The organism is Streptomyces sp. ID05-26A (assembly GCF_033794685.1).
Classification (GTDB): Bacteria; Actinomycetota; Actinomycetes; order Mycobacteriales; family Pseudonocardiaceae; genus Lentzea.
This window is the reverse complement of record NZ_JARAYZ010000002.1, coordinates 57,257-114,927: the sequence shown is the minus strand read 5'-3', so window position 1 is coordinate 114,927 and position 57,671 is coordinate 57,257. Positions and strand designations below refer to the sequence as shown.

The following is a 57,671-nucleotide window of genomic DNA, read 5'->3' as shown; positions in this document are numbered from 1 at the left end:
CCGAGCGAACAGCGGCTGTTTCCGGCGAAGATCGCGTCACCACCCTCGGCGAACAGCTTGAACGTCCCGGCGGTGCGTTGCAGCTTCACCCCGGCGCCCATGGAGTTCACCGTCGACACCAGGTTGTCCCACTTGGCGCCGGTCACCGTGCTGTCGGCGGTGACGAGGACCTCGTTCGTCGTGGGGTTCACGGCCCACGCGGTCCCCGCCACCGACGCCTTCTCGCGCAACGTCTCGGTCGCCCTGGCGGGATCGGCACGCTGCTCCGGTGCCGCCTGGCTCGCCGTGAACGTCGAGGCGGTGATCGCCACGGCGACCAGCCCGATGGCGCCCGCGATCACCTTGGCCCGGCGGTTGTCATCGTGGTGTTTGCCCATGTGGCGCCCTCTCGTTACCGGACTGAGATCCGCTCATGTCTGGGTGTACGTACAGCGCGGCGTTCCGGTTTAGGTGAATCGCCGGAGTCCAGACGATCGTCGGGTCGCCTGCGGATGTCCTCTTAGGACACAGAGGCCAAGATGGGCGGATGAACTCGCTGTTGCTCGCCGCCGCGTTCGCCATGGTCGTGAGATCGCTGGCCGCGAACCGGCTGGACCGCTGGCTCCTCGGCGCGCCGCTGGTGATGGTGCTCGCCGGGGTCGCGGTCGGGTTGTCCGAGCCGAACGCCATCGCGGAGGGCCTCAACACCGAGTCGGTGCAGCACGCGGCGGAGATCATCCTCGCGGTGCTGCTGTTCGTCGACGCGACGGAGGTCCGCGCGGGCAGGCTGTGGGGCGCCTACCCCGGTCTCGTGGCGCGGGTGCTGCTCGTGGCCATGCCGCTGAGCATCGCGGTGGCCGCGCTGCTGGGCTGGCTGCTGTTCCCCACCCTGTCGTGGGCGGTGCTGGTGCTGATCGCGTGCGTGACGGTGCCGATCGACTTCGCACCGGCCGAACGGGTGGTGCGCGACCGTGCGCTGTCGGTGCGGGTGCGCGGCACGCTGAACGTCGAGAGCGGCTACAACGACGGCATCGTGACGCCGCTGTTCCTGTTCGCGCTCATCCTGGCCGGGGACGACTCCCAGGAACGCACGCCGCTCGAGGCGCTGGCCACGGTGCTGCCGTTCGCGGTGAAGGCCCTGGTGGCCGGCGTCGTGATCGGCGCCCTGCTCGGCTGGCTGATGGACCTCGCGCACCAGGCGGGCTGGGTGAGCGACCAGTCCGCGCGCGTCGCGGTGCTGCTGGCACCGCTGCTCACCTACACCGCGACGGTCGCGATCGACGGCAACGGCTTCGTCGCGTCGTTCGTCTGCGGCATCACCTTCCGGTACGTGCACCGGCTGCTCAAGGCCCGCCGGGTCCGCACCGGACGGGCCGAGGCGCGCACGGACGCGTTGAACAGCGACCTGCACCTGCTGGAGGACGTCACCGGCCTGCTGACGATGACCATGTGGTTCGTGGTGGGCATCGCCGCCGTGCTGACGTTCTACCTGGGCGTCTCGTGGCAGGTCGTGCTCTTCTGCGCGGCCGTGCTCACCGTGGTCCGGCTGGGCCCCGTGTTCCTGGCCCTCACCGGCTCACGGATGCGCCGCCGTGAACGCCTGCTCATCGGGGCGCTGGGCCCGCGCGGCACCACGACGATCGTGTTCGGCCTGCTCGCCTTCAACCGGCTGCCGGAAGGCGGCGCCGCCGACACGATCCTGACGATCACGGTCGGGTGCGTCCTGGGCAGCGTCGCGCTGCACGGCGTGGGCGCGACGCCGTTTCAAAAGCTCTTGGCGAAGTGGAACGCCGGGATGACGAAGCCCGACGCCAGGTAGAGCCGGTGGGCGGCATGCCGGGGCGTGCCGGAGTCGAGATGCACGCCCGCACAACCCAGACGACGGGCCTCCTCGTCGACCCATCGCAGCAGGGCGCCCGCGTGCCCCTGCCCGCGCGCGGACGACAACGTGGCCAGGTCGTCGATGTAGAGGTGCGAGCCCGCGTAGAGGCTGTTGAGGTGCCGGAACCCGGCCAGCGAGACGAGACGGCCCGTCTCGTCGTAGGACACCACCAGGCGGTACCCCTCGCGGCGCTGCTCCCGCACGCGCTCGACGAACTCGTCGGCGTCGGTCAGGTGCGGGCGGAGTTCGTGCATCACCTCGAACGCCTGGGCGGTGTCTCCGGCGTCGAGTTCGGCGATCGTGATGGTGTTCTGAGTGGTCACGGCACTGATGGTCGCCGGAAAAGTGGCCTCTCAGAATACCCAGTCAAGGCATAAACCAAGAGGCCACTCTCGATACCGGCTACGGCGCGAGGTTGATGCCCCACGTGTCGATCGAGCCGACATCGGACGCCGCGAGGTCACGGACACGGAGCTTCCACGTGCCGTTGGCGCCCTCGCCCGCCACGTTGGCCGTGTAGGTGCGGTCGATGTTGTCCGCGGAACCACCCGTGCGGTTGTGCAGCGTGTACGACGAGCCGTCCGGTGCGATCAGGGCCACCGTCAGGTCACCGATGTACGGGTGCACGATCCGCACCGTGACCACGGAACTGGCGGACGGTGTGGAGGCGCAACCGGAGATCACGACGTCGCTGTCGACCGCGACGCCCGCGTCCGGGATGGCGACGTCGTTCGGGTTCGTGCCGCTGCAACTGCCGCCACCGCCGCCCGTGACGGTCAGCGAGTAACCGGCCGTGCGGGTGCTCGTACCCGCCGCGGTGATCGTCACCGAGTAGGTGCCCGGCGCGACGGACGCCGTGGTGCTGATCGTCAGCGTCGAGTTCGATCCCGTTTGGACGGACGCCGGGCTGAACGAAGCCGTTGCGCCGGACGGAAGTCCGGACGCGGACAGCGTGACGGTCTGCGGGTCGCCGCTCACCGTCGCGGTGCCGACCGTGGCCGAGACCGACGAGCCCGCCGCCACCGAACCGGACGCCGGCGAGACCGACACGGAGAAGTCCGCGCCCGGCGTACCGGTGCCGACGGCCGACTTCCACACGGTGTAGGCGATGCCGTCGACCGCGCGGTTGAGGTGCGTGTCGCTGATGTTCGCCGTCGTGTCGCAGGAGGCGTGGTAGCAGGGGTCGAACGCGGCACCCGAGGTACCGCCCCACTTCGTCGCCTGCGCCGCGGTCTTGCGGGCGCTCGCGCCCATCGCGTAGCCCGAGGCGGGGATGCCCGCGTTGGTGAAGGACGCGTCGTCGGAACGGTTGCGGCCCTCGGTGTTCTCCTCCGGCTGCAGGCCCAGGGAGTCCCAGTACGCCTTCATGTGCGTGGACTGCGCCGAGGTGATGTTGTTGATGAAGTAGCCGCCGTTGGTCGAGCCCACCATGTCGAAGTTGTGGTAGGTCTTGATCTTCGTGCGCTCGGCGGACGGGAGCTGCGAGACGTAGAAGCGCGAGCCGTTGAGGCCCTGCTCCTCGTCGGTCCACCAGCCGAAGCGGACCTTGTTCAGCATCGACGGGTTGCGCTGGGCGAGCACGAGCGCGGTCTCCAGCAACGCCGACGAGCCCGAGCCGTTGTCGTTGATGCCGGGGCCCGCGGACACACCGTCGAGGTGGGCGCCGAACATGTAGACGTTGTTCGCGTTGCCGCCGGGCCACTCCGCGATGACGTTCGGACCGGCACCGCTGGTGCAGCCCGAGGTGCACGGCTGCTCGGTGACCGAGTAGCCGGCCGCGGTGAGCTTGTCCTTCACGTACGTCACGGACGCGCGGTAGCCGGCCGAGGTCGAACGCCGGTTGCCGCCGTTCTGCGAGGCGATCGTGCCGAACGCGGTCAGGTGCGCCTTGACGGCGTTGATGTCGATGTCCGGGATCTGCGGGCCGGTGCCGCCGGTGACCGTCAGCGTGTAGGTCGCGGTCTTGGTCGTCGTGCCCGCGGCCCGGACGGTGATCGGGTAGGTGCCCGAGGAGATCGACGCCGTCGTGCTGATCGACAGCGTGGAGTTCGAACCGGACGTGACCGAGGCCGGATTGAACGACGCCGTCGCCCCGGAGGGCAGGCCCGTGGCGGTCAGCGCCAGGGTCTGCGCCTGGCCCGCCGTGGTCTGGGTCTGCACGGTGGTCGAGGCCGACGAGCCCGCCGCCACGGAACCGGAGGCCGGCGACACGGCGACGGAGAAGTCGTTGGCCGGAGTGGAGCCCCCGAGGTTCAGCGACCAGGTGTCGATGCGGCCGGTGTCGTTGTTCGCGTTGTCGTTGACGCGCAGCTTCCACGTGCCGTTCGACGTCTCGCCGGACAGGTCGACCGTGTAGGTCTGGTCGATGTTGTCCGCGGAACCGCCGGAGCGGTTGTGCAGGACGTAGGCGGAGCCGTCCGGGGCCACGAGGGAGACCTGGAGGTCGCCGATGTAGGTGTGGACGATCTTCACCGGCACCGTGGCGGTGGCGGAGGGAGCCGACGGGCAGTCCGAGATGACGAGGGGCGACTCGACGGTCTGGTTGTCGCCGATCGCCACGTCGGTGTCGCTGGTGCCGGAGCACCCGGCGGCCAGGGCGGGCGCGCCGCTCGCAGGGAGAGCGAGCGCGGCCGTCGTGACAGCCACCAGTGCCGTGGCGAGCAAGGATCTTCTTCTTCGCACTTCCGGGCTCCTTCGCAGGGCTGCAGGGTCACGCGACGGTAGCTGTCGGAGCCCCCGCCCACACCCGGCCTTTCGGATGGTTGTCGTCCCGATCGACGTGCGGCGATCCTCCGATGTCCGTTTTCACTTTTAAGTCCCGGCTTCCGTTGCGCCATCAGAGGGATAGCGTCGGAGCACCCCGCCGGAAGGAGACATCGATGTCGGTCCCGCTGCCCGGCTTCGCCGAGAGCCTGCGGTCGGCCGTCGCCGCCCGGGGCCTGTCGCTGGAACGGATCCGCGACCACCTCGCCCGTCGCGGGGTGTCGGTGAGCCTCGCGACGCTGAGCTACTGGCAGACGGGCCGCAGTCGTCCGGAACGCCGTGCGTCGCTCACGGCCGTCGCCCATCTGGAAGAGGTGCTGGCACTGGAACCCGGTGCGCTGTCCGCGTTGCTCGGGCCCGCGTTGCGCGGCGGTCGCCTGCAGAGCAGCATCAGCGCGTTCTGGCCGGTGCCGTCGGTGATAGACGACGTTGTCGGCGGGGTCGACACCCGGTGGGACTCGCGGCTGACCCGGATCAGCCAGCACGACCGCGTGACGGTCGGGTCCGACCGCGGCGAGCGGTCCTTCCTGTCGCGGCAGGTGTTGCGGGCCGAGGAGGACGGTCCGGACCGCTGGGTCGTGATCCTGCACCTCGACGAGCACGACCGGGCACTGCCGGTGATCACGCCGCTGCACAACTGCCGGCTCGGGCGGGTGGTGACGCGGCCCGCCGACGGGCTGCTGGTGGCGGAGTTGCTCTTCCGGGCGCCGTTGCGGCGCGGGCAGACCGTGATCACCGAGCACGAACTGGTGAACCAGGCGCCGCATCCGTTGGCCACCAACTACTCCCGCAAGTTCCGGCGGCCGGTGCACGAGTACGTCCTGGAGGTCGTGTTCGACACTCCGCCCCGGACGTGCCGGCGGGTGGTGCAGGACGCGGACGGGGTGCTGCAGACGTTCGGGGCGCCGGTGGACGGGTCGGTGCTGGGGGTGGCCCTGAAGTTCGGGCCGGGCTCCTACGGGTTCGAGTGGACCTGGTGAGCGGGGATCGCCCACCAGGTCCACCCCTTTCCTCCTAGACCGTGAGCGACCAACTGCTCAGGACACCGGTGTCACCGGGACCGTTGTCCCCGATGCGCAGCGTCCAGGTGCCGCTCGCGGTCTCCCCTGCACCAGGGACCACGGAGAACGTCTTGCCCGCCGGGAACGGGTGGCAGCTGTAACCGCCGCCCGGCGTGCGCATCAGCGGGTAGGTGCGGCCGCTGGGCGCGACGAGCGTGACGTTCAGGTCTTCCAGACAGGTGTGGGTGGCGTCCACCTTGACCGTGATGGGGTTCTTGGCGGAGCCGGTGGCGGTGGATCGCACCGCGCTGATCGCCACCTGGTAGTCACGGATCGGGTAGTCCGTGTCGTTCGTGAACGTGCGTCCGCCGGTGTTTCCGGACGTACGCGCGCTGACCTCAGCCGACAGCTTCGACTGGTTTCCGGCCGCGTCCACCGCACGGACCGAGAACGTGTACGCGGTGTCGGCGTTGAGTCCGGTCACGGTCGCGGCGGTGCCCGTGACCGTCGTGGCGACCGTGCTGCCGTTGAGCACCTCATAGCCAGTGACGCCGACGTTGTCCGTTGAGGCGTCCCAGGCCAGCGAGACGCTCGACGCCGTGACGCCGGTCGAGCGCAGGTTGTTCGGCGCGGTCGGCGCTTCGGAGTCCGCGGTGCCCGGCTGGGTGCGGGCGGTCACGGCGGCGCTGGCGGCGGAGGTGTTGCCGGCGGCGTCCTTGGCCTTGATGGTGAACGTGTAGTCGTTGTCCGCCTTGAGTCCGCTGATGGTCGCGGTGGTGCCCGTGACCGTGGTGGCGAGCGTGCCGCCGTTGTAGACGTCGTATCCGGTCACCGCGACGTTGTCCGTCGAGGCGTCCCACGCGAGCGAAACGCTGGACGCGGTGGTGCCGGTCGAACGCGCGTTGGCCGGGGCGCTCGGCGCGGTGGTGTCGCCGGAGCCGGTCACCAGCGTGAGGTTCCACTTCCGCAGGGCCTCGTTGACCGGCTGGAAGATCGACAGGTCGCCGTCCTGGGTCGGGTTCTGCACGCACTGCGACGGGCCGCCGTCGTGCAGGCCCACCGCCTTGTCGCCGAGCAGCCACGCACCGCCGGAGTCGCCGCCCTTGGAGCACGCGGTCGTCCAGGTGAGCCCCTCGATCACCAGGCCGCCGCCGTAGTCCACGGCCTTGTTCGTGTACTTGACCTCGCCGCACTGCCACTTCGAGGTGTTGCCGGAGTGGCAGACGCGGTCGCCGACCATCGCCTCGGCCGAGCCGGTGACGGTGATCGCGGGCGAGCCGTAGGTGTTGACCGCGGCGGACAGGTTCCAGCCGGACTCGGTCACCGCGACCACGCCCATGTCACCCTCGCGGGCGTTCACGCTGCGGGTGCCGCCGACGTTCGACGTGCCGAGCCTGTTCTGCTGGCTGATCTGCCCGTACGCGGCCTGGTTCGCGTCGTTGGTGCAGTGCCCGGCGGTCAGGAAGTGCTTGCCGCCGTTGGCATCGGTCGCCGCGAACCCGACCGAGCAGTACGTCTCCGACCCCGGCCACCACGGGCTGCCGGCCTGCACGGTGCCGGCCTGCTGCCGTTGCTGCGACTGGGTCTCGGCGATGTGGACACCGTCGCCGAGCGCGCGCACCTTCTCCAGGAACCGTTCGGTGGCTTCGGTCTTGCGCGTGGTGTTGACCGTGACGTCGACCTGGTTGTCGCGCACGTCGACACCCCAGCTGAACACGCCGGGAACGCCGTCACCGATCAGCTTCTTCACGTCGGCGAGCAGCTTGTCCAGGTCGGCGGCGCTGCGGCGCACGACAACGGCGTTGGCGCCCTGGGCGCGGGCTTGCCAGGCCGCGTTCTCGGACGGGACCGCGAGCGTGAGCTTGCCCGCCGACGCGTCGAACCAGTGTCCGGCGAGCTGGCCGCGCAGGTCCGCCGACAGGCTCTGGAACCGCTGGTGCGCCTCGTCCTGTTGCTGCTGGGCGCTGACGTCCGGCTGGCCGGCGGCCGCGCTCGGAACGGCCGTGAACGCACCGATCGCCATGACCGATCCGCACGCGGCAGCGATTATTTTGCTGCGCATTCGCATGAGTGGAACTCCTTCAAAGGCAGGGTGGGGAAACGGTATTCCGGCCTGCCTCGAAGGCGCATTGTTTAACTGTTCAGTCAGCGCGGCCAGCGCACGTGGTCGTCGTTGATGCGGAACTCGTGGGAGTGCGTCCACACAACTCCCGCGGCGTCACAATGTTCGTGTTCGACGACTTCCGGGTCACGTGTGGGCCAGAACTTCACAGCGATCACCGCGGCACCGGCGGTCACCGCGCCGAGGACGAGAAAGGCCGTCGCAGTGCCCTCGGAGGTAGCCACCCAGCCGGCGAGCGGGTAGCAGAGCAACCAGCAGGCGTGGGACAGCGCGAAGTCCGCGGCGAACAACGCCGGGCGGTCGGCCGGATCCGCCGAGCGACGCAGGAGACGCGCGCCCGGGGTGAGTGCCAGTGAGCACCCGGCACCGATCAAAGCCCACAAGACCAGCAAGGTCTGCCAATGCCCGGCGAACACCGTCCCGGCCGCGAGCACGACCACGAGCAGGATCGATGCGCGCAGCACCACCACTCGATCCGCGAACCGGTCGAGCAGAGCCGGAAGCGCGAGTGCCGCGACGAGCGACCCCATCCCGTTGGCGGCCAAGGCGATGGCGACGTCGGACGCGTCACGGCCAAGCCCGTCCCGCACGTGCGCGACGGTGTTCACGAACACCATCGACCCCGCTGCCGCCGCGGCCAGGTGGACGGCGAGCAACCCGCGCAGCCGCGGGGTGGCGAGGTAGATGCGGATGCCCCGGGTGGTCGCGTCATACCAGCTGCCTTTGCGCGGCAACGGTTTCGGGCGCGGCAACACCACCGAGAGAACCAGCAGGGCCGACGCCGCGAACCCGAGCGCGGTGCCGAGGAAGAGCTCGTGGAAGCTCACCAACGCCAGTGCCGCGGCGGCGAGCGCGGGACTGAGCAGGCTCTCCAGGTCGTAGGCAGTGCGGGACAACGTGATCGCGCGGGTGTAGTCGCGTTCGCCGGGCAGGACGTCCGGGATGGTCGCCTGGAACAACGGCGTGAACGCGGCGGATCCGGCCTGCAGCAGGAAGATGAGCACGTAGACCTGCCACACCTCGTCCACCCACGGCAGCATCGCGGCGACCACGACACGGACGAGATCCAGCGCGATCAGCACCGCGCGGCGAGGCAGCGCGCCGAGCAGTGCCGTGGCGATCGGCGCGACCGTGACGTACGCGATCATCTTGATCGCCAGCGCCGTGCCGAGCACCGCGCCCGCTCGCGGTCCGGCGAGGTCGTAGGCGAGCAGGCCGAGCGCGACGGTCGCCAGTCCCGTTCCGGTCAGCGCCACGACCTGGGCGCCGAACAGATTCCGGTAGACCGGATCGCGCAGCACGGAAATCACGGCGGAACTATAAGCACTAGAACAGGTTTGCGTCGACGGTGCAACAGCACGCCATTGGCAACTGCACGGTGTTCGCATTAGGTCCTGTGTCGAAGTCCGGTTCGATGAGAGTCGCGCCTGAGGTGGTTCCTGGTGGTGCTGCCGAATGGCGCGCGTACCGGTGTTGTACGTGGGTCGTTCGGCCGTGCTGCCAGGGGCCGCCTCAGGCCCGGCTATCGCGGATCGGACTTCGACACAGGACCTAATTCACCGAGGTGTTAAATCCTCCGGTGGACCGGCGTGCTGGTCCTGCATCTCGGGTGCGGGAGGTGGTCGTGACTCGTCGACCGAGCGTGTTCGTCCGGCCGCGAGCCGCCGCGGAACTGACGGCTCAGTAGACGAACCGGCGCACCTCGTCCGGCTGGATGACGAGACGGACCTGGTCCACACCGAGGATCTCGGCGAGGTCATCGACGCGGGACGGGTCATCGGCGTCCCAGTAGCGGGCAGCCAGGCGTTCGGCCAGTTCGTGCGCTCCGTCGATCTCCACCGTGACGTGGCCGGAGACCGCCAGCCAGCGCTCGCGCTCCCCCACGGGTGCGGCGACGACGATCGAGGCGCGGGGATCACGGCGCAGGCGGCGGACCTTCAGCGAGTTCGGGTCGGTGAACAGCTGGATCGTCCCTTCGGCCGTGGCCTCGAACCACACCGGACGCGGCTGCGCCGGCACCGGCCCTGCCGCGACGGACAGGAACCCGTACAGCGGGCGGCTCAGGAACTCCAGGTCCTCGGTGGTCAGCGAATCGCTCATGAGTCCGATTGAACACGGCCGGACCAGGGCCGGCACATGTGCGAGGATCCGCGCCGCCTGTCCGATCGTCTGGTGGCGCGGCTCGGAACGTCGCCGCGCGAGTTCGCGGTCAGACGGGTGCATCGGCGCGATGTCGCGAGGTGCCCCCGACGCTCCCATCTGGAGCTGTTCGCGGTCGAACCCAAGTCCTGACAAGCTTCCGTCGTGACAGAAACGTCCGAGCTCGACGGCACCCCCTACGACTCCGTCGCGCCCCTCTACGCCGAACTCTTCAGCGACATGCTCGACACCAGACCACTCGAACGCGCGATGCTGTCCGCGTTCGCCGAGTTCGTGCACGGCCCGGTCGCCGACCTCGGCTGCGGCCCCGGCCACCTCACCGCGCACCTGCACTCGCTGGGGCTGGACGTGTTCGGGCTCGACCTCTCCCCCGCGATGATCGCCCTGGCTCGGGAGGCTCATCCGGACCTGAGGTTCGAGGTGGGGTCGATGACCGCACTCGATCTCGAAGACGGGGTCCTGGGCGGGATTCTGGCGTTCTACTCGGTCATCCACATGTCTCCGCGCGATCTGCCCGCGGTGTTCGCCGAGTTCTTCCGCGTGCTCGAGCCCGAAGGCCATCTGCTGCTCGGGTTCTACGCGGGTGACGACCCGGAGCCGCAGGAGTTCGACCACAAGGTGACGCCCGCGTACCGCTGGTCGCCCTCCGCCATGTCGGAGCTGGTGGGGAAGGCCGGTTTCACCGAGGTCGGCAGGCTGGTGCGGGAACCGCTCGAAGGCGAACGGTTCCTGCAGGCCCAGCTGATCATGCGCAAGAACTAGCGGAAGACCACCGTGCCGTTCCCGTTGAGCAGCACCCGGTGCTCGCAGTGCCAGCGCACGGCCCGTGACAACGCCAACGCCTCCGCGTCACGACCGGCGGCCGTCAGCGCACGCGGGTCGTAGGAGTGGTCGACGCGCAGCACCTCCTGCTCGATGATCGGCCCCTCGTCGAGGTCCGGGGTGACGTAGTGGGCCGTCGCGCCCACGTACTTCACCCCGCGGTCGTAGGCCTGGTGGTAGGGCTTGGCGCCCTTGAAGCCCGGCAGGAACGAGTGGTGGATGTTGATCACCCGGCCCGCGAGCTTCGCGCACAGGGCGTTCGACAGCACCTGCATGTACCGCGCCAGCACGACCAGGTCGGCCTGGTACTCCTCGACGAGCTCGATCAGGCGTTGCTCGGCCAGGTCCTTGGTGGCGGCGGTGTTCGGCACGTGCACGAAGTCCAGGCCCGCCGCCTCCGCCATCGGGCGCAGGTCCTCGTGGTTCGACACGACGGCGGCGATCTCGCCGCCCAGGCTGCCCGCGCGCCAGCGGAAGAGCAGGTCGTTCAGGCAATGGCCGGCCTTCGAGACCATCACAAGCAGGCGCGGCGGCCGTTCGTCGTGCAGCTCGAACTCCATCTGGAACTCCGTGGCCACCGCGGCGAACTCCCCGGCCAGGGAGTCCACCGTCGCGTCGGCGCAGGAGAACGCGGTGCGCAGGAACAGCTTGCCGCGCACGTCGTCGTCGAACTGCTGGTGCTGCACGATGTCACAGCCGTGGTCGACCAGGAACGACGTGACGGCGTGCACGATGCCCGCCCGCTCCGGGCAGTGCAGGGTCAGGGTGAACTGGGGCATCACGGCACCGCCAGGTATTCGGTGCAGGCGTCGGCGAGCCAGGCCGCGAAGTACTCGGCGAACGACGAGCGCACCAGGATCGTGATGGTGTCCTCGCCGGTCACCTGCAGGACGATCCCGGTCCTGGCGAGGAGTGTCTGCACGCAAGTGCCGACGGGAGCCGCAGCCGGGTGCAGGTCCACGGAACATCCGTGAGCCAGCACTTCTCGGCTTTGCGGCCCCTGAAGGACCACAGTCGTGCGCTGAGCCGAAGTGTCCACGACGGACCCTCCGGCAGTCCCGAGCGCGCCACGCAACACCTCCTCGATCGTGACCTGCAGGTCGGGCGAGGCCGTGACCAGGAACTCGTCCGGGCCGAGCCAGAGCACCTCGACGTCCCCGAATCGTCCGGTGCCGGAGCTGAAAGTGCAAGCGGCGGAAGGGAAATCCACACCGAGCGTGGCGCCCATCGCCGCGATGGCGTCCGGGTCGGACACGCGGACGGTGAGCTGCGAGCGGAACGGCACCTCGGCGGCGTCCAGCACGGGGGACAGTGCCGCCAGCCGGTCGCGCCAGGCAGCGAGGGGACTAACCGTCACGACGGGCTCCTTCCTTGTCGTACAGCACGGATTCGGTGACGGTGACCGGCACCAGTGAGTCCTCGACGGGCACGTAGAGCGTCTCGCCGATGCGTTCGTGGCCCGAGCGCACCAACGCCAGCGCGAACGTCCGGCCCAGGGCGGCGCTGGGGTAGCTGGACGTGACGTGGCCGAGCATGCGGACCGGCGGTTCGGGCAGCCGGTCGGTCTCGACGATCTGCGACCCCTCCGGCAGCAGCACGGCGGGATCGACGGGCAGGAGCCCCACCAGCTGCTTGCGGTCGGAGCGGTTGTTCTCGGCACGGGCGAACGAGCGCTTGCCGATGAAGTCGGGCTTCTTCTTCGACACCGCCCACGACATGCCCAGGTCCTGCGGTGTGACCGTCGCGTCGGTCTCCTGGCCGATGATCGGGTAGCCCTTCTCGGCGCGCAGCACGTGCATGGTCTCGGTGCCGTACGGCGTGATCCCGTACCGCTCCCCCGCCGCCATCAGCGCCTCCCACACGGCGAGGCCGTGCCAGGCGGTCACGTTGATCTCGTAGGCGAGCTCACCGGAGAAGCTGATCCGGCACACCCGCGCCGGCACTCCGGCGACCTCGGTGTCGTGCCAGGTCATGAACTCGAACGCCTCGTTCGAGACGTCAAGAGAAGGCGCCACCGCAGCGAGCACGTCGCGGGACTTCGGGCCCACCAACGGGATCGTGGCCCAGTGCTCGGTGACCGAGGTGCAGTGGACGTCGAGGTGCGGCCATTCCGTCTGCAGCCACTCCTCCATCCAGTCGAGGATCTTGGCGGCGTTGCCGGTGGTCGTGGTGACGATGTAGCGCTCCTCGCCGACCCTGATCACCGTGCCGTCGTCGATCACCATCCCGTCGACACCGCACATCACGCCGTAGCGGATCTTGCCGACCTTCAGGTTGCTCATCATGTTCGTGTAGAGCATGTCCAGGAACTTGCCGGCATCGCGGCCCTGCACGTCGATCTTGCCGAGCGTGGAGCCGTCCATCATGCCGACGCTTTCCCGCGTGGCACGGCATTCCCGCAGTACAGCGGCATGCAGGTCCTCACCTGGTCGCGGGTAGTACCAGGGTCGCCGCCACTGGCCGACGTTCTCGAACAACGCGCCGTGCGCCACGTGCCACGGGTGGATCGACGTGACGCGCACCGGGTCGTGCAGGTCGCCGCGATCACGTCCGGCCAGCGCGGCGAAGGAGATCGAGGTGTACGGCGGGCGGAAGGTCGTGGGCCGCTGTTCGGCCAGTTCCACGCCCAGCGCCTCGGCGACGATGCCGGCGGCGATCATGCCGGACGTCTTGCCCTGGTCGTGCGCGGTGCCGATGGTCGTGTAGCGCTTGATGTGCTCCAACGAGCGCAAGCCCGCGCCGGTCGCGCGCAGCACGTCCGCGACCGTCGAATCCCTTTGCAGGTCCACGAAACTCGCGTCGTCGTTGCCCGGGACGCGCCACAGCACCAGCCCGGACCGCGCGGTGCAACGGGAGTCGGAGGCGGGCAGCGGCACCTGACCACCCGAGGTGAACCCGGCGGCGGCAGCGGCCCGCGCACCGGCGTCGCGGCCCTGGCGGGTGCACGAGGTCAGGTCCAGTTCTCCGGTCGCCGAGCCCGCGACGCACACGGTGGACAGCTCCTCGCCCGGCACGAACGCGCCGAGTTCCGCGTCGTAGCGGAGCTTGCCGCGGGCCTGGCTGAAGAGGCTGACCACGGGGTTCCAGCCGCCGGAGACGAGAACGGTGTCGCACGCGACCGTGACGTCCGGCGAGGTGACGGCCAGCGGTGCGATCCGCACGCCGCTCACCCGGCCTTCGCCCTCGGTGCCGGCCACGACGTGCCCGGCCCGGACCTCGATCCCCCGCGCCGCGCACTCGGTGGCCAGCCGCGCGGGTGCCTCCGGCCGCGCGTCCACGATCATCGCGATGTCCACACCGGACTCGGCCAGGTCGATCGCCGCGCAGTACGCGCTGTCGTTGGTGGTGAACACGACCGCCCGCGAACCCGGCAGCACGCCGTAGCGGTGCAGGAACGTGCGGGCGGACGAGGCCAGCATGATCCCGGGCCGGTCGTTGTCGGCGAAGACCACCGGACGTTCGTGGGCGCCGGTGGCGAGCACGGTCTGCCGCGTCCTGATCCGCCAGACCCGCTGCCGCGCGACCGATGCGGGCGCCGCGAACCCGAGGTGGTCGGTGCGCTTCTGCAGCGCGAGCACGAACCCGTCCTGGTACATGCCGAACGCCGTCGTGCGCTCCAGCACCAGCACACCGGGCGTCGACCTCAGCTCCGCCACGATGTCCGCGACCCACTCGGCGGACGGCCGGTCGTCCAGGTACTCCTCCACGCCCAGCAACGCGCCGCCGGCCTGGTTCTGCTCGTCCACCAGCACCACGCGGGCACCGGCGCGGGCAGCGGTCAGCGCCGCCACCAGTCCGGCGGGCCCGGCGCCGACGACCAGCACGTCGCAGTGCTCGTGCTTCGCGTCGTACCGCGACGGGTCGGGTTCGGAGGAGAGGCGTCCCTGCCCGGCCAGGCCGCGTGCCTCCAGGCCGTCGTACAGCTCGACGGTCGTGGCGAGCAGCATCGGCTCCGAGAACGGCGCCTCGACCTGCACCAGCGAGGTCGGGTCCTCGGAGCCCGCCGCGACGATGCCGCGCGGCCGGCCGAGCTTCACGCTGCCGCCGATCTCGTGCACGCCGTTCGCCAGCAAGGCCGACGCGAGCGTGTCGCCGGGATGCCCGGTGTACTCGACGCCGTTGAAGGTGAAGCGCAGCAGGGTGTTCCGGTCGATCTCGCCACCGGTGTCAGTGCGGAAGGTCATGCGGTCACCTCGGGCATGGGCTCGCCCACGCGGTAGACGGCCAGCAGGTCGTGGGTGCGGGTGTCGCGGACGGCGTTGAACCAGCGCCGGCACCCGGCGTTGTGGCTCCAGCGCTCGGCGAACGGGCCGCTCGGGTTCTCGCGGAAGAACACGTACTGGGCCCACTCCTCGTCGCTCAGGGCCGACGGGTCCTCGGGGTACGCGACGTGGGCCTGGCCGCCGTAGTGGAACTCGGCTTCCTCACGCGGTCCGCACCACGGACACGGGATGAGTTGCATCGCAGGTCTCCTAGTGGGCCACGGCGGCGGCGCCGTGCTCGTCGACGAGAGCGCCCGTGGTGAAGCGCTCGAGGGTGAACGGCTCGTTGAACGGGTGCGGCTTGTCGTGGGCGATGGTGTGCGCGAAGCAGTCGCCGACACCGGGTGTGGCCTTGAAGCCCCCGGTTCCCCAGCCGCAGTTGAGGTACAGGCCGCCGACCGGCGTGAGACCCACGATCGGCGAGGCGTCCGGGCTGACGTCGACGATGCCCGCCCACGTCCGCAGCAGGTGCGCCCGCGCGAAGACGGGGAACAGCTCCAGCGCCGCCGACATCTGCTGCTCGATGATGTGGAACGAACCCCTTTGCCCGTAACCGTTGTAGCTGTCGATGCCCGCGCCCATCACCAGTTCGCCCTTGTGCGCCTGGGAGACGTAGACGTGCACGGCGTTCGACATCACGACGGTCGGGTGGACGGGTTCGAGCAGCTCGGATACCAGGGCCTGCAACGGGTGCGAGGCGATCGGCAACCGGAGGCCGACCATCTTCGCGAGCACCGAGCTGTGGCCTGCCGCGCACAACGCGACCTTCCCGGCGGCGATGCGCCCTCGACTGGTGTCCACGGCGGTGATCCGGCCACCCGACGTCTCCAGGCCGGTGACCTCGCAGTTCTGGATCAGGTCGACGCCCATCGCGTGCGCCGCCCGCGCGTAGCCCCACGCCACGTAGTCGTGCTTCGCGATGCCCGCGCGCGGCTGGTAGGTGGCGCCCAGCACCGGGTAGCGGACGTCCGGCGAGGTGTTGACGATCGGGCAGATCTCCTTGACCCCGGCCGGATCCACCCACTCCGCGTCGATGCCGTTGAGCCGGTTGGCGTTGACCCGGCGGACGCTGTCCCGCACGTCCTGCAGGCTGTGCGCCAGGTTCAGCACACCGCGCTGGTCGAACAGGATCGGGTAGCCGAGGTCCTCCTCCAGGCCCTCCCACAGCTTGAGCGAGTGCTCGTAGATGCCGGAGCTCTCGTCCCACAGGTAGTTCGACCGGATGATCGTGGTGTTGCGGGCCATGTTGCCGCCCGCGAGCCAGCCCTTCTCCAGCACCGCGACGTTCGTGATGCCGTGGACCTTCGCGAGGTAGTACGCGGTCGCGAGGCCGTGCCCACCGCCGCCGACGATCACGACGTCGTAGGAGGACTTGGGTTCCGGGTTGTCCCACAGGAAGTCCGGGTGCTCGGGCAGATGTGCTCCGGGCGGGCTGGTCATGACGACGCCTCCAGCGAAATCATCTGGTCGACTCCTGATATATCAGTCTGTGCGTTACAGTAGGTCACATGAACGCACGGGTCAACGACGAGCCCGCCTCCGTCTCACTCACCGAGCAGGCGTACGCGGTCCTGCGAGATCGCCTGGTCATGCTGGAGATCAAGCCCGGTGAGCCCATCAACGAGGAGCGGCTGCGCACCGAGCTCGGCGTCGGCCGCACCCCGATCCGCGAGGCGTTGAAAAGACTCGAGCAGGAACGGCTCGTCGTCGCCTTCCCGCGCCGCGGCACGTTCGCCACCGACGTGAACATCTCCGACCTCTCGCACATCTCCGAGGTGCGCAGGACCCTGGAACCCCTGGCCTCGGCAGCCGCAGCCGACCGCGCCACGCCCGCCGACCGGACCGCCCTGACCGAACTGCGCTCGCAGCTCGACACGGCGGCGCCGACGGGTGACAACACGGAACTGCTGCGCACCGACGTCGGCGTCCACCGCGCGATCTACGGGTGCGTGCACAACCCGTTCCTCGAGGACACGCTGATCTCCTACGACAACCTGGCCACCCGGATCTGGTGCGTCTTCCTGCCCCGGCTGTCCGGGATGGCCGGTCACGTCGACGAACACGTGCCCCTCCTCACCGCGATCATCGAAGGAGATGCGAAGAAGGCGAGCGAGCTAGCTTCGCAGCACGTCATCGGTTTCGAGCGCGCGATCCGGGCTCTCATCTAGGGCAGCGGCCCGGAAGAGCGGGTCACTGCGCAGGTCCTTCACCAGCGCCACGCACGCCACGACCATGACCACCCCGAACGGTGCGGCGGCGATGATCGTGAGGTTCTGCAACCCGGTCAGCGCGGTCGCGCCTCCCCCACCGACGAGCAGCATCACGGCCGCCACACCACCGGTCGCCACGCCCCAGAACACCACCAGCCGGCGATGCGGCTCGTGGGCCCCGCGCTGGGACAACGTGCCCATCACCAGGGATGCCGCGTCCGCGCCGGAGACGAAGAAGATCGCCACCAGCACCATCACGACCACACCCGCGACCGCGCCCAGCGGGAACTGGTCGAGCACCCCGAACAGCTGGGACTCGGGGTTCGCCGCGCCCGCGAGGTCGGTGCCGTCGCGCTGCAACGAGATCGCCGTGCCACCCATGATCGAGAACCACACCAGGCTCACCAGCGACGGCACCAGGATCACGCCCTTGACGAACTGCTTGATCGTGCGGCCACGCGAGATCCGCGCGATGAACATGCCGACGAACGGCGTCCACGAGATCCACCACGCCCAGTAGAAGATCGTCCAGCCGGAGAGCCAGGTCTCCATCTCGCTCCCGCCGGTCCCCGCCGAGCGCGAGATCATCTCGCCCATGTCCCGGAAGTAGTCGCCGACCGCGGCGGGCACCAGGTTCAGGATCAGCACCGTCGGCCCGACCACGAACACGAACACCGCCAGCACGACGGCCAGCACCATGTTGATGTTCGACAGCCACTGGATCCCCTTGGCCACACCGGACACCGCCGACGCCACGAACGCGACCGTCAGCACCGCGATGATGCCGATCAGCACGCCCACGCCGGGGTTCTCCCGCACGAAGCCGCCCGCCTTCAGCCCGCTGCCGATCTGCAGCGCGCCGAGACCGAGCGACGCCGCCGACCCGAACAGCGTCGCGAAGATCGCCAGCACGTCGATCAACCGTCCCAGCGGCTTCTCCGACACGTGGTCGCCGAACAGCGGGGCGAACATGGCGCTGATGAGCTGCTTGCGCCCCCGCCGGAACGTGCCGTAGGCGATGGCGAGGCCGACGACGGCGTAGATCGACCACGGGTGGATCGCCCAGTGGAACAACGAGGTGGCCATCGCGACGTCGATCGCCGCGCCCGTGCCGCCCTCGGCCGACCCCGGCGGTGGCTTCACGTAGTGCGCCAGCGGTTCCGCGACGCCGTAGAACATCAGGCCGATGCCCATGCCTGCGCTGAACATCATCGCGACCCACGAGACCGTCCGGAACTCCGGCTTCTCGCCGTCGCGGCCGAGCGGGATCCTCCCGTACTTGCTGAAGGCCAGGTACAGCGCGAAGATCACGAACCCGGTGGCCGCGGCCAGGAACGCCCAGCCGGTGTTGCGGATGACCCAGCCGAGCACCGCCTTGGAGACGGCGCTGAGGCTGTCCGTGCCGATGACGCCCCACGCCAGGAACGCGGTGGCGACGACCGCGGATACGGTGAACACGACTCGGTCGGTGTGGGATCTCTCGGTGGGTAAGAACGTCTGCTCGGGTTTGACGGACACTGCTACCACCTCTTCGTTGAGTTGGCCTGCTAAGCGGTCCCCTTGGTCAGCTTCTTCTGCACCCACTCGTGGAACTCACCGATGTGGTGCTCCGACGGCACCAGCACCCCGCCGGCGCGGTACGCACGCGACGACATGGCGGGCTGGCACCGTTCGCAGGCCTCGAAGTCCTGCTCGTTCACGCGGTGGAACAGCTCGACGGACCGCGACACGTCCTTGCCCGAAGCAACGACGTCCTTGGCGTAGAGCCAGTCGCACTCGACGATCGTGCGGTCGGCAGCCATCGGGTACATCCGGTGGATGATCACGTGGTCGGGCACGAGGTTGATGAACACCTGCGGCCGCACGGTGATCGCGTAGTAGCGGCGGTCCTGCTCGGAGTCCACTCCGGACAGGTTGTCGAACCCCTCGCTGCCGTCGATCGTGAAACCCTTGATCTCCTCGCCGAACACCGCGCCGTGCCCGACGTAGTACTGCGCGGCGTAGCCGTCCGCGAACTCCGGCAGGACCTCCGTGAGCTCGGGATGGATGGTCGCGCAGTGGTAGCACTCCATGAAGTTCTCGATGATGAGCTTCCAGTTGGCCTTGACGTCGTAGGTGATCCGGCGGCCCAGGTCGAGTTCGCTGACCTGGTAGTTGCCGATCGCGTCGAGGTTGCCCAGGCGCTCGCGGACGTCCTGCTGGACGGTCTCCTCGAACGACGCCGGCTCGGCCGCCAGCGAGATCCAGGCGTAGCCGAGCCACTCGCGCAGGTGCACGGTCTTCAGGCCGTACTCGACGCGATCGATGTCCGGCATCGACGTGAGGTTCGGCGCGGCGACAAGCTTGCCGTCGAGGCCGTAGGTCCAGGCGTGGTACGGGCACTGGAAGTTGCGCTTGACCGTGCCGGTCTCCTCGGTGCACAGCTTCGCGCCGCGGTGCCGGCAGATGTTGAGGAACGCGCGCAGCGAGCCGTCGCGGGCGCGGGTCACGAGCACGCTCTCGCGTCCGATCTGGACGGTCCGGAAGTTGCCCGCGTCGGGGAGGTCCGCCGAGCGAACCGCGCAGAACCACATCTCCTCGAAGATGTTCTGCTGTTCGAGCTCGAAGATCGCCGGGTCGGTGTAGGTGTGGCCGGGCAGCGTGGGGATCAGGCTGGACGGCAGTTCGGTCGCGGTCATGGTGGCTCCGTGAAGAGAAGTCAGAGGAGGAGAGATCGCGCGTCGATGCCGGCGCAGATCACCAGCAGCGGTGCGGCGTGGGTGCTCGACCGCGTCAGCACGCGGGCACCCGTTCCGGACGGCTCGACGTGGAAGTCGATCACCGTCTCCTCGAAGCGCAGGTCGGCGCCGGCCCGGAAGGCGTCGTCCGAGCTGGGCAGTTCGGCCTGCGACCGGCTGTCCAGCCCGAGCACGCGCAGCCCCCGCGCGGCGAGGCGGTGTGCGGCCGCCCCGCCGAGGTCGCCGAGCCCTATGACGATCACGTCGTGGGTCATGACCTGATCCGCGTCATCTTGGGGTCGAAGAGCGGTTCGGACGTCACGACGGTCTGGACGCGCTCACCGAAGTACTCGATCTCGACCTGTGTGCCCTCCCGGGCGATCTCGGCGGGAAGCCACGCGTAGGCGATGTTCTTGCCGATCGAGTACCCCCGCGCCGCGCTGGTGACGTACCCGACCGCCACACCACCGGCGAGCACCGGCTCGGAGCCCATCACGACCTGATGGTCGTCGTCGATGATCAGGCAGGTGAGCCTGCGGGCGGCGGTCTCCTCCGACTTGCCCTCCAGGGCCTGGCGGCCGTGGAAGTAGCCCTTGTTCATCCGCACCGCGAAGCCCAGCCCCGCCTCGAACGGGTCGTGCTCCGTGGTCACGTCGGTGCCCCACGAGCGGTAACCCTTCTCCAGCCGCATGCTGGTGAACGCGCTGCGCCCGGCGGCGATGACACCGTGCTGCTGCCCGGCTTCCCAGAGCGTGTCCCACAGACGACGTCCCATGTCGGCCGTCGTGTAGAGCTCCCAGCCGAGTTCGCCGACGTACGACAGGCGCATCGCGGTGACCGGCACCTCGCCGATGAACGCTTCCTGGGCCTTGAAGTAACCCATGGCCTCGTGCGAGAAGTCGGTCTTCGTCAACGGCTGCAACAACTTGCGCGCCAGAGGGCCCCACAGGCCGATGCAGCAGGTGCCGGGCGTGATGTCCTTGATGTGCACACCGCCGTTGGGTGGCATGCGCCGGCGCAGCCAGTCGAGGTCGAGCGGGCCGTTCGCGCCGACCTGGAACCGGTTCTCGCCGAGCCGGGCGATGGTCAGGTCGCTGCGCACTCCCCCGTCCTCGTTGAGCAGCAACGTGTAGACCACCGCGCCCGGCTTGCGGTCGAGCTGGTTGGTGGTCATGGTCTGCAGGAACGTCAACGCCTCCGGGCCGCTGACCTCCAGGCGCTTCAACGCGGTCATGTCGAACATCGCGACCCGTTTGCGCGCCACCAGTGCCTCGGCACCGGCGATCGGCGACCAGAACCGCGACGCCCACTCGTTGCGTGCCGGGATCTCCGCGACCTCGGGCAACGAGGCGTTGGCCTCGTACCAGTGCGGCCGCTCCCAGCCCGACGCCTCCAGGAACACCGCGCCGAGTTCCCGCTGCCGCTCGTAGAACGGGCTGGTGCGCAACGGACGTGGGTTCTCGGCGGGCTGCAACGGGTGCAGGATGTCGTAGACCTCGACGAACGCCCGGCAGCTGCGTTCGTGCACGTAACCGGGCGAGCGCTGGACGTCCTCGAACCGGTTGAGGTCGCAGCCGTGCAGATCGATGCCGGGCTGACCGTCGACCAGCCACTCGGCCATCGCCTTCGCGACACCGGCCGAGTGCGTGATCCACACGGCCTCGGCGACCCAGAACCCCTGCAGGCCGGGGTGTTCACCGAGCAGCGGGTTGCCGTCCGCGGTGAACGAGAAGAGGCCGTTGACGCCTTCTTCGACCTTCGAGTCGCCCAACGCGGGCAGCAGGTCGACGGCGGCGTCCCAGGAGGTCTCGAAGTCCTCGGGGGTGAACGCCATCTCGGACGGCATGGTCGGCGCCACGTCGAAGTCGAGGATGTCGTCCGCCGAGATCGGCATGGGCCGGTGCCCGTACGCGCCGATGCCGACGCGGTCGACGTGCTCGCGGAAGTACAGGTCGGCGTCCTGGTGGCGCAGCAACGGCTTCGACATCTCGGACAGCTCGGTGTTGACGCCCTTCAACACCTGCAGGGGCGCCGTTTTCGCGTACTGGTGCGCCATCGGGACGAGTGGGATGTCGAGGTCGACCATGCGGCCGATCCGCGGGCCCCACATGCCGACGCACGACACGACGACGTCGGCCGGGAACGTGTCGTTCTCGGTGACGACGGCCTTCACGCGGCGGCCGTTGCGTTCGATGCCGGTGACCTTGTGGTGCGCCAGGAACTTCGCGCCGCGGTCCATGGCCCGGCGCGCCTGGGCTTCGGCGGCGCGCAGTGGCTTGGCGATGCCGTCGCTCGGGATGTGGAAGCCGCCGAGGATCTTCGAGGGATCGAGCAACGGGTGCAGTCGCGCGCATTCCTCCGGATCGCGCAGGAAGCTCTCGACGCCCCACGCCGTCGCCCAGCCGTGGCGGCGCTTGATGTCGGTCCAGCGTTCCGGCGTGGTGGCGACCTCCAGCCCGCCGAGCTGCTGGAAGCACCACTTGTCGTCCATCGTCAGCGCCGTGTACTTCTCGACGGTGTACTTGGCGAACGACGTCATCGTCTTGCAGCCGGTGGTCTGGAAGACCAGGCCCGGCGCGTGCGAGCTGGAGCCGCCGGTGGCGAACAGCGGTCCCTGTTCGAGCACGGTGACGTTGGTCCAGCCCCGCGCGGTCAGTTCGTCGGCGATCGCGCACCCGACGATGCCCGCGCCGATCAGCACGACTCTCGGCTGGTTCACAGGACCACCACCGAACGGAGGACCCGGCCGTGGTGCATGTCCTCGAACGCCTTCTCGACGTCGCCCAGCCCGATCGTCTCCGAGACGAACGCGCCGAGGTCGAGCCGGCCCTGCAGGTAGAGGTCGATGAGCATCGGGAAGTCGCGTGACGGCAGGCAGTCGCCGTACCAGGACGACTTCACCGCGCCACCGCGCGAGAACACGTCGATCAACGGGAGTTCGAGCTTCATGTCCGGTGTCGGCACGCCGACCAGCACGGCGAGACCGGCGTGGTCACGGGCGTAGAAGGCCTGCTGGAACGTCTCGGGCCGGCCGACCGCGTCGATCACGACGTCGGCTCCGTTGCCCTCGGTGAGCTCGCGGATCGCCTCCACGACGTCCTTCTCCCGGGCGTTGATCGTGTGCGTGGCACCGAACCGCTCGGCCCATCGCAGTTTCGTGTCGTCCAGGTCGACCGCGATGATCGCGCGCGCACCGGCGATCCGGGCACCCGCGATGGCCGCGTCCCCGACGCCACCGCAGCCGAGCACGGCCACGCTGTCGCCGCGGGTGACGCCGCCGGTGTTGATCGCGGCGCCGATGCCCGCCATCACGCCGCAGCCGAGCAGGCCCGCGACCTCCGCCGGTGCCTTGGGGTTCACCTTCGTGCACTGTCCGGAGTGGACCAGAGTCTTCTCCGCGAACGCGCCGATGCCCAGCGCGGGCGACAGCGGGGTGCCGTCCTGCAACGTCATGGGCTGGCAGGCGTTGTGGGTGTTGAAGCAGTACTGCGGACGCCCACGCAGGCAGGAGCGGCACGACCCGCACACCGCGCGCCAGTTCAGGATCACGAAGTCACCGGGATCGAGGTCGGTCACGCCCTCGCCGACGGCCTCGACGACGCCCGCCGCCTCGTGCCCGAGCAGGAACGGGAACTCGTCGTTGATCCCGCCCTCCCGGTAGTGCAGGTCGGTGTGGCAGACCCCGCAGGCCTGCACCTTCACCAGCGCCTCGCCGGGGCCGGGGTCCGGCACGAGGATGGTCTCGACCGAGACCTTGGCCCCACGCCCCCTGGCCACGACACCGTTCACCGCATGTGCCACTTCGAGTGCTCCTGTCAGAGGTGGGGGTAGAGGGGGTGCTTCGCGGCCAGGCCGTCGACACGGGCGACCAGGTCGCCCTCGTCGAAGCCCGGTTGGAGTGCGGCGGCGATGATGTCGGCGACCTCGGTGAAGTCGCCGGCGGTGAAGCCGCGGGTGGCGAGCGCGGGGGTGCCGATCCGCAGACCGGACGTGACCATCGGCGGACGTGGGTCGAACGGGACGGCGTTGCGGTTGACCGTGATCCCGATGCGGTGCAGACGGTCCTCGGCCTGCTTGCCGTCCAGTGAGGACTCGACGAGGTCCACCAGCACCAGGTGCACGTCGGTGCCGCCGGACAGGACCTTCACCCCGGCCGCGGCGCAGTCGGGCAGCGAGAGACGTTCGGCGAGGATGCGCGCGCCTTCGAGGACGCGCTGCTGACGTTCGCGGAACTCACTCCCCGCCGCGACCTTGAACGCGACGGCCTTGGCCGCGATGACGTGCTGCAGCGGCCCGCCCTGCTGGCCGGGGAACACGGTGGAGTCGACCTTCTTGGCCAGCTCCCGGGTCGAGAGGATCACGCCGCCGCGCGGACCGCCGAGGGTCTTGTGGGTGGTGGTCGTGACGAGGTCGGCGAACGGGACGGGGCTCGGGTGCAGGCCCGCCGCGACGAGACCGGCGAAGTGCGCCATGTCGACCATGAGCTTGGCACCGGCGAGGTCGGCGATGCGGCGGAACTCGGCGAAGTCGAGCTGCCTCGGGTAGGCCGACCAGCCCGCGATGATCAGCTTCGGCCGGGACTCGACCGCCAGCCGTTCGACCTCGGCCATGTCGACGCGGCCGGACTCGCGGTCCACGTGGTAGGCCACGACGTTGTAGAGGCGACCGGAGAAGTTGATCCGCATGCCGTGCGTCAGGTGGCCGCCGTGCGCGAGGTCGAGGCCCATGATCGTGTCGCCGGGCTGCAGCACGGCCGCCATCGCCGCCGCGTTCGCCTGGGCGCCGGAGTGCGGCTGGACGTTCGCGTGCTCGGCGCCGAACAAGGCCTTCACCCGCTCGATCGCCAGCGCCTCGATCACGTCGACGTGCTCGCACCCGCCGTAGTAGCGGCGTCCGGGATACCCCTCGGCGTACTTGTTGGTCAGCACCGACCCCTGCGCCTGCAGCACTCCGACCGGCGCGAAGTTCTCCGAGGCGATCATCTCCAGCGTCGACTGCTGGCGGTGCAACTCGAGCCGGATCTCGGCCGCGACCTCGGGGTCGAGCTCGTCGAGGTCCTGGTCCAGAACTGTGGTGGTGGGAACGGAGAGTGACAACGGGCCAACCCTTCCGAGCGAGTTCCGCAATACGCAACGAGGTTCGCATTATGCAACTGCAGCGCGCATCACGGTGCGACCCGGAAGAGCCGTTGTCAAGCCCTTGTCGCACGGACGGAGGCACCCGAAAACATGAAGAGCCCCCGGCCGCGACCGGGGGCTCTTCGTTTCGTGAAGGTCTTTCACAGCACGGAATGTCCCATTCGGGCCGAAAGGTCCCGGGACGCCACGCGCAGTTCCTCGACGATCTCGGGCATGCGCTTCTGCGAGAGCCGGTAGGCCGGGCCGGCGGCACTGATCGCCGCCACGACGTCGCCGTGAGAGTCGTAGACCGGCACCGCGACGGCGTGCAACCCGGCCTCCAGCTCCTCCACGCAGGTGGCGAACCCGTCCTCGGTGGTGCGCTCGAGCACGCACCGCAACTTCACGGGATCGGTGATCGTGCGCGGAGCGCACGACTCCAGGTCGCCCGACAGCAGGCGGTCCCGCTCGGCGACGGGCGCACCGGCGAGCAGGACCTTGCCGCTCGACGTGGCGTGCAGCGGCGTGCGCTGACCGACCCAGTTCTGCGCCGCCACCGCCGAACCTCCCCGTGCCTGACTCACGTTCAACGCGACACCGCCGTCGAGGATCGCGATGTTGACGGTCTCGCCGAGCCGGTCCGCGAGCTCCACGCAGACGGGCCCGCCGACCCGGCCGTAGTCGACCGGCCCGGTCACCGCGCCGGCGAAGCGGAGCATGCCGAGGCCGATCCGGAAAGGTCCGCGTTCGCCGTCCTGTTCGACCAGCTCACGGGCTTGCAACGTGTAGACGAGTCTGGACGCGGAGGACTTGTGCACACCGAGCTCGGCGGCGATCTCGGTGATCCCGGCTTCCCCGTTGCGGGCCAGCAGTTCGAGCACCGCCACCGCCCGATCGACCGATTGCACCAGCGCGGGGTCACGAGCCTCACCGTTGTTGCTCATCACGCAACACTATCCGACTGGCGCAACCAAACGGCTCCTTGACGATGTCCCTGATCCTGAGCCATTCTGCAGTTGCGTATCGCACACCCAGTTCCGTAATACGCAACGGAGGGTTTCTGATGATCACCGCATGCGCCGTGGACCAACTCCCCGAGGGCGAGTCCTTGCGCATTCCCGGCGACCCCGCCATCGCGGTCTTCCACTCGGAGGGCGAGTTCTACGCGATCGACGACACCTGCAGCCACCAGGACGCGTCCCTGTCCGAGGGCTGGCTGGAGGGGTGCTTCGTCGAGTGCCCGCTGCACGCCGCCCTGTTCGACCTGCGCACCGGCATGCCGACGTGCCTGCCGGCCAAGAAGGCCGTGCGCACGTACCCGGTCGTGGTGCAGGACGGCGTGATCTACGTGGACACCGGCAGCCGCGAAGCCGTGGCCTGATCACAACGCGGCGAGCAGCGCCTCCATCCGCTGCTCCAGGTGTGGCCGGACGTCGTAGCCGGTGAAGATCCACGGCGCGCGCCTCGCCATCCCCGCCAGCACCATCTCCCCCACCTCGTCGACGCTCGGCCCGCTCCTGAGGAACTCCTCGACGGCGGGCACGAACTCCTCCCGCAACGCCACATCGGCGCTCGACGCCCTGGTGTTCGCGACGATGTCCGTGTCGACCGGCCCCGGGCACAGCACGCTGACGTCGATGCCGTGCCCGCTCACGTTGAGGCGCAACGACTCCGAGAGGCCGACGACGGCGAACTTGGCCGTCGTGTACAGCACGTTCGGGTCGGACACGAGCCCCGCCGCCGACGCGGTGTTCACGACGTAGCCGCTGCCGCGTTCGATCATGCCCGGCAGGAACGCCTGGATCCCGTTGATCACGCCGGTCAGGTTCACCGCCAGGGCCAGGTCCCACTTCTCATGGGTCAACTCGGTGACCACGGCGTGCGGCACGATGCCGGCGTTGTTGAACAACAGGTCCACCGGCCCCACCCGCCCGGCGACCTCCTCGAACCCCTCCCGGTCGCGCACGTCCAGCAGATAGGTCTCCGCGCCCAGTTCCCCGGCCGCCCGCTCCAGCGCGGGCGGGTCGACGTCGGCGAGCGCGAGACGTGCGCCGCGCCCGGCCAGAGCCCGCGCGATGCCCAGGCCGATCCCTCTGGCACCCCCGGTGATGAACGCGGTCGAACCCGCCCAATCCTGCATCACGCCACTCCTCTGTGTTGATCTGACGACACTATGTTGACTGACACAGTAGCCTGCTCAGCATGCCCACCACCGCACTGAGACAGGTCCTCTCCACCGGCGGCCGCGCCACCATCGGCGTTCTGGCAGGCCTCCAGGTCGTGGACAGCGCCGACGGCGTGATGTTCGTGGTCTTCGCGCCGGAGATCCGCGAGTCGCTCGGCATCAGCACCGGGGCCATCGGCGTCGTCGGCTCCCTGACCGGGGTGATGGTGGCCGTCGCCGCGCTTCCCCTCGGCCTGCTGGGCGACCGGCACCGCCGCACGTCGATCGTGGGCGTCGCGACCCTCGTCTGGGCCGCGGCGGCCGGGGTGTTCGGTCTGGCGCAGAACCTCTGGCAGGCCGTCGCGGTCCGCGTGGTCGCGGGCATCGGCAAGGCCAACGAGGGGCCGATCCAGTCGTCGTTGCTGGTCGACGCCTATCCACCGGCGGTGCGCGGGCGGGTGCTCGGGCTGCATCGCGGCGGGCAGCCGCTCGGCATCGTCGCCGGTCCCCTGCTCGCGGTGGCGTTCGCGGCGTTGATCCCCGAGGAGCACGAACCGTGGCGCTGGGCGTTCGCGTTCCTCGCCGTGCCGGCACTGCTGCTCGGACTCGCCGCGCTGCGGCTGCCCGAACCGGCCCGGGAGCACTCGACGGCGACACCGCGCGGCGCGCTGAAGGACCTGAGGAAGATCCCGACGCTCGTGGGCGTGGTGGTGGCGCTCGGCGCGTTCGGCGTCTCCGTGATCACCGTGCCGATCTACCTCAACGTCATCCTCGAGGAGCAGCACGGGCAGGGCGCCGTGGCCCGGGGCCTGATCATGTCGGTCTGCGCGGCCGGTGGGCTGCTGGGGGCGGTGGTCAGCGGGGTGACGAGCGACCGCCTGTTCCGCCGCAGCCCCCGGGCCTGCCTGCACCTCGCGGCCGGCGCGCTCTCGGTGCTGGGCATCGGGTTCGCGGCACAGGCGTACGCAACGGACGTCACGACCTACGTGGTGATCGGGGTCGTCGTGCAGGCCATGACGTTCGCGGGCATCGTCCCGCTCAGCCTGGTCGTGGCGTCGGTGACGCCCGCGGAGTTCCGGTCGACGGCGTTCGGGCTGGTCGGCGTCTTCACGGCGGCGGTCGGCGGGCTCGGCGGCGCGGTCGTCAGCAGCGTGGCCGAGAAGCTCTGGGGCGTGCAGGTCGCGGTGGCACTGGTGGCTCCGGCGGCCTCGGTGGTCGCCGGGCTGGTGCTGGTCTCGACGGCTCGGCACGTGCCGGGTGACCTCGCGCGAGTCGTACGATGATCGCTGTGACCTCCCCTGGGACGCGCCGGATCGACGAGATCGGCGACGAGAGCCGCCGCCGGATCCTGGACGCCGCCGAGGAACTGTTCGCCGAGCGCGGGTTCGACCGCACGTCCTTTGTGGACATCGCGAAGCGGTCGGGCATCAGCCGCGGCTCGATCCCGTGGCACTTCAAGAACAAGGACGGCCTCGTGATGGCCGTCGTCGAACGGGCCGTCGGCCGGATCTGGCCCACCGAGCGCTACGAGAGCGTGCCGTCGCTCGCCGAGGTGTTCAGCGAGACGGCGGAACTGCTGCGGACCGGCAACTCGGCGCTGGTGTTCATGATCCTGGTCGAGGCGCTGGGCGATCGGGGTGTCGTGCACGACCAATACCGGGAGTTCTTCGCCCGCAGGCGCGAGGGCATCGAGGAACTGCTGCGGTTCAAGCGTCCGGCCGGCGTCGATCCCGGCCGGGCCGCCGAGCAGGAGCGCACCGCCGCCGTGGCGTTGAACGGTGCGCTCCTGGGCATCCACCTGCAGGCGCTCGTCGATCCGGAGAACGTCGGCCTCGACGCCGCGCTGGTGTCGATCGCGACGATGTTCGACCGGAACCTCGCGGACGTCTGGCGCGACTAGCCTCGGTCAGCGGAGTCGTTCGAGGATCAGGTCGATGTCGGCCTCGGACGTGCGGTGGTTGGTGACGCAGGCGCGGATGCCTCGTTTCCCCGCCACCACAACGGGTCCGAGCAACGCGACGTTCTCGGCGGCCAGCGTGGTGAGCAACGCGGTGTGCTCCTCCGGCGAGGCACCGTCGACCTGGAAGCACACGGCGGTCAGCGTGACGGGCGCCAGCAACGTCAGCCCGGGCGTGGCCTCGATGCCGTCGCCCAGCCGCCGCGCCAGCCGGAGAGTGCGCTCGTTGGCCTCGCGGAACGCCGACACCCCGAACGCCCGCAGCGCGCTCCACACCTTGAAAGCCTTGAAGTTGCGGGACAGCTGCGGCCCGTAGTCCATGTAGTCGGTCATCAGGGGATCCTCGGCGACCGTCAGGTACGAGGAGTCGAACGCGAAGGTGTCCCGCAGCTTCGAGCCGTCCCGCACGAGCAGGCAGCCCGCCTCCAGCGAGGCGTACAGCAGCTTGTGCGGGTCGAGCGTGATCGAGTCGGCCCGCGCACATCCGCCCATCAGCCCGCGCATCTCCTCCGACAGCAGGAAAAGCGCGCCGTAGGCACCGTCCACGTGCAGCCACAGGTCCTCCGCGGCGCACAGGTCGGCGATCGCGTCGATCGGGTCCACCGATCCGGTCGACACCGTGCCGCAGGTCGCGACCACGCACCACGGTCGCAAGCCCTCGGCGCGGTCCTCCTCGACAGCCGCCCGCAACGCGTCCACATCCATGCGGTGCAAGGAATCCGTGGCGATGTGACGAACGTTGTCCAGGCCGATGCCCAGGATCGCGGCCGCCTTGTCGACGCTGCGGTGCGCCTCGACCGAGGTGTAGACGACCAGGGGTGGCGCCGACCGCTGCAGACCGTTGGCGTGGAAGTCGGGCACGCGGTCGCGCAGTGCCGTGGCCAGTGCCTGGAGCGTCGCGAGCGAACCACCGCCGGTGAGGATTCCCTTGGTGCTCCTGGGAAATCCGATGACCGACGCCAGCCACTCCAGCACCGAACGCTCGACCACACCGGCCGCCGGGGACAGCTGGGAGAAGTTGCAGTTCTGGTTGATCGCGGCGGCCATCGCCTCGGCGTACGGCGCGATCCCGTTGGGCGGCCCGAGCACGTAGGCGAGGAACCTCGGGTGCGCCACCGTCGTCGAGTTCGGCAGGATCGTGTCCTCCCAGCTGTCGAACAGCGCGTCCACGCCGCTCCCCTGCTCCGGCATCGGCGTGGCGAGCAACGAGGCCAGCGCGTCCCGGTCGGGCGCCGGCAGGACGTCGGCCTTGGCCAGGCCGCGTTCGTAGCCGTCCAGCAGCGCGAGCAGCCGCGCACCGGCCCGGTCGCGTTCGTCGTCGGTCAGCAGAAGTTCGTTCACGACAAGCAGATTAGGCCGCAAAGCCTGGCACACGATTGCCACTTCAACCCCAGTTGGTCGCGTTCGTGGCATGATCTGCCAGTGGATCGCATCGATCGAGCAATCATCCGTCACCTCCGGGAGGACGGGCGCCTCACGAACACCGAACTGGCCGACAAGGTGGGCCTCACGCCGTCACCGTGCCTGCGGCGGGTGCGGGCGCTGGAGGAGGCCGGGGTGATCACCGGGTACCACGCCGCGATCGACCCGGTCGCGCTCGGCCGCGGGTTCCGGGTCCTGGTGCACATCGACCTCGCCGCGCAGGACACGGCGACCATCGAGGCGTTCGAGGCGAAGATCGCGGAGATCGACGCCGTGGAGTACTGCGCGCGGATGTTCGGGCAGCCCGACTACCACCTGTGGGTCGCCGTCGCCGATCTCGTCGCCTACGAGCAGCTCTACATGTCGGCTCTCACGAGGCTGCCGGGTGTGGCGCGGACGAACTCGCAGTTCCCGATGAAGACCGTGCTACCGCGGTAGCGCCGCCTGCGCGCGGCAAGACGGCCAGTTGTGGGGCCGCGGCAGAACTGTGGCGGCAGAGCTGCGAGCTGACCGGGCTCGACCTAGACGAGGTCCTCGGCCTGCAACTCGGCCCGCGACGACACGCCGAGCTTGCGCAGCACCCGTGCCGCGTGCTGCTCGACGGTCCGCGGCGACAGGAACAGCACGTCCGCGATCTTGCGATTGGTGTGCCCGGCGACCAGCAGCCGGGCGACCTCCTGCTCACGCGGTGACAGCTCGTCGCCGTACCCGCGCCTGCCGCGCCGCGACGGTTTGCCGCCGCCGATGCTGCGCAGCTGGTGCCGGCACCGGGCCGCGTCGCGGGTGGCGCCCAGGCCGTCGAACGTGTCCACCAGGACCGACAGGATCTCGGCGGCCTTCTCCTGGTCCGACGGCAGCAGGCAGGCGGCCTCGCGTTCGGCCACCAGCGCGGCGTAGTACGGCGCGGGCAGTGCCGTGTACCGGTCCGCTGCCTCGCGGAACAGCGACACGGCGGCGTCGAGCCGGCCCCGTGCCTCCGCGAGAAGTCCCCTGCACCAGGCCAGCGAGGCGAACGCCATCGGCGCGTCCCTGTCCTCGATCCCGGCGGCCATGTCGACGATCAACGACTCGGCGTCGGTCTCCCGGCCGGCCGCGAGGAACGTGGCCACGGCGACCGGGCCCAGTTCGGTCGCCCACACCCAGACGCCCTTCACCCTGATGATCGCCAGGCCCCGGTCGACGTCCACGCAGGCGCGGGTGATCTCGTCCTGGGCGAGCATGGTCCGCGCGAGGGCCGCGCAGCCCGCGATGGCGACCGGGGTGATCGACTCCTCGGGGGCGAAGGCGCCCGTCTCGGTGAGGTGGTCGGTCGCCTCCGCCCACTCGCCGCGCGCCGTCGCCAGCGAGCCCAGGATCAGGCACAGCTCGCTGGCCAGCGGGAACAGGTCGCGGTACTCGTCGAGCAGGGTCTGCGCCCGCACGGCCAGGCCGTCCCAGTCGCCGCGCAGCCAGTCGAGGCGAGCCCTCGTCGCGTGCGCGGTGCTCGCGGTGAACGGGGCTCCGCACTCGGCGGCGAACCGCAGGCCGTCGCGCAGCAGGTCGGCGCACTGGCTGAAGTGACCTGTCGTGGTCAGGGCGTCGGCGAGGTTGCAGTGGGCGCGGGCGAGCTGGCGCAGTTCGCCGGACGTCGTCGCGGGCCGGTAGTCCCACTCGGCCAGCACCGACGGGTCGCCCGTGTGCATCTTGGACCCGACCTCGTTGGCGTACAGCGCCAGCTGCTGTTCGAGGTCGGTCTCGGCCGCGCGGGCCCGGCTGACGCGGTCGAGCCAGGGCTGGACCTCGCTCATCGGGGTCATGCCCAGGTAGGACAGGCCGAGCACGGCTTCGCCGCGGGCGGCGAGGTCCGGGCGTTCGGTCAGGTCGGCGACGGCCCGTTCGAGCTCGGAGCGCGCCTCCTCGATGCCGCCGGCCTGGCGGATCAGCAGCACGCCCCGGTAGTGCCGGACCTGTCCGCGCGCGGCCGTCGACAGGCGCCGGTCCGACAGCAGCCGTTCCAGCGCCTCGGTCGGATCCAGCTGGTCGAGGCCCTGGTGGGCGATCTGGCCGAGCTTGATCGCGAGCCGGTCGACGTCGGCCGCGGGCACGGCCGGGTCGAGCAGCAGCCGTTGCAACAGGGCCGTGGCGGTGCCCGCGTCGCCGTTCTCGACGGCCCTGTCCGCGGCGGCCTCGCCGTAGCGCAGCCACGCGGACGTGCGCCCGGCCCGTTCGCTGTGCTCGGCGAGCTGGACGAGCGGACGGGGTTCGACCTGGTCGAGCACCTCGACGGCGCGGTGGTGCAGCTCCTGCCGGTCGGGGCCACTGAGAGTGTCGTAGACGGCCTGCTGGGCCAGGGCGTGCCGGAAGCCGTACCGCCGTGCGTCGACCTCGTGCAGAACATGCCCACTCAGCGCGTGCGTCAACGCCGCCCGGCTCTCGCTGATCTGGGCCACCTCGCCGAGCAGTTCGGCGGACGCGGGCGCGCCCAGCACGGCGGCGGCTTGGACCAGCCTCGTCGCCGCCTCGGGCAACGCGGCGAGACGCTCGGCGATGGCGTCGCGCAGCAGCACCGGCACGTCGACGTTGTCGAGCAGCCGTCGCGCCGTGGCACCGTCCGCGTGCACGGCACCGGCGGGATTTCGCAGCGCCCGCAAGGTCTCCTCGACCACGAACGGGATGCCCGCAGTGCGTTCGTGCAGCTTGGCCGCGAACTCCGCCGACACCGTTTCGCCGTCGAGGATCGCGGACGTCAGCGCCCGCACCTCGGCCACGTCGAGCGGTTCGAGTTCGAGCAGCGCGCTGGTGATACCCGTCGGCGGCCGGTACGCCGTGCCCAGCGGCATCCCGCCGGGCACGTCCTCGCGCCGGTAGGTGACCACGATGGACAGATTGGCGGGCGGATCGCCCATCAGGAACCGCAGCAGCTGCCGGGAACCGTCGTCGGCCCAGTGCAGGTCCTCGACGACCAGCAGCACCGGCCCGAGCACGCCGAGGAGTTCACGGAGAGCGCGGAAGAACCGGTGGCGGTCCGCGCGCGGATCACCGGTCGAGGGCAGCGGCGCGGGCAGGTACCCGGCCAGCTCCGGCAGCAGCGCGCCGAGCACACCCGACACCGGGCTCAGCCGCGAGTGGTTGCGCGCCAGGCGATCCGTGCAGTCGCGCAACGCCTCGAGCACCGCGCCGTACGGGAACGGCTCCCCCACCGGCTGGCAGTGGCCCATGAGGACGGAGATCGGCCCCAGGTCTGCGTCGAGGAGCTCGCGCACCAGGCGTGACTTCCCGACGCCCGCCTCACCCTCGATCATGATCACCGCGGGGTGGCTCGGCACGGCGGCGCGCAGCGCGCCGAGCTGGTCACCTCGCCCCACCAGCACCGGCGAGCTCGTGCGCATCAGTCCGCTGGGGTCGCAGCGCCGCGCCCTGGACCTCGGTGTCCGGCTCATCCGCACCGATGGTAGGTGAAAGACGGGTATCCCTACGTAGAGATATCCGGATTGTTCGCCGTTCGACGCCGCCCGAAGGTGATCGGCACGTGGTCGCCCACCCCTGCCGAGGCGGCCGAGAACGGAGAACCAGAGATGCGACTCGATCGCACAACACGCGTGCTCGCGGCGGCCGGTATCGGTCTGGCCGTCGCAGCGGCGGTGAGCAGCCCTGTTTCCGCCCAGACGGGGTCGATCCAGAAGACCGACAGGCCCGTCTCGGGCAGTTACATCGTCGTGTTCAAGGACGGCGCGAGCGACGCTCCCACCACCAACGCGAAGGCGCTCGACCTCGCCCGCAAGCACGGCGGCAAGGTCAGCAACACCTACGTCGCGTCGGTCCGCGGCTTCGCCGTGAAGCTGGACGAGGCGGCGGCGCGCAGGCTCGCCACCGACCCGTCCGTCGCCTACGTCCAGCAGGACGGCTGGGCGAGCATGTCGGACACCCAGACGAACCCGACCTGGGGACTCGACCGGATCGACCAGGCGAACCTGCCCGTCGACGCGAAGTACACCTACCCGAACACCGCGTCCGCCGTGACCGCGTACATCCTGGACACCGGGATCTACAAGCAGCACACCGAGTTCGAGGGCCGGGCCAAGGACGGCTACGACTTCATCGACAACGACGCCGACGCGTCGGACTGCCAGGGTCACGGCACGCACGTCGCCGGCACGGTCGGCTCGAAGACCTACGGCGTGGCGAAGAAGGTGAACCTGGTCGCGGTCCGCGTGCTCGACTGCTCCGGCAACGGCCAGTACTCGCAGATCATCAAGGGCATCGACTGGGTCGCGCAGAACGCGAAGAAGCCGGCCGTGGCGAACATGAGCCTCGGCGGCGGTGCGGACTCCACTGTGGACAACGCGGTGAAGCGCGCGATCGCGGCGGGCGTGACGTTCGGTCTCGCGGCCGGCAACAACAACGGCGACGCCTGCCAGACCTCGCCCGCCCGCGTGCCGGAGGGCATCACGGTGGCCGCCAGCGACTCGGCCGACAAGCGCTCGATCTACACCGGCGGGCAGGCCTCGAACTGGGGCTCCTGCGTCGACCTCTTCGGGCCCGGCTCGAACATCACGTCGACCAAGAACGGCGGCGGCACCACGTCGATGGGCGGCACCTCGATGGCCACCCCGCACGTCGTGGGTGCCGCCGCGCTCTACGTGTCCGCGAACCCGTCCGCAACCCCTGCCCAGGTTCGCGACGCGCTGGTGAACAACTCCACGCCGGACAAGATCAGCGACCTGCGTGGATCGCCGAACAAGCTGCTCAACATCAGCTTCATCGGCGGCGGTGGCCCGGACCCCGAGCCCTGTGCCGCGGCCACCAACGGTGACGACGTGTCCATTCCGGACACGAACACCGCGGTGTCCTCGTCGGTGAACGTCACCGGCTGCACGGGCAAGGCGTCCACCACCACCAAGGTGAAGGTGGACATCAACCACCCCTACACCGCTGACCTGGCCATCGACCTGGTCGGCCCGTCCGGCGCCACCTACAGCCTCAAGAAGGCCAAGGGCGCGACCTCGTCCGCCGGTGTGCACGAGACCTTCACGGTCGACGCCTCCGCGGAGAACCGCAACGGCACGTGGAAGTTGCAGGTGACCGACGTCTGGACCTACGACGCCGGGAACATCGACACCTGGACCCTGACGTTCTGACGAGTTCCGGAAGGACTTCCCATGCACCGCACCACCTGCGGGCTCGCCGTTGTGTTCGTCGCCTCCGCCCTGCTGGCCACCCCGGCTCAGGCGGCTGAAGCCGACTTCGTCAAGGCCAAGAATCCCGCGACCGGCGGCAGTTTCATCGTGTCGTTGAAGCCCGGCGCCGCCATCCAGGCGTCGTCGCAAGCACTCACCCAGAAGTACGGCGGTTCCCTCGACGCCGTGTTCTCCCACGCCATGCGCGGTTTCCAGGTCAAGAACCTGACCGAGGCCGCGGCGCGGAAGCTGGCGGCCGACCCGGCCGTCAAGGCCGTCTACCAGGACGGCACCGCGCGGGCGCTCGACGTGCAGACCAACCCGACGTGGGGCCTCGACCGCGTCGACCAGGCGAATCTGCCGCTGGACAAGAAGTTCACCTATCCCAGCGGTGGCGCGTCGAACGTGACGGTCTACATCACCGACACGGGCGTGAAGACGAACATCGCCGACTTCGAGGGGCGCGCGTCCGTGGGCGCCGACTTCATCGAGGACGGCCAGAACGGTCAGGACTGCTCCGGCCACGGCACCCACGTGGCGGGGACGGTCGGGTCGAAGACCTGGGGCGTGGCCAAGAAGGCCAAGCTGGTCTCGGTCCGCATGCTCGGCACCAGCTGCACCGGCAACGGCCCCGACTCGGCCGGTGTCAAGGCCATCGAGTGGATCACGGCGAACGCGCAGAAGCCCGCCGTGGTCAACGCTTCCTGGACCTTCGACACCGCCGACATCGGCAACGACGCCATCGCCGGCATGGTCGCCTCCGGCGTGCAGATGGCCGTCGCGTCGGGCAACAGCTCGACGAACGCCTGCTCCACCGGTCCCGCCAAGATCGCGTCGCTCATCACGGTGAACGCGACCTCGTCCAACGACGCCCGTGCCTCGTTCTCGAACTACGGCAACTGCACGGACATCTTCGCGCCGGGTGACAACATCACCTCGCTCGGACTGAACGGCGGCAGCACGAACATGTCCGGCACGTCCATGGCCACCCCGCACGTCGCGGGGGTCGCGGCCCTGTACCTGTCGGCCAACCCGTCCGCGAGCCCCCAGGCCCTGCGCGACGCCCTGGTGAACGGCGCCACCGACGGCAAGGTCACCAATCCGGGTTCCGGTTCGCCGAACAAGCTGCTGTACAGCGGTTTCATCGGCGGCGGTCCCGACCCGCAGTGCGGTCCCGGCACGAACGGCGACGACGTGTCCATTCCGGACACCGGCACCGCCGTCTCGTCGTCGGTGACGATCTCGGGCTGCACTGGCAATTCCACTGCCTCGGCAACCGTCAAGGTCGACGTCGACCACACCTACACCGGCGACCTGGCGATCGACCTCGTCAGCCCGTCCGGCAAGTCCTACGTGCTGAAGAAGGCGGGCGGCGCCTCGTCGTCGGCGGGGGTCCACGAGACCTACACCGTCGACCTGTCCTCGGAAGCTCGTAACGGCACCTGGAAGCTGCAGGTGAAGGACGTCTACACGTACGACATCGGCAACATCGACACCTGGACCCTGACGGTCTGATTCCCACCACCACGAGAAGAGCCCCGGAGCCGTTGCGGCTCCGGGGCTCTTCCCTGTTCCCCTGCCAGGGGGAGCTATCGGGTGACGGTCAGCGTGAACGTCGTCGTGCCGGTCTTGCCGTCGGCCGAGGTGGCCTTGATGGTGATCGGGTAGGTGCCAGGCGGGGTGGAGAAGTTGGTGAAGATCCAGACGTTGCTGCTGCCGTTCTGGCCGACCGTGGCCGGGTTGAACGACATCTGGGCGCCCGTCGGCACACCGGACGCGGTGAGCGTCAGGTTCCCGCTGCCACCGGAGGCCTTCACCAGGGTCTGGCCGAGCAGCCCCTGCTTGACCGTCGCGGACGACGGCGTCGCGGTCACGGTGACCTCACCGGTGGGCGGCTCGCTGCCTTCCACCGTCAACGACACCGTGGTGGTGGCCGTCTTGCCGTTCGCGTCGGTGCCGGTGACCGTGATGCTGGAGGTACCGGCGGTCGCGGTGGTGGAGACGTCCAGCGTGAGTTTGGCCGAGCTTCCCGCCCCGATGCTCGCGGGCTGGAAGGCCGCCTTCACACCGCTGGGCACGCCCGACGCGGACAGGGTGATCGTCTGGCCGTCGCCGTTCGACGAGATCGTCGTGGAGACGTACTTCCCCTTGGCCGCCTTGACACTGCTCGGCGAGGCGCCCAGCGTGAAGTCACCCGGCTGCGGGTCGCCGCCACCGGTGACGGTCAGCGAGTACTTGCCGGACGCGGTCTTACCGCTCGACGTCGTGCCGGTGACCGAGACCTCGTAGGTGCCGTTCGGTGCCGAGGTGGTGGCGTCGAACGTGACCTTGGCCGAGTTGCCGGTGGTGACCGACGTCGGCTGGAAGACCGCCTTCACACCGCTGGGCAGGCCCGAAGCCGACAGCGTGGCGTTCTCCGCGCCACCCGATCCGGCGGTGGTGGTGATGCCGGCGGAGATCGTCTTGCCCGCCGCCACCGAACCGCTCCCCGGCGCGACGCTCAGCCCGAAGTCGCCGACCGGAGGCTGCTCGCCGACCTCGGTCTTGACCCAGTCGCCCATCTCGTTGTCGAGGCGGCCGTAGATCGAGTACCACTTGAAGTCCGACCGGCTCCAGGACGCGACGCCGTAGATCTTGCCGTCGAAGATCAGCGGGCCACCGCTGTCCCCGGGCAGGATCGAGATCCGGCCGTCGGAGTACCCGGCACAGATCATGGTCGCCGACTTGAAGCCCGCGCCGACGCCCTGGCAGACGCTGTCGCCGTTGACGACCGGCAGGCTCGCCTTGTCGAGGGTGACGTCGGCGGAGTTGTCGTTGAAGTCCTTCTTGCCGTAGCCGAAGCCGAGGCCGGTCTTGCCCGGCGCCGCACCACCGGAGTCGGCGGACGTGGCGACCTTCGGGTACGCGGCACCACCCTTGAGCGCGATGTCGCGGTCCACCGTCACGACGGCGACGTCGAAGCCCTGGTCGAAGTTGACGTACTTCGGGTGCTTCTTGTAGCTGACGACGTTCACGGCGAAACCGGTGCCGTTGCCGTTGTTGTAGTCCTTGAGGTCGTCGAGCCCGTAGACGAACTTCTTCTCGCCCTGGGCATCCGCGCAGTGCGCCGCGATGAGGATCTTGCGCGGCGCCACGACCGTGCCGGTGCAGGTCTGGCCCTGCGGCCGGGTGCCGCCGGCGCGGATGCCGGCGACGATGCCGGGGAACTCGCTCACGGTGGCGTTCTGCCCGCCGACGAACATGGGCGAGGCGTCACCGAGGTTGGCGGGGACGGTGTCCCCCAGGTAGTTCGCCGCAGGGGCGTTCGGCGGTGCGGCGTTCGCGATGCTGACGGGCGTCAGCACCGTGGCCGCGACCAGGGCCAGCAGGCCCCAGGACCGTGTTCTCGTCACGTTGGTTCCTCTCCGGATCTCGGAACGGCCCACCTCAGGGCAGGGACGGGGGCCGTTCACTGCGATCACTGTCGGAGCAGGACACGTGCGGAACAATCAGGGTCCGCATCCGTAGGGGTACGGAACTTTCTCCCTACGGTCGGCGGAAGATCGTGATGGAGTGGCCGACGACGTCGATCGGCGTGCTCGTGTCGATCAACTCCCGCAGCGCGTCATCGGCCTTCGCGATGGCCGTGTTGGACACGACGAGCAACCCGTGCACCTGGTCCCGCGCGACCTTGCGCGGGTCGGCCGCGCGGATCCCGTAGTGCTCGGGCACCCCGGAGCCCTTGTAGACGAGCCACTTCCGTTCGCTGGGGTAGCGCTTCAGGCGTTCGGCGAGCCTGCCGAGGTCCTGACCCCAGTCGACGTTCGAGTCGTGCAGGTGCAGGTGGGTCTTGGACGGCCCGCCGAACACCTCGTTGGAGTACGGCAGGTAGAACGGGAACGTCCACAGTGAACTCGCGGCGACCAGCGCGACCGCGATCGCGGCATAACGCCGGTGGGCGACCACGGCGGCGGCGACCGCGAGGAACATCGGCACGAAGATCGCGTACCGGACGCCCAGGTCCCGGTCGCTCGTCATCGCGAACAGCAGCAGTGCGGCGGCGGGGGCGAGGACGTACGCGGCCGCCGGGCGTTTGATCATGGCGACGGCTCCCGCCGCCCAGAGCAGCAGGGCGCCCACCGGTGTCTTCACCAGCAGCGCGGCCGGCAGGTAGTACCAGTGCGAACCCTCGTAGTGCGTGCCGAAGAGGTAGCCGCCCCAGACTCGGTTCTCGAATCCCAGCTGGACGCGCATCCCGTCGAGGTACGGCTCGGGGAACGGCAGCAACCAGACCGGCGCTCCGGGCAGGCCGGGCGGAGTCTCCCAGCGCAGCAACGGATCCACCGCGAGGTACGACGCCCACACGACGGCGATCGCGATCAGCACCATGGCTAGCGCGGCCCTGACGCGGGCCTGCCAGAAGACCAGGAACAGCAGCACCGGGACCGCGGCCAGGGTGCTCATCTTCGTCGCCAGCGCCGCGCCGAGCGCGAGTCCGGCGAGCGGCAGGTAGAGCGCCGGGTTGGCCCGTGCCCGCCACAGCAGCCAGGCCGACGTGAGCAGGAACCCGGCCGCCGGAACGTCCAGCGTGGCCAGCGATCCGTGGGCGATGATGTCCGGCGAGAACGCGTAGAGGGCCAGCGCGACGAGCCCGCCCGACCGGTTCGTGACGTCCGCGGCGAACAGGAAGACGACCAGCCCGAACAGCAGCGTGAGCACGATCATCGGCAGCCTGGCCGCCAGCAGCAACGCGCCGGGGTCGTTGCCCGACTCGTAGAGCAGGTGCCGGCCCAGTTCGGTCTGGTCGCCCTGGAAGCCCGGGTCGAGGCGCGCGTCCGCGAACGCGAGGCCGGTCGCCATGATCAGTTTGCCCAGCGGCGGGTGCTCCGGGTTGTAGCGGAGGCTGTGCTGCTCCAGGTAGACGACCGTGGCGCCGATGTAGACGGGTTCGTCGACGGTCGGCGTCTGCGCGGCGGCGGTGGTGATCATCGCGATCGCCATCTGGGCCAGCAACACGGCCGCGGCCAGCACGAACAGCCACCGGCGCGGTGCGCGCGCCTGCTCCGGCGGCAGGGGCACCTCGGTGGGGCGCTGGATGGTGGCGAGCGACAAGTCCGCTCGGTCCTTTCACGGGGGTGGACGAGCCCGACACTTCCCGAAACGGGGCGCTCGCCGGTTTGGTTGCTCCGTGATTCCGCTACAGATTGTTGCGGAAGACCCTGTCGCATTTCAGCTACACCTTGTAGCTTTACTGGCCCCCGGACGAGGGAGACCAGCCGTGACCACACCCAGCTCCACCCGACCCGCGATGGCGGTCCTGGCCGCCCTGGCCGTCACGATCGGCGCGCTCGAAAGCATCCCGTTCCCCGCGCTGCCCCTGCTGCAACGCGAACTCGGCCTCGACCCCGCCCAGGCCGGCCTGCTGTCCACGACGCTGATCATCACCTCGGCGATCACCATGCCGATCGTCGCGAAGATCGCCGACGACCGCGGCGGGCGCCGGACCCTGCTCGTGCTGACCTGGTGCATCGTCGCCGGGGCCGTGCTGTCGGCGTTCGCGACGTCGTTCCCCGTGATCCTGCTGGGACAGTTCCTGCAGGGCCTCGGCGGCGGCGTGCTGCCGGTGGCGTTCGTCCTGGCACGGCAGCTCTTCAAGGAGACTCCGGTCGCGGTCGGCCTGCTCACCGGCCTGTTCACCGTCGGCAGCGGCCTGGGCGTGCTCATCGCCGGACCGCTCGCGGACGCCCTGTCGCGGCAATGGATGTTCCTGCTGCCGGCGCTGGTCGTGGCCGCCGTGGCACTCGCCGCGCCGTTCGCGCTGCCCGGCCCCCGGATCGTCCGGCGCACGCGTCCGGACTGGCCGGGCGGCGTGTTGCTGGCGTTGGCGCTCGCGACGCTCATGCTGGCTCTTTTCCTGGCGCCGCAAGGACTTCTCAACGCCGCGGTGCTGCTCGTGGTGGCGCTCACGTTCGGCGCCGGGTGGGTCGTGGCCGAACGGCGGTCCGCGCATCCGATGGTCGATCTCGGCATCCTGCGCACACGAGGGGTGTGGACGGCGAGCATCACGGCCGGCGCGCTCGGTGCGAGCTACTCGGCGACGTACTTCCTGGTGCCACAACTGCTGTCCGGCTTCGGCGCCACCGCCAGCGAGATCAGCCTGTACCTCTTCCCCACCGTCGCCATCGCCGTCGTGGTCGGGCCGTTGTCCGGGGTGCTCGTCCGGCGGGCCGGCACTCGCACCGCCCTGGTGACGGGGCTCGCGCTCACAGCTGCCGGGACGTTGTTCGTCGCCGGGTGGCACGACGCGCCGTGGCAGATCGCGGCCGGGATGCTCGTGACGCTCGGGCTCGGCGTCGGAACCGCGTCCACCGCCACCTACACGGCCGTGATCGCCTCCGTCGGCGCACAGGACACCGGTGTGGCGGCGGCGACGTGCGGGATCGCCAGGGCGATCGGTGCGGCACTGGGGGTTCAGATCGCGGCGGCGTTGCTCGTCGGAGGGGGCTCGTTCCGGCTCGGCTTCGTGCTCGCCGCGGTCGTCGTGCTGCTGCCACTCGCCCTGCAGCGGAAAATCCGTTTCAGCGAACCGGTTCCGCAGGGCTAGCCTGCGCGAATGCCGTTGGGAGACATGGACAAGATCGCCGCGGACACGGGCTTCTCCGGTGTGGTCCAGATCGACCGCGCCGGAGAGGTCGAGTTCGCGAAGGCCTACGGGCTCGCCAACCGCACGTACGGCGTGCCCGCCACCGTCGACACCAGGTTCGGCATCGCCAGCGGCGGCAAGGGGTTCACCGCGCTGACCGTGCTCTCCCTGATCCGCGAGGGGAAGCTGGCGCTCGACACCACCGCCCGTTCGCTGCTCGGTGACGACCTGCCGCTGATCGCCGACGACGTGACGGTCGAGCACCTGCTCACGCACACGTCCGGCATCGGCGACTACCTCGACGAGGAAGGCGACTGGGAGGCGAACGACTACGTCATCGGCGCGGTGCACGTGCTGACCACGACCGAGGCGTTCCTGCCGTTGCTGGACGGGATTCCCACGAAGTTCAAGGCCGGCGAACGGTTCGGCTACTGCAACGGCGGTTACGTGGTGCTCGCGCTGCTGGCCGAACGGGCCAGTGGGCAGGGCTACCACGACCTCGTCCGCTCACGAGTGCTCGGCCCGGCGGACATGACCAGGACCGATTTCCTGCGCTCCGACGAACTGCCCGCCGACGCGGCCGTGGGCTACCTGGAGGGCCTCGACCGCTCCAACGTCTTCCACCTGCCGGTGCTCGCGACCGGTGACGGCGGCATCCACACCACCGCGGGCGACATGTCGAAGTTCTGGCGCGCGCTGTTCGCCGGGCCCGACGCCGAGGTGGCGACCAGGCCGCGCCACGACGTCCCCGAGGAGTCACTGCGCTACGGGCTCGGGTTCTGGCTGCACGAGACCAGCGACACCGTGATCCTCGCCGGGTACGACGCCGGGGCGTCGTTCAAGTCGACCCACGACCCGCACACCGGCACCACCATCACCGTCCTGTCGAACACCTCCCCCGGCGCCTGGCCGATCGCGCGTGCACTGATGTGACTGTTCTGAACGGGTGATGGATGCGAACATGTGTTCGTGAGCACCCCGATCCTGCACGCCGACCTGGACGCGTTCTACGCGTCGGTCGAGCAACGGGACGACCCGCGTTTGCGGGGCCGTCCGGTGATCGTGGGCGGTGGCGTCGTGCTGGCCGCGAGTTACGAGGCCAAGGCTTTCGGTGTGCGCACGGCGATGGGCGGCGCGACAGCACGACGGCTGTGCCCGAACGCGATCGTGGTGCCGCCGCGGATGTCGGCCTACTCCGCCGCCAGCAAGGCGGTGTTCGAGGTCTTCCACGACACGACACCGCTGGTCGAGGGCCTGTCGATCGACGAGGCGTTCCTCGACGTCGGCGGCCTGCACCGGATCGCGGGGCCGCCGGACGTGATCGCCGCACGACTGCGGGCGGACGTGCTGGCGCGGGCCGACCTGCCGATCACGGTCGGGGTGGCGCGGACGAAGTTCCTGGCCAAGGTCGCGAGCGGGGTCGCGAAACCGGACGGGCTGCTGGTCGTGCCGGCCGACCGCGAACTCGAGTTCCTGCACCCGCTGCCCGTCGAACGGCTGTGGGGCGTCGGCGAGGTCACGGCGGCGAAGCTGCACGCCCTGGGCGTGCGGACGGTCGGCGAGGTCGCCGCGCTCGGCGAGGCGGCGCTGGTGTCGATGATCGGCCGGGCAGCGGGCCGGCACCTGCACGCGTTGGCGCACAACCACGACCCGCGGCCGGTCCGAACAGGACGGCGGCGCCGCTCCATCGGCTCACAGCGGGCACTGGGCCGCCGTGAACGCACCCGCGACGACCTGGAAGCCGTCCTCGCCTCGTTGATCGACGGCATTTCGCGGCGGCTGCGCACGGCCGAACGCGCGTGCCGGACCGTGGTGCTGCGCCTGAGGTTCACCGACTTCACGCGCGCGACCCGCTCGCACACGCTGCGGCACCCGACGACGGAGACCGAGGTGCTGCTGGCGGCGGCGCGAGAACTGCTCGGCGGCGCGATGCCCATGATCGAGAACCGGGGCATCACGTTGCTGGGCGTGTCGCTGACCAACCTCCAGAACGACGCGCCGATGCAGCTGCCGCTGCCGTTCGAGGAGCGGAAACCGGCCGCCCTGGACGCGGCACTGGACGTCGTGCGCGACCGGTTCGGGTCGAGGTCGGTGACGCGGGCGGCACTGCTCGGACGTGATCCGGGCATCTCCGTGCCGTTGTTACCCGACACTGTGGAGTGAAAGGTCTCCGGCCATTCACTCCACAGTGGACTTATCAGGTCCGGACGGCGCGAGTCACCCGCGAGCCCCTTCGACGCCGGCCGCGGTGGACACCGGCAGGTTCGTCAGACCGAGCATGGACAACAGATCACGGCAGTCGCCCACGTCGAGAGCGTGCTCCGCCACTCGCTTGGCGGCCTGACGCTGGCGCTCGATGCCGGTGGCCTCGGCGGACGACCTCGCCTGAGCGAAGTCCTCGGCCGCGTGACGCGACTTGCCGAACCGGGAGGACGAGGAAGGGGAAGACTGGAAATCCGGCTGCAAGCCGGTGCTCCGTTCTCCGGCCGGAGACACCGGACCGGACGGGGCCGGGGACCGCAGCGGCTGGTTGCCGTCGGCTGGCACCCCCGACACGTCCCACAGTAGCCGCTTGACCAGGAACAAGCACCACGAACCCGCGTATCGTCGGCCCATGCCAGCAGACGAAGGTGGACCGGCGCTCGCGCCCACGCTGTCCGAATGGTTCAAGGCACGCGAGGAGACCGCCCGCCATCTGACCACCGGCGCCGCACGCACCGTGGACGAGGCATGGGTGCAACGGCTCGCCGACCTGCTCGCGACCGAGCGCTCGTGGCAGGAGCAGTACACCGAACTGGTGGCTCTCGGCAGCTCAGACGGCAGGTTCCCGACCTCGAACCGCTGAGAACCACCCGGCGCGACTTCCGGCGCGCCGGGTGGCTTCTCGCCGGATCGGCGCTGTACAACTAGAACGTGTTCTAGGTAATCTGCACCACATGATCGCCACAGTGGTGTGGGGCACCGGCAACGTCGGCCGGGCCGCCATTCGCGCCGTCGATGCCCATCCGGCGCTGAAACTGACGGCCGTGGTCGTCCACAACCCCGAGAAGGTCGGCCGTGACGCCGGCGATCTCGCCGGGATCGAGCAGAACCTCGGAGTCGAGGCCACGAACGACATCGACGCGGTGCTCGCCACGAGTCCGCGCGCCGTCGTGTACGCCGCGTCGGGTGACATCAGGCCAGACGACGCGCTGGCCGACATCACCAAGGCGATCCGCGCGGGCGCGATCGTCGTCACGCCGTCGTTGTACGCGCTGTACGACCCGCAGAGCGCGCCGCCCGAAGTTCGAGAACCGGTTCTAGCCGCCATCAAGGAGGGCGGCGGATCGCTGTTCGTCTCCGGCGTCGACCCGGGCTGGGGCAACGACGTGCTGCCGTTGCTGGTCAGCGGGCTCGGCCACACCATCGACGCGGTGCGCTGCCAGGAGATCTTCGACTACTCCACCTACGACCAGCCCGACGCGGTGCGGTGGCTGATCGGGTTCGGGCAGCCGCTCGACTACCAGGCACCGATGCTGATGCCGACGGTGCCGACCATGGTGTGGGGCGGGCAGATCCGGCTGATGGCACGGGCGTTCGGCGTCGAGCTCGACGAGATCCGCGAGACCGTCGACCGGCGCGCGCTGGACGAGACCGTGACGACGCGGACCATGGGCGAGTTCGAGAAGGGCACCCAGGGCGCGATCCGGTTCGAGGTGCAGGGCATCGTCGGCGGCGAGCCGCTCATCGTCATCGAGCACGTCACGCGCATCCACGAGTCGTGCGCGACGGACTGGCCGATGCCGGCGTCCGGCGACGGTTCGCACAAGGTGATCATCGAGGGGCGGCCTCGCATCGAGGTCTCGGTCGAGTCCGCCGACGAGGGCGAGAACCGGTCCGCGGGCGGCAACGCGACCGCCGTCGGCCGGATCGTGAACGCCATCGACTGGCTCGCGCAGGCCGAGCCCGGACTCTACGACGCGCTCGACGTCCCGCTGCGGCACGCGGCCGGCAAGCTCGGAAGGAGCAGGCCATGAACATCGACATCCCCGAGGGCAAGGACCCGATCGGGTACGTGTGGGGCGAGCTCGTGCCGGGCATCGGCATGGCCGCCGCGAACCTCTCGCTGTCGGTCTACCAGCACACCACGCTGGGTCTGCGCGAGTTCGAGGCCGCACGGCTGCGGATCGCGCAGATCAACGGCTGCATGTTCTGCCTGGAGTGGCGCACCGACCGCGAGGGCGAGAAGGTCGAGGACGACTTCATCGACGCGGTGACCCAGTGGCGCACCACCGACGCCTTCGACGACCGGGCGAGACTGGCCGCGGAGTACGCCGAGCGGTACGCACTGGATCACCACGGTCTCGACGACGAGTTCTGGTCCCGCATGACCGCGCACTACAGCCAGACGGAGATCGTCGAGCTCACGATGAGCATCGGGGCGTGGCTCGTGTTCGGCAGGTTGAACCGGGTGTTCGGCCTCGACGCGATGTGCGTGCTCCCGAAGATCTGACCAGGGCCCCGGTCCACACCGGACCGGTCAGAGGTCGGTGGCGATGATCTTCTCGATGTTCCTCTCGGCCAGCGCCGTGATCGTGACGAACGGATTCACCACGGTGCTGCCGGGAATCAACGACCCGTCCATGACGTACAGGCCCGGATAACCGTGCAGGCGCCCGTAGTTGTCGGTCGCCTTGCCGAGGATCGCGCCGCCCAGCGGGTGGTACGTCAGGTGGTCGCCCCAGATCTTGTACACGCCGAAGAGGTCGGTCCGGTAGATCGTCCCCTCCTTTGAGTTGATCTTGTCGAAGATGGACTTCGCGGCGCTGATCGAGACCTCCTTCCACGCCGTCTGCCAGTTCAGCTCGGCCTTGCCCGCGGCGGCGTTCCAGGTGAACGTGCCGCGGTTCGGCGTCTTCGTGATCGAGAGGTAGAACGACGCGTAGGTCTCGATCCCGGTCGGCAGCGGCGCCACCTCGGCGAAGGCTCCGCCCGCGGCCCAGTTGTCGATGCCCAGGGTCGGGATGGACGACTGCAGCGTGCCGGTCGCGTCCCACATGTGGTTCGCGCGGCCGCACATGACGTTGCCGTTGTCACCCCAGCCCTTGCCGACCTCGCCGTTCAGGTTCGGCAACGCACCGGTGGCCTTCAGCTTGACCAGGAGCTTGCTCGTGCCGACGCTGCCCGCCGCGAAGAACACCTTCGCCGCGGTGACCTCCTTGACCGCGATCGCGTCACCGGTGGTGTTGAGCTGCTCGATGGTGACCTTGTACCCGCCCGTCGCCGGCCTGACGTCGACGACCCGGTGCAGCGGTGAGATCGTGACGCGGCCGGTCGCCCTGACCTTGTTGAGGTAGGTCTTCTGCAGCGACTTCTTGCCGTGGTTGTTGCCGAACAGGATCTCCCCGGCCAGCGCCGACTTCGGCACCGTCCCGGCGGCCTCCTGCTCCATGTAGTTCCAGTCGTACACGGTGGGCACGAAGACGAACGGGAAGTTCGACCGCTGGGCGTGCTTCCGGCCGACCCGCGCGTACTGGTAGGCCGGGGTCGAGTCGAACCAGGCCGCCCTGATCAGGTTGACGCCGAGCTCCTGGTTGGCCCGCGGGTAGTAGGTGTTGTACATCTCGTCGGCGTTCACCATCGGCAGGACGTCGGCGAAGTTCTCCCGCTTCGGCGTCACGGCCATGCCGCCGTTGACGAGCGAACCGCCACCGACACCCCGTCCCTGGTAGACGGTGATGCCCGGGAACTCCTCGGCGTCGAGGATGCCCGTGTACTTCGGGACCGCCTTGTCGATCGGGATGCCCAGGAAGTGGCTCAGCGGCTGCTTCGTCTTGGTCCGCAGCCAGAACGAACGCTGGTCCGGGGTCGTCGTGTTCGCGAAGATCTTCCCGTCCGCGCCGGGGGTGTCCCACGCCATGCCCATCTCGACCATGTGGACGTCGACACCGGCCTGAGCGAGCCGCAGGGCCGTCACGCTTCCGCCGTAGCCGGTGCCGATCACCAGGGCGGGAACGACTGCCGCGTCCGCGATCGAGGTCGCCGCCCGTGCCACCGGAGCGACGCCTCCCAGGGCGACAGCCCCAAGAATAGAACCTGTTCCAGCTATGAACGAACGTCGTGAAGGACCTTCAAAACCGTTGTCACACGTCATTGTGTGGGTCATGTGATCTTCCTCACTGTGGGCGCATGAGAACAAGTTATACCGGCGGTTGTAGATCAAGTCACTACCTGGTAGTCCCGGTTCCCTCGGGGAGCGCAGCGCTGGTGACGAGGTCGGAGCCGGTTTTCGGGACGCGCGCGGACAACCCGGACGGCCCAGCGCGAGCACACGATCCGGGAATGTTCGGGCACGGATGGTTGCCCGACAATCGAGCGATGCCCTCGGTATCTGATGGTGGTGGTGAGGACGCGAGACCGAGCGTCCTCGTGGTGGGAGCGGGGATCTCGGGCCTCGCGGCGGCACGTGCGCTGCGCGAACTCGGCCACCCCGTGACCGTCCTGGAAGCGAGGGACCGCGCCGGCGGCCGGATCTGGACCGACGAGCACGGGGTCGACCTGGGCGCGCACTGGATCCACGGCACGGACGGCAACCCCATCACCGAACTGGTGGAGGACCTGGGGATCCCGTACAGCTACGTGGGCGGGGACAGCGCCTACACCGGTGGGTTCGACAGCCTCGACCTGTTCGGAGCCGACCGGCGCGCGGTGAACCACCGCTACAAGACCCGGACGGTGGAACTGGCCGACGAGATCCTGCACGAGCTCGAACGCCGCGCCGACGTGGCGCGCAAGGGAGATCACCCGGACGTTCCGCTGGGTCAGGCGATGAAGGAGGTCCTGGCCGAACACGGCCTGTCCCCCGAGGACGAACAGGCCGTCCGGTACCACCTGAACGTGATCCTGCGCGAGGACGCGGCAGAGGATCCGGACAAGCTCTCCCTCAAGCACTGGGAGGACGGCTACCTCGTCTACGGCTACGGCGACAGCACGTTGCACCAGGGCTATCAGTCCGTTGTGGACGCTCTGGCCGAGGGGCTCGACGTCCGGCTCGGCCACGTGGTCTCGCGCATCGAGCCTGGACGCGTCACCACCGACCGCGGCGTGTTCGAAGCGGACAAGGTGCTCGTCACGTTGCCCTTGGGGGTGTTGAAGGCGGACGCGATCGAGTTCGTGCCGCCACTACCGGCGGCCAAGCGGTCCGCGATCGCCCGGCTCGGCTTCGGCACGCTCAACAAGATCGCCCTGCACTACGACGCACCGTTCTGGCCGCGCGACCAGTACGTGTTCGGCTACCTCTGCCGCGACACCGATCGCTACCCCACCGTCGTCATCAGCATGTGGAAGTCGCACGGCAAGCCGATCCTCGTGATGCTGCTCGGTGCCTCTCTCGGCCGTGAGATGGAGACCTGGTCCGAGGAGGCCGTCTCGGCGTACGCGACGGACGTCGTCCAGGACCTCTTCGGCGCCGAAGCGCCCGCCCCGCGCAGCGTCTCGCGCACCACGTGGTCGTCGGACCCGTACGCGCTGGGCTCGTACACCTGCATCGGCGTCGGATCGTCGTCCAAGGACATCGCGACGCTGGCCGAACCGGTCGGCGACGGGCTGTTCTTCGCCGGCGAGGGCACGAACCCGTACCACTGGGGCTGTGTGCACAGCGCCTACGAGTCCGGCCGCCGCGAGGCCGCGCGGATCAGCGGACGCTCCGACCTCTACACCCCACCCAGTGCCGGCAAATCCCGTGCCCAGTCACGCAACACCGACCGGATGCTGCGGTTCGTGCGGATGCGGATGAACCACATCACCGAACGCGAACTGACCGAACGGGTGGCCTGCCTGCGGGAGAGCGTCGATCCCCACGGCGTGCGGTTGTTCGGCGCGCTCGCGGACGCCGAACTGGAGACGCTCGCGTCGATGTTCGACGAGATCCCCTACACGGCAGGCGATGTGCTGTTCCGCGAGGACGACGCGGCGCACGGCGTGTTCCTCGTCGCCTCCGGCCGGGTCGAGGTCGACTTCGGCGGGATCTACGCGCGGTCGGTGCTCGGCCGGGGCGGGCTGCTCGGCCACTACGACCTGTTCTTCAACGCCCGCACCACTTCGGCGACTGCGCTGACCGACGACGTGGTGGTGTTCTACCTCGACCACTACCGCTATCAGAGCTTCCTGTACGCCTTCCCGGACGTGATGATGCTGATGCTCTCGGACCTCGTGACGCGGTGGGAGCAGCTGGAGACCGCGCTCGGGTCCGCCACCCTGCCGAAATTGGGTGGAATCGTGCCGCCCCAGGCCGTTACGTTCCTGCCCGACTGAGTCGTCGAGGCAAGGACGCACCGTTGTACATCGCCTGAGTTCTCCCAAGCGCTGGTCTTCGTTGCGCGCCGCTCTCTGAGCAGCGCGCTCCCTTTGCTGCGGATTTCTCACCGAACGGTGTACCTCTGTGCTCAACACCTGGGCCGTCGTGCCCACCTGTCTTCCTCTTGTCCACCGCCGTTGCCACGTGTGCGCCGCCGACCGCTTCCGGGCGAGCGGCAAGTTCCGGGTCAACGCCAACCACAAGGTCCTCGACGCGTGGCTGCTCGTGCTCTGCACGGGCTGCGGGGACACGGCCAAGCTCACGATCTTCGAGCGGGCCCACGTCCGCACCGTCCGGCCCGCACTGCTGGACCGCCTGCACGCCAACGACCTGACGCTCGTCGCGGAACTGTTGCAGGACACCCTCCTGCAGCGCCGCAACCACATCGCCCTCGACTGGGAGGGCGCGTGGCGGCTCGACACCGGCGGGTCCGGTCACCTCGACCTGGAGGTGGCCGACGTCGCGGTGCGGTTCGAGGCGCGGATCCCGATCAGGCCGATCCGACTGATCGCGGACGGGTTCGGGCTGACCCGCGGTGAGGTCGAACGGCTGATCACCGACGGGAAGGTCGTGTCGGCGATCCGGTTGGCCGGCAAGGTCTCCGGCGACTTCACCTTCACGTTGAAGCGCTGAACGACTGAGTCAACGCGGTGAGCACGGCGGCCACGCCCGGAGGATCGGGCGGGTCGCCGTACGTCACCGCGTGGATCTCGCGGTGGAAGCCGGCCAGTTCGCTGGCTTCCACGTCCGGCCTCCGATGGGCCTGCAACCCGAGACCCGCGAGGATCGCGACGCCCGCACCGGCCGCCACGAGCGCCTGCACGACGACCATGTCGTCGCTGTGCGAGACGATCCGCGGCGCGAAACCCTCGCTGCGGCACACGGTCTCCAGCTCCGCCCGGCACGCGTCGCACCCGCCGATCCAGGCCGACTCCGCGTGGTTCGCGAGGCTGTCCTCCGGGTGCCTGCTGATCAGGTGGATCGGGTCGTCGCCGAGGTGGACGGACCGGAAGCCCTCCTCGAACGGGGTGTCGGCGTGGCGGAACACGAGCGCGATCTCGATCTCGCCGTGGCGCAGCATCCGCAACGCCTCGGCGGGGTGCCGTTCGACCAGGCTCAGCCCCAGCCCGGGATGCTCGTCCGCCAGCCGCCTGGCCGCTCTCGGGACGATCGTGGCGGCGGTCGACGCGTTGGCCGCCACCCGGACCCGTCCCGCCCGCAGTCCGGCGTGGGCGGCGAGTTCGGTCGTCGCCGCGTCCACCCGGCCCACGATCTCCGCCGCCCGATCGGCCAGCAGCCGTCCTTCCGGGGTGAGGCGGATCCCGCGGCCGGCGCGTTGCAGGAGCTGCACGCCCGTGGCCGCCTCCAGTCTCGCCAGGTGGTGGCTCACCGACGGCTGGGAGTAGTGCAGCTGCTTCGCGGCCTCGGTCACCGAGCCGCACCGGGCCACGGCCGCCAGCACTCGGAGGTGCACCAGGCTGAGCATTCATCAACGCTATCAATGAGAACGCCGTCGTATTGGCATTGGACGTCATGAATCTGCGGGGTCAGGCTTGTGGCATGACCAAGGTGACGTGCGATCTCTCGATCTCCCTCGACGGCTACGCGGCGGGGCTCGGCCAGAGCGAGGACCGTCCGTTCGGGGACGACGGCGGCGACGGCTGGGGCAGCACGCTGCACGCGTGGTTCGAGGACGCCGACGAGCGGAAGTGGCAGATGGACCGTCTGGCCGAGACCAAGGCGTTCATCATGGGCCGCAACATGTTCGGCCCGGTCCGCGGCCCGTGGGACCGTCCGTGGAACGGCTGGTGGGGTGACGACCCGCCGTACCACGGGCCGGTCTTCGTGCTCACCCACCACCCGCGCGAGCCGCAGCCGATGGAGGGCGGCACGACGTTCCACTTCGTGACGGAGGGCGCCGCGGCGGCGTTCGACCGTGCCCGTGAGGTGCCTGGGGACGGCAACATCTCGATCCACGGCGGCGCCTCCACCGTCAACCAGTACCTGGCCGCCGGTCTGATCGACGAACTGCGGCTGCGGATCGTGCCGATCACGCTCGGCGCCGGGACGCGGCTGTTCGACGGTGTTCCCGGACTGACCCTGGAACAGCTGTCGTCGCGTTCGGGTCCCGCCTTCACGCATGTGACGTATCGCGTGGTGCGCTGATTGGCGTCTTGATCGCTCCACATCGTCACGCCAAGGTGAGGAAGGTTCAGCTACCTGAACACCTCGGAAGCCGACGGCGTCAGACGAGGAGCACGAATGCGGAAACGCACGACGATCGTCCCCCTGCTAGCCCTCCTGAGCCTGGCCCTGCCCGTTCCCGCGACCGCCCAGCCGAACGGCACGGTCGTCTCCGGGCAGGCCCGGTTCCAGATCCTCTCCCCCACCCTGGTGCGTTCCGAATTCGCCGGGGACCGGCGCTTTGAGGACCAGGCCACTTACAACGTTGTAAACCGCACCTTCCCCCGCACGCCCTACACGTCCGCGGTGCGGGACGGCTGGCTGACGATCACCACGTCGGCCATGACCGTCCGCTATCGCGTGGGGTCCGGGCCGTTCCGCGCGGACAACCTCGAACTCAAGACCGGTGGCACGACCGCGTCCCCGTGGCGGCGGGTGGTCTGTGCGACCGGGCAGCTCTGCGAGGCCGAGGACCAGCTGCGCGAGGGCGTGCTCGTGGCGGCCGACCACCCCGGGGCCACCGGAGCCGGGTTCGTCGCCGGGTTCTCCTACACCGGCAACGGGATCACGGCCACGGTGCGCGCGGCGAGCGCGGGCAGGCACCGGATCGTCGTGAAGTACGCGAACGGCCGGGGCGGTGACGGCAAGCACGAGAACCGCACGCTCGGGCTCGCCGTCGACGGGCAGGCTCCCCGTCAGATCACGCTCCCCGCGACCGCGGACTGGAACGCCTGGCAGCAGGTCTCCACGGACGTCGACCTCGCGGCCGGCGAACACCGCGTCTCGCTCACGCGAGGTGCGGCCGACTCGGGCAACGTCAACGTTGACAGCCTCGCCCTGCTGTCGCCGGACCAGGCCTATCCCAGTGCCAGGGCCACCGACGACTGCCGGTTCGGCACGACCTGCGAGGCCGAGAACGGCGTGGTGAGCGGCGCGGCCAAGATCGCCGACGAGCACGCCGGGTTCGCGGGCACCGGGTTCGTCGCGGAACTCGTCGGGGGCACGCGGCTGAGCCAGCGCGTGACCAGCGTGCCGGCGGCGGGCACGTACCCGGTGGTGCTGCGCTACGCCAACGGCGTCGGCGGCGACGGCAAGCACGAACCGCGGACCGTGCTGGTCAACGGGCAGCCGGTCACACTGCCCGTGACGGCGAACTGGGCCACGTGGGCCACGGCGACGGCGCAGGTCTCGTTGCCGGCAGGCACTTCCGACCTCACGGTGACGTGCCCGGCCACCGGCTGCCACGTCAACCTCGACACCGTCGGGATCGACAACTCCGTCCAGCACCTGGCGCTCGGCGGCTACCGGCGTTCGCTCGACGGGTACACCGGCAACAACGGTGATCCGCAGCTGACGCCCGGCCTGATGTACCGCGACGGCTGGTACCTGCTGGACGACACCCCTTCGGCTCTGCGCAACGGAAACCCGCGCGCGGATCGGGGCGCGCAGCCGTACCAGGACGGGTACGTGTTCGGTTACGGCACGAACTACAAGGCCGCGCTCGGCGACCTCACGGCGTTGACCGGCGGGCCGAAGTTGTTGCCGCGCTGGGCCTACGGCGTCTGGTACTCCGAGTACATCGACCGGACCGCGGCCGACTACCGCGACCGGATCCTGCCGAAGTTCCGGGAGCACGGTGTGCCGCTGGACGTCCTGGTGGTCGACACGGACTTCAAGGGCCACAACCTGTGGAACGGCTGGCGGATGGACCAGCAGAAGTTCCCCGACCCGCAGGGCTTCCTCGACTGGGCGCACGGCGAGGGACTGCACAGCACGCTCAACATCCACCCGAGCATCCAGGGTGACGACCCGGACTTCGCGCAGGCCCAGGCCACCGCGAAGGGCAAGCTGGCCAAGGGTTCCTGCACGAACTGCTACGTGTTCGACTGGGCCGACCCGGACCAGCTGCGGGCCTACGTCGAGCTGCACCAGAAGATGCCGACCGACTTCTGGTGGCTCGACTGGTGCTGCGACGGCTCGGGTTCCTCGAAGCGCGGCGTGACCGCGGACTCGTGGATCAACGAGCAGTACTCGAAGATGGGCTCGTTCGCGTTCTCGCGCGGGTTCGGCTCGTTGCAGGCGGGCGGGTACAGCGGCTCCGGGCCGTTGCCGACCGGGCCGTGGGCGGAGAAGCGCACGACCCTGCACTTCACCGGCGACACCTCGTCGACGTGGGGCACGCTGAAGGCGACCATCGGCTACACCTCGGCCGAGGGCGTGGCCACCGGCATGTCCAACATCAGCCACGACATCGGCGGCCACAACGACACCACCGGGTTGCGCGGCTCGGAGACCTACCTCGACAACGGCCAGGTCCGCTACACCACCAAGATGCCGGACGACATGTACGCCCGGTGGGTGCAGCTGGGCGCGTTCCAGCCGATCACGCGCCTGCACAGCAACCACGGCGACCGGCTGCCGTGGCAGTACGGACCGGCCGCGCAGGCGTCCGCGACGAAGTTCCTGAACCTGCGCGAACGGCTCGTGCCGTACATCTACTCGCTGGCGGAACAGGCCCAGCGGACAGGTGTGCCGCTCCAGCGGCCGGCGTGGCTCGAGTACCCGGGCAGCCCGGAGGCGTACTCCACAGTGGACACCCAGTTCCTGCTGGGACCGGATCTGCTGGTCGCGCCGATCACCACGCCCGGTGACGTCGGCTCCACGCGGGTCTGGTTCCCGCCGGGTCAGTGGACGGACTACTTCACCGGTCAGGTCCACCAGGGCAACACCTGGGCGACCGTCAGCGCGGGCCTCGACACCATGCCGGTGTTCATGCGGTCCGGAGGCGTGCTGGTCGAGCGCAGTGCCGATGTCTCCAACGACGCGAAGAACCCGGTGGACGCGTTGACCGTGCACGTGACGGCGGGCGCCAACGGTCAGTTCACGTTGTACGAGGACAAGGGCAAGCGGACCCGGATCGTGCAGGCCGGTGACCTCCTGCTCGTGCACTCGTCCACGCCGACCAAGCGGAAGTGGAAGGTCGTGGTGCACGAACGGGACGGCTCCAGCCGGACCGTGCAGGGCACGGGTGGTCCGGTGATCAGTCTTCGGGCACCCAGGTGAGCAGCCGGACCTTCGCGACGGTCCGGACGTGCTTGCGCATCGCCGCGGCGGCCTTCTTCGCGTCGCCCGCGACGATGGCCTCGTAGATCGCCGTGTGCTGCGCCAGTGAGCGGGACGGACGGCCCGGCTGGCGCAGCGACTCGGTGCGGCTCTCGGTGATCTGACCGGCGATGGTCTTCATGAAGTCGGCCAGCAGCGAGCTGTGCGCGGCGGCGGTGACGGCGGCGTGGAAGCGGCGATCCCCTTCCACGCCGTTGGCGCCTTCGGCGATCTCGTCGCGCATGTGGTCGAGCGCCTCGCGGATGGTCTCCAGCTCGGCGTCGGTGCGGCGTTCGGCGGCGAGCTCGGCGAGCTTGGTCTCGAGCGCCTCACGGGCCTCCAGCACCTCGGGGAGGCGCTTGCGGCGTTCGACGAGCTGCTCGACCGGTTCGACGTCGAGGGTGTCGCGCACCAGGTACGTGCCGCCGCCGTGCCGGGCCTCGACCAGGCCCTGGACCTCCAGGACCACGATCGCCTGCTTGATCGACGCGCGGCTGACGCCGAGGCTCGCGGCCAGGTCGCGTTCGGCGGGCAGCCTGTCCCCCGCCTGGAGACCGGCCTCGGTGACGTGCGCGCGCAGCCGTTCGAGCACCTGCTCGTACAGGCGGGACTTCACCATCGGCCGCAGTGCCTCGGACATCTGCCCAGGATAACCGGTCAAGTGGCTCAGCCACTAGGCCACCTCTTGACAGCGGCTGGACCGTGGGCGGAAAGTGGCTCATCCACTTGGCCACTGAGCACCTCGCTCGGGCCGCCACCCGGACAGCCCCAACGACGGGAGCCCTGCATGTCCGCCGAACTGATCTCGATACTCGTGCTGGTCGTGGTGTTCGTCATCGCCACGACCAGGTCGATCAACATGGGTGCGCTCGCCTTCGCCGCGGCCTTCGGGGTCGGCACGCTGGTCGCGGACATGAAGGCCGACGACATCTTCAAGGGCTTCCCCGGCTCGTTGTTCGTCGTGCTGGTCGGGGTGACGTTCCTGTTCGCCATCGCCCGCGCCAACGGCACCACGGACTGGCTGGTGCACATGGCGATCCGGCTGGTCGGCGGGCGGATCGCGCTGATGCCGTGGGTGATGTTCGCGATCACCGGCGTGCTGACGGCGATCGGCGCGGTGAGCCCGGCCGCGGTCGCGATCGTGGCGCCCATCGCCATGGGATTCGCGGCCAAGTACAAGATCAACCCGCTGCTCATGGGCGTGATGGTCGTGCACGGCGCGCAGGCCGGCGGGTTCTCGCCGATCAGCATCTACGGCACGATCGTCAACGGCATCGTCGACAAGGAAGGCCTGCCGGGCAACGAGATCGTGCTGTTCCTGGCCAGCCTCGTGGTGAACCTGCTGATCGCCGTGGTGGTGTTCGTGGTGCTGGGCGGGATGAAGCTCGCGCGGCAGCCGTTGACGACTGCCGAACTGATTCGCGCCGGAGGTGGGGACGCGACCCGCGCCGAGGGCTCGACAGGTGGCGGCAATGGTGGTGACGTGGCCGGCGCGGGTGGCTCGACCGGCGACGGTGCGACCGGCGGCGGTGTGACCGGCGGCGGAGACCCGGCCGAGCCCGAGGAGCGCATCACCCTCACCGCTCCGCGCCTCGCCACCCTGATCGGCCTCGCGGCCCTCGTCGTGGCGGCGCTGGTGTTCGACCTCGACGTCGGCCTCGCCGCGATCACCGTCGCCGTGCTGCTCAGCGTCG

48 protein-coding genes and 2 pseudogenes (2 of these 50 running past the window's edge) are annotated in these 57,671 nt (G+C 69.6%); 21 read left to right on the top strand and 29 right to left on the bottom strand.

Annotated features, from left to right (window positions below; all coding sequences use genetic code 11):
- Window positions 1-377 carry the 5' end (the start) of a S1 family peptidase gene (locus tag PV646_RS16220; RefSeq protein WP_500342604.1) on the bottom strand. The gene continues 526 nt to the left of window position 1, outside the view, so 377 of the gene's 903 nt are visible here — the first part of the coding sequence; the start codon lies at window positions 375-377; its stop codon lies beyond the left edge, outside the window.
- Window positions 378-526: 149 nt separating this feature from the next.
- Here PV646_RS16220 and PV646_RS16215 point away from each other — a divergent pair, with 149 nt between their 5' ends.
- Window positions 527-1,798 carry a cation:proton antiporter gene (locus tag PV646_RS16215; protein WP_500342602.1) on the top strand — a complete coding sequence of 424 codons (1,272 nt, stop codon included), beginning with the start codon at window positions 527-529 and terminating at the stop codon, window positions 1,796-1,798.
- On the opposite strand, the gene PV646_RS16210 is transcribed toward PV646_RS16215, so the two are convergent.
- From PV646_RS16210 to PV646_RS16195, 4 genes and pseudogenes are all read right to left on the bottom strand, one after another.
- On the bottom strand, window positions 1,744-2,184 hold the full coding sequence (locus tag PV646_RS16210) for a GNAT family N-acetyltransferase (RefSeq protein WP_500342600.1): 441 nt from the start codon (window positions 2,182-2,184) through the stop codon (window positions 1,744-1,746). The genes PV646_RS16215 and PV646_RS16210 overlap by 55 nt on opposite strands.
- A gap of 79 nt (window positions 2,185-2,263) precedes the next feature.
- The gene (locus PV646_RS16205) at window positions 2,264-2,497 is read right to left on the bottom strand and encodes a proprotein convertase P-domain-containing protein (protein WP_500345017.1); all 234 of its coding nucleotides are present in this window, start codon (window positions 2,495-2,497) and stop codon (window positions 2,264-2,266) included.
- Window positions 2,498-2,608: 111 nt separating this feature from the next.
- Window positions 2,609-4,090: pseudogene (locus tag PV646_RS16200) on the bottom strand (M28 family peptidase); the annotation flags it as partial.
- Between the two features lie 30 nt (window positions 4,091-4,120).
- A pseudogene (locus PV646_RS16195) lies at window positions 4,121-4,339 on the bottom strand (proprotein convertase P-domain-containing protein); the annotation flags it as partial.
- A gap of 401 nt (window positions 4,340-4,740) precedes the next feature.
- On the opposite strand from PV646_RS16195, the gene PV646_RS16190 reads away from it, so the two are divergent.
- Window positions 4,741-5,604 (top strand): hypothetical protein, encoded by an 864-nt coding sequence (locus PV646_RS16190; protein ID WP_500342598.1) that lies wholly within the window; start codon window positions 4,741-4,743, stop codon window positions 5,602-5,604.
- A gap of 34 nt (window positions 5,605-5,638) precedes the next feature.
- On the opposite strand, the gene PV646_RS16185 is transcribed toward PV646_RS16190, so the two are convergent.
- The 3 genes from PV646_RS16185 to PV646_RS16175 form a co-directional block, all read right to left on the bottom strand.
- Complete coding sequence (locus PV646_RS16185; protein ID WP_500342596.1) at window positions 5,639-7,693, bottom strand: fibronectin type III domain-containing protein; 2,055 nt, start codon at window positions 7,691-7,693, stop codon at window positions 5,639-5,641.
- Window positions 7,694-7,770: 77 nt separating this feature from the next.
- Complete coding sequence (locus PV646_RS16180) at window positions 7,771-9,057, bottom strand: MFS transporter (protein WP_500342594.1); 1,287 nt, start codon at window positions 9,055-9,057, stop codon at window positions 7,771-7,773.
- Window positions 9,058-9,427: 370 nt separating this feature from the next.
- The gene (locus tag PV646_RS16175; RefSeq protein WP_500342592.1) at window positions 9,428-9,847 is read right to left on the bottom strand and encodes a pyridoxamine 5'-phosphate oxidase family protein; all 420 of its coding nucleotides are present in this window, start codon (window positions 9,845-9,847) and stop codon (window positions 9,428-9,430) included.
- 204 nt (window positions 9,848-10,051) lie between these two features.
- Between PV646_RS16175 and PV646_RS16170 the strand changes: the two genes are divergently transcribed.
- Window positions 10,052-10,669 carry a class I SAM-dependent DNA methyltransferase gene (locus PV646_RS16170; protein ID WP_500342591.1) on the top strand — a complete coding sequence of 206 codons (618 nt, stop codon included), beginning with the start codon at window positions 10,052-10,054 and terminating at the stop codon, window positions 10,667-10,669.
- Here the strand turns inward: PV646_RS16170 and purU are convergent.
- Genes purU through PV646_RS16145 form a run of 5 tightly spaced genes read right to left on the bottom strand, consistent with a single transcriptional unit; the run spans window position 10,666 to window position 16,431 of the window.
- Window positions 10,666-11,508, bottom strand: coding sequence for a formyltetrahydrofolate deformylase (gene purU / locus PV646_RS16165; protein WP_500342589.1), 843 nt, complete (start codon window positions 11,506-11,508; stop codon window positions 10,666-10,668). The two genes, PV646_RS16170 and purU, sit on opposite strands and share 4 nt — an antisense overlap.
- The gene (locus PV646_RS16160) at window positions 11,508-12,086 is read right to left on the bottom strand and encodes a sarcosine oxidase subunit gamma (RefSeq protein WP_500342587.1); all 579 of its coding nucleotides are present in this window, start codon (window positions 12,084-12,086) and stop codon (window positions 11,508-11,510) included. Before PV646_RS16160 ends, purU begins: the two co-directional genes overlap by 1 nt.
- On the bottom strand, window positions 12,076-14,913 hold the full coding sequence (locus PV646_RS16155; RefSeq protein WP_500342586.1) for a 2Fe-2S iron-sulfur cluster-binding protein: 2,838 nt from the start codon (window positions 14,911-14,913) through the stop codon (window positions 12,076-12,078). Before PV646_RS16155 ends, PV646_RS16160 begins: the two co-directional genes overlap by 11 nt.
- Window positions 14,910-15,191 carry a sarcosine oxidase subunit delta gene (locus PV646_RS16150; RefSeq protein WP_382445240.1) on the bottom strand — a complete coding sequence of 94 codons (282 nt, stop codon included), beginning with the start codon at window positions 15,189-15,191 and terminating at the stop codon, window positions 14,910-14,912. Before PV646_RS16150 ends, PV646_RS16155 begins: the two co-directional genes overlap by 4 nt.
- 10 nt (window positions 15,192-15,201) lie before the next feature.
- Window positions 15,202-16,431, bottom strand: coding sequence for a sarcosine oxidase subunit beta family protein (locus tag PV646_RS16145; RefSeq protein ID WP_500342583.1), 1,230 nt, complete (start codon window positions 16,429-16,431; stop codon window positions 15,202-15,204).
- A gap of 68 nt (window positions 16,432-16,499) precedes the next feature.
- Here PV646_RS16145 and PV646_RS16140 point away from each other — a divergent pair, with 68 nt between their 5' ends.
- The gene (locus PV646_RS16140) at window positions 16,500-17,159 is read left to right on the top strand and encodes a GntR family transcriptional regulator (protein ID WP_500342581.1); all 660 of its coding nucleotides are present in this window, start codon (window positions 16,500-16,502) and stop codon (window positions 17,157-17,159) included.
- Here the strand turns inward: PV646_RS16140 and PV646_RS16135 are convergent.
- The 7 genes from PV646_RS16135 to PV646_RS16105 form a co-directional block, all read right to left on the bottom strand.
- Complete coding sequence (locus PV646_RS16135; protein ID WP_500342579.1) at window positions 17,106-18,728, bottom strand: BCCT family transporter; 1,623 nt, start codon at window positions 18,726-18,728, stop codon at window positions 17,106-17,108. The two genes, PV646_RS16140 and PV646_RS16135, sit on opposite strands and share 54 nt — an antisense overlap.
- Window positions 18,729-18,748: 20 nt before the next feature.
- The gene (locus PV646_RS16130) at window positions 18,749-19,879 is read right to left on the bottom strand and encodes an aromatic ring-hydroxylating oxygenase subunit alpha (protein WP_500342577.1); all 1,131 of its coding nucleotides are present in this window, start codon (window positions 19,877-19,879) and stop codon (window positions 18,749-18,751) included.
- 20 nt (window positions 19,880-19,899) lie between these two features.
- Window positions 19,900-20,193: a hypothetical protein gene (locus PV646_RS16125; RefSeq protein WP_500342576.1), complete on the bottom strand. Its 294-nt coding sequence runs from the start codon at window positions 20,191-20,193 to the stop codon at window positions 19,900-19,902.
- Window positions 20,190-22,637, bottom strand: coding sequence for a GcvT family protein (locus tag PV646_RS16120; RefSeq protein WP_500342574.1), 2,448 nt, complete (start codon window positions 22,635-22,637; stop codon window positions 20,190-20,192). The genes PV646_RS16125 and PV646_RS16120 overlap by 4 nt, the downstream gene beginning before the upstream one ends.
- Window positions 22,634-23,719, bottom strand: a complete 1,086-nt coding sequence (locus PV646_RS16115) for an S-(hydroxymethyl)mycothiol dehydrogenase (protein ID WP_500342572.1) — start codon at window positions 23,717-23,719, stop codon at window positions 22,634-22,636. The genes PV646_RS16120 and PV646_RS16115 overlap by 4 nt, the downstream gene beginning before the upstream one ends.
- Window positions 23,720-23,733: 14 nt before the next feature.
- A complete protein-coding gene (glyA, locus tag PV646_RS16110) occupies window positions 23,734-25,014 on the bottom strand; it encodes a serine hydroxymethyltransferase (protein WP_500342571.1) in 1,281 nt (426 codons plus the stop codon).
- Between the two features lie 182 nt (window positions 25,015-25,196).
- Window positions 25,197-25,979, bottom strand: a complete 783-nt coding sequence (locus PV646_RS16105; RefSeq protein ID WP_500342569.1) for an IclR family transcriptional regulator — start codon at window positions 25,977-25,979, stop codon at window positions 25,197-25,199.
- A 119-nt stretch (window positions 25,980-26,098) separates the two neighbouring features.
- Here PV646_RS16105 and PV646_RS16100 point away from each other — a divergent pair, with 119 nt between their 5' ends.
- Window positions 26,099-26,416 carry a bifunctional 3-phenylpropionate/cinnamic acid dioxygenase ferredoxin subunit gene (locus tag PV646_RS16100; protein ID WP_500342568.1) on the top strand — a complete coding sequence of 106 codons (318 nt, stop codon included), beginning with the start codon at window positions 26,099-26,101 and terminating at the stop codon, window positions 26,414-26,416.
- On the opposite strand, the gene PV646_RS16095 is transcribed toward PV646_RS16100, so the two are convergent.
- Entirely contained in the window at window positions 26,417-27,175 is a 759-nt protein-coding gene (locus tag PV646_RS16095; RefSeq protein ID WP_500342567.1) for an SDR family oxidoreductase, read from the bottom strand.
- Between the two features lie 62 nt (window positions 27,176-27,237).
- Between PV646_RS16095 and PV646_RS16090 the strand changes: the two genes are divergently transcribed.
- Window positions 27,238-28,482 (top strand): MFS transporter, encoded by a 1,245-nt coding sequence (locus tag PV646_RS16090; RefSeq protein ID WP_500342565.1) that lies wholly within the window; start codon window positions 27,238-27,240, stop codon window positions 28,480-28,482.
- Between the two features lie 5 nt (window positions 28,483-28,487).
- Complete coding sequence (locus PV646_RS16085; protein ID WP_500342564.1) at window positions 28,488-29,099, top strand: TetR/AcrR family transcriptional regulator; 612 nt, start codon at window positions 28,488-28,490, stop codon at window positions 29,097-29,099.
- A 6-nt stretch (window positions 29,100-29,105) separates the two neighbouring features.
- On the opposite strand, the gene PV646_RS16080 is transcribed toward PV646_RS16085, so the two are convergent.
- Entirely contained in the window at window positions 29,106-30,497 is a 1,392-nt protein-coding gene (locus PV646_RS16080; protein WP_500342563.1) for a pyridoxal phosphate-dependent decarboxylase family protein, read from the bottom strand.
- Window positions 30,498-30,578: 81 nt separating this feature from the next.
- Between PV646_RS16080 and PV646_RS16075 the strand changes: the two genes are divergently transcribed.
- Window positions 30,579-31,016 carry an Lrp/AsnC family transcriptional regulator gene (locus PV646_RS16075; RefSeq protein ID WP_500342562.1) on the top strand — a complete coding sequence of 146 codons (438 nt, stop codon included), beginning with the start codon at window positions 30,579-30,581 and terminating at the stop codon, window positions 31,014-31,016.
- 83 nt (window positions 31,017-31,099) lie between these two features.
- On the opposite strand, the gene PV646_RS16070 is transcribed toward PV646_RS16075, so the two are convergent.
- A complete protein-coding gene (locus tag PV646_RS16070) occupies window positions 31,100-33,997 on the bottom strand; it encodes an ATP-binding protein (protein WP_500342559.1) in 2,898 nt (965 codons plus the stop codon).
- Window positions 33,998-34,132: 135 nt separating this feature from the next.
- Between PV646_RS16070 and PV646_RS16065 the strand changes: the two genes are divergently transcribed.
- Window positions 34,133-35,695 (top strand): S8 family peptidase, encoded by a 1,563-nt coding sequence (locus PV646_RS16065; protein ID WP_500342558.1) that lies wholly within the window; start codon window positions 34,133-34,135, stop codon window positions 35,693-35,695.
- Window positions 35,696-35,716: 21 nt separating this feature from the next.
- Window positions 35,717-37,249, top strand: a complete 1,533-nt coding sequence (locus tag PV646_RS16060; RefSeq protein ID WP_500342556.1) for a S8 family serine peptidase — start codon at window positions 35,717-35,719, stop codon at window positions 37,247-37,249.
- Window positions 37,250-37,323: 74 nt separating this feature from the next.
- On the opposite strand, the gene PV646_RS16055 is transcribed toward PV646_RS16060, so the two are convergent.
- The gene (locus tag PV646_RS16055; RefSeq protein ID WP_500342553.1) at window positions 37,324-39,126 is read right to left on the bottom strand and encodes a trypsin-like serine protease; all 1,803 of its coding nucleotides are present in this window, start codon (window positions 39,124-39,126) and stop codon (window positions 37,324-37,326) included.
- A 133-nt stretch (window positions 39,127-39,259) separates the two neighbouring features.
- Complete coding sequence (locus tag PV646_RS16050) at window positions 39,260-40,714, bottom strand: phospholipid carrier-dependent glycosyltransferase (protein WP_500345016.1); 1,455 nt, start codon at window positions 40,712-40,714, stop codon at window positions 39,260-39,262.
- A 277-nt stretch (window positions 40,715-40,991) separates the two neighbouring features.
- Here PV646_RS16050 and PV646_RS16045 point away from each other — a divergent pair, with 277 nt between their 5' ends.
- Genes PV646_RS16045 through dinB form a run of 3 tightly spaced genes read left to right on the top strand, consistent with a single transcriptional unit; the run spans window position 40,992 to window position 44,519 of the window.
- Window positions 40,992-42,317, top strand: coding sequence for an MFS transporter (locus PV646_RS16045; protein WP_500342552.1), 1,326 nt, complete (start codon window positions 40,992-40,994; stop codon window positions 42,315-42,317).
- A gap of 9 nt (window positions 42,318-42,326) precedes the next feature.
- On the top strand, window positions 42,327-43,289 hold the full coding sequence (locus PV646_RS16040; RefSeq protein ID WP_500342550.1) for a serine hydrolase domain-containing protein: 963 nt from the start codon (window positions 42,327-42,329) through the stop codon (window positions 43,287-43,289).
- Between the two features lie 36 nt (window positions 43,290-43,325).
- Entirely contained in the window at window positions 43,326-44,519 is a 1,194-nt protein-coding gene (gene dinB, locus PV646_RS16035) for a DNA polymerase IV (RefSeq protein WP_500342548.1), read from the top strand.
- A 54-nt stretch (window positions 44,520-44,573) separates the two neighbouring features.
- Here the strand turns inward: dinB and PV646_RS16030 are convergent, their stop codons facing one another.
- Complete coding sequence (locus PV646_RS16030; protein WP_500342545.1) at window positions 44,574-44,822, bottom strand: hypothetical protein; 249 nt, start codon at window positions 44,820-44,822, stop codon at window positions 44,574-44,576.
- Between the two features lie 148 nt (window positions 44,823-44,970).
- Here PV646_RS16030 and PV646_RS16025 point away from each other — a divergent pair, with 148 nt between their 5' ends.
- From PV646_RS16025 to PV646_RS16015, 3 genes are all read left to right on the top strand, one after another.
- Complete coding sequence (locus PV646_RS16025; protein WP_500342543.1) at window positions 44,971-45,201, top strand: hypothetical protein; 231 nt, start codon at window positions 44,971-44,973, stop codon at window positions 45,199-45,201.
- A 91-nt stretch (window positions 45,202-45,292) separates the two neighbouring features.
- Window positions 45,293-46,372 carry an NAD(P)H-dependent amine dehydrogenase family protein gene (locus PV646_RS16020; protein ID WP_500342539.1) on the top strand — a complete coding sequence of 360 codons (1,080 nt, stop codon included), beginning with the start codon at window positions 45,293-45,295 and terminating at the stop codon, window positions 46,370-46,372.
- Window positions 46,369-46,848: a carboxymuconolactone decarboxylase family protein gene (locus PV646_RS16015; protein ID WP_500342536.1), complete on the top strand. Its 480-nt coding sequence runs from the start codon at window positions 46,369-46,371 to the stop codon at window positions 46,846-46,848. The genes PV646_RS16020 and PV646_RS16015 overlap by 4 nt, the downstream gene beginning before the upstream one ends.
- Window positions 46,849-46,875: 27 nt before the next feature.
- On the opposite strand, the gene PV646_RS16010 is transcribed toward PV646_RS16015, so the two are convergent.
- Window positions 46,876-48,501, bottom strand: coding sequence for a GMC oxidoreductase (locus PV646_RS16010; RefSeq protein WP_500342534.1), 1,626 nt, complete (start codon window positions 48,499-48,501; stop codon window positions 46,876-46,878).
- Window positions 48,502-48,713: 212 nt separating this feature from the next.
- Between PV646_RS16010 and PV646_RS16005 the strand changes: the two genes are divergently transcribed.
- Together PV646_RS16005 and PV646_RS16000 are read left to right on the top strand one after the other, a co-directional pair.
- Window positions 48,714-50,648 carry an FAD-dependent oxidoreductase gene (locus PV646_RS16005; protein WP_500342532.1) on the top strand — a complete coding sequence of 645 codons (1,935 nt, stop codon included), beginning with the start codon at window positions 48,714-48,716 and terminating at the stop codon, window positions 50,646-50,648.
- Between the two features lie 127 nt (window positions 50,649-50,775).
- Window positions 50,776-51,324, top strand: coding sequence for a DUF1062 domain-containing protein (locus PV646_RS16000; RefSeq protein ID WP_500342531.1), 549 nt, complete (start codon window positions 50,776-50,778; stop codon window positions 51,322-51,324).
- On the opposite strand, the gene PV646_RS15995 is transcribed toward PV646_RS16000, so the two are convergent.
- Window positions 51,308-52,177: a LysR family transcriptional regulator gene (locus tag PV646_RS15995; RefSeq protein WP_500342529.1), complete on the bottom strand. Its 870-nt coding sequence runs from the start codon at window positions 52,175-52,177 to the stop codon at window positions 51,308-51,310. The two genes, PV646_RS16000 and PV646_RS15995, sit on opposite strands and share 17 nt — an antisense overlap.
- Window positions 52,178-52,251: 74 nt before the next feature.
- Between PV646_RS15995 and PV646_RS15990 the strand changes: the two genes are divergently transcribed.
- Together PV646_RS15990 and PV646_RS15985 are read left to right on the top strand one after the other, a co-directional pair.
- Entirely contained in the window at window positions 52,252-52,857 is a 606-nt protein-coding gene (locus PV646_RS15990) for a dihydrofolate reductase family protein (protein WP_500342527.1), read from the top strand.
- A 96-nt stretch (window positions 52,858-52,953) separates the two neighbouring features.
- On the top strand, window positions 52,954-55,938 hold the full coding sequence (locus tag PV646_RS15985; protein ID WP_500342525.1) for a TIM-barrel domain-containing protein: 2,985 nt from the start codon (window positions 52,954-52,956) through the stop codon (window positions 55,936-55,938).
- Here PV646_RS15985 and PV646_RS15980 read toward each other — a convergent pair.
- A complete protein-coding gene (locus PV646_RS15980; protein ID WP_500342523.1) occupies window positions 55,916-56,617 on the bottom strand; it encodes a FadR/GntR family transcriptional regulator in 702 nt (233 codons plus the stop codon). The genes PV646_RS15985 and PV646_RS15980 overlap by 23 nt on opposite strands.
- A gap of 147 nt (window positions 56,618-56,764) precedes the next feature.
- On the opposite strand from PV646_RS15980, the gene PV646_RS15975 reads away from it, so the two are divergent.
- A protein-coding gene (locus tag PV646_RS15975; protein ID WP_500342522.1) for an SLC13 family permease crosses the window boundary here: on the top strand, window positions 56,765-57,671 show its 5' portion. The gene runs 479 nt beyond the window's last position; 907 of the gene's 1,386 nt are visible here — the first part of the coding sequence; its start codon is at window positions 56,765-56,767; its stop codon lies off the right edge, out of view.

Excerpts from the sequence above, each read along its gene's own strand:
- PV646_RS16145 (WP_500342583.1), bottom strand. The coding sequence starts at position 16,431 with ATGACCAGCCCGCCCGGAGCACATCTGCCCGAGCACCCGGACTTCCTG.
- PV646_RS16140 (WP_500342581.1), top strand. The coding sequence starts at position 16,500 with ATGAACGCACGGGTCAACGACGAGCCCGCCTCCGTCTCACTCACCGAG.
- PV646_RS16095 (WP_500342567.1), bottom strand. The coding sequence starts at position 27,175 with ATGCAGGATTGGGCGGGTTCGACCGCGTTCATCACCGGGGGTGCCAGA.
- PV646_RS16190 (WP_500342598.1), top strand. The coding sequence starts at position 4,741 with ATGTCGGTCCCGCTGCCCGGCTTCGCCGAGAGCCTGCGGTCGGCCGTC.
- PV646_RS16215 (WP_500342602.1), top strand. The coding sequence starts at position 527 with ATGAACTCGCTGTTGCTCGCCGCCGCGTTCGCCATGGTCGTGAGATCG.
- PV646_RS16005 (WP_500342532.1), top strand. The coding sequence starts at position 48,714 with ATGCCCTCGGTATCTGATGGTGGTGGTGAGGACGCGAGACCGAGCGTC.
- PV646_RS16175 (WP_500342592.1), bottom strand. The coding sequence starts at position 9,847 with ATGAGCGATTCGCTGACCACCGAGGACCTGGAGTTCCTGAGCCGCCCG.
- PV646_RS15990 (WP_500342527.1), top strand. The coding sequence starts at position 52,252 with ATGACCAAGGTGACGTGCGATCTCTCGATCTCCCTCGACGGCTACGCG.
- PV646_RS16090 (WP_500342565.1), top strand. The coding sequence starts at position 27,238 with ATGCCCACCACCGCACTGAGACAGGTCCTCTCCACCGGCGGCCGCGCC.
- PV646_RS16130 (WP_500342577.1), bottom strand. The coding sequence starts at position 19,879 with ATGACCGCGACCGAACTGCCGTCCAGCCTGATCCCCACGCTGCCCGGC.
- PV646_RS15985 (WP_500342525.1), top strand. The coding sequence starts at position 52,954 with ATGCGGAAACGCACGACGATCGTCCCCCTGCTAGCCCTCCTGAGCCTG.
- PV646_RS15980 (WP_500342523.1), bottom strand. The coding sequence starts at position 56,617 with ATGTCCGAGGCACTGCGGCCGATGGTGAAGTCCCGCCTGTACGAGCAG.
- PV646_RS16050 (WP_500345016.1), bottom strand. The coding sequence starts at position 40,714 with ATGGCGATCGCGATGATCACCACCGCCGCCGCGCAGACGCCGACCGTC.
- PV646_RS16105 (WP_500342569.1), bottom strand. The coding sequence starts at position 25,979 with ATGAGCAACAACGGTGAGGCTCGTGACCCCGCGCTGGTGCAATCGGTC.
- purU (WP_500342589.1), bottom strand. The coding sequence starts at position 11,508 with ATGCCCCAGTTCACCCTGACCCTGCACTGCCCGGAGCGGGCGGGCATC.
- PV646_RS16150 (WP_382445240.1), bottom strand. The coding sequence starts at position 15,191 with ATGCAACTCATCCCGTGTCCGTGGTGCGGACCGCGTGAGGAAGCCGAG.
- PV646_RS16070 (WP_500342559.1), bottom strand. The coding sequence starts at position 33,997 with ATGAGCCGGACACCGAGGTCCAGGGCGCGGCGCTGCGACCCCAGCGGA.
- PV646_RS16100 (WP_500342568.1), top strand. The coding sequence starts at position 26,099 with ATGATCACCGCATGCGCCGTGGACCAACTCCCCGAGGGCGAGTCCTTG.
- PV646_RS15995 (WP_500342529.1), bottom strand. The coding sequence starts at position 52,177 with ATGCTCAGCCTGGTGCACCTCCGAGTGCTGGCGGCCGTGGCCCGGTGC.
- PV646_RS16065 (WP_500342558.1), top strand. The coding sequence starts at position 34,133 with ATGCGACTCGATCGCACAACACGCGTGCTCGCGGCGGCCGGTATCGGT.
- PV646_RS16060 (WP_500342556.1), top strand. The coding sequence starts at position 35,717 with ATGCACCGCACCACCTGCGGGCTCGCCGTTGTGTTCGTCGCCTCCGCC.
- PV646_RS16010 (WP_500342534.1), bottom strand. The coding sequence starts at position 48,501 with ATGACCCACACAATGACGTGTGACAACGGTTTTGAAGGTCCTTCACGA.
- PV646_RS16155 (WP_500342586.1), bottom strand. The coding sequence starts at position 14,913 with ATGACCTTCCGCACTGACACCGGTGGCGAGATCGACCGGAACACCCTG.
- PV646_RS16040 (WP_500342550.1), top strand. The coding sequence starts at position 42,327 with ATGCCGTTGGGAGACATGGACAAGATCGCCGCGGACACGGGCTTCTCC.
- PV646_RS16125 (WP_500342576.1), bottom strand. The coding sequence starts at position 20,193 with ATGACCCACGACGTGATCGTCATAGGGCTCGGCGACCTCGGCGGGGCG.
- PV646_RS16015 (WP_500342536.1), top strand. The coding sequence starts at position 46,369 with ATGAACATCGACATCCCCGAGGGCAAGGACCCGATCGGGTACGTGTGG.
- PV646_RS16020 (WP_500342539.1), top strand. The coding sequence starts at position 45,293 with ATGATCGCCACAGTGGTGTGGGGCACCGGCAACGTCGGCCGGGCCGCC.
- PV646_RS16185 (WP_500342596.1), bottom strand. The coding sequence starts at position 7,693 with ATGCGAATGCGCAGCAAAATAATCGCTGCCGCGTGCGGATCGGTCATG.
- PV646_RS16025 (WP_500342543.1), top strand. The coding sequence starts at position 44,971 with ATGCCAGCAGACGAAGGTGGACCGGCGCTCGCGCCCACGCTGTCCGAA.